The sequence below is a fragment of the Streptomyces viridifaciens genome (assembly GCF_001888885.2).
Lineage (GTDB): Bacteria > Actinomycetota > Actinomycetes > Streptomycetales > Streptomycetaceae > Kitasatospora > Kitasatospora aureofaciens.
Genome location: NZ_CP090841.1, coordinates 3,389,324 through 3,445,867 on the forward strand (window position 1 = coordinate 3,389,324; position 56,544 = coordinate 3,445,867).

Consider the following 56,544-nt stretch of genomic DNA (forward strand, 5'->3'; position numbering starts at 1 on the left):
GTCCACCAGCTGGTCAGCCCGTCGTGGGTGTTCAGCGCGTCGAGCACGGCCGCGCGGGGCGCGGCGATGTCGATCTGCATGGCGATCTCGGGCACGGAGTCCGCCTTTCGGTGACCGGTGGGGCCCCCACTACCTGCCACGATGGCACGGCCCCGGGACGCACGCGCCCCGGGGCTGTCCCCGTCGGTCCGGTGCCCGCGGTCAGCCGCCGCTGCCGTAGGTGGTGTTCGCGCAGATGTCGTCGTCCGCCGAGCGGGCGTCGTTGGTGACGGTGGTGGGCAGCGGCGCCGCGGGCGTCTGGGCGCCCGGGGTGGTGCTCGCGGTGCCGGCCGTGGTCGTCCCCATGCCGTTGGCCGCGGCGAAGTCCTGGCCGACGATCACCGAGATGCCCCGCGCGCTGCTGGGCTCCAGGCTGGCGCCCGGGAACAGCGCGGCGACCTTCTCGGCGTTCGCCTTCTGGCTGGTGCTGTACTCGATCGTGGTGGTCTTGTACTTGGTGCTCGCCGCCTGGCCCGCCGTGCTGGCGGCGAACTTGGCGCCCTTGAGCAGGTCGGTCGCCTTGCCGGCCAGGCCGTTGGCGACGGTGCCGTTGTAGACCGCGACCTTGATCGAGGCGTTGGAGGCGTCCCCGGCCGGGGCGGCGGGCGTGCTGGGCGCGGCCTGCTGCGGGGGGGCGCTCGGGCTGCCGCCGGCGTCCGGCTGCTGGCCGGTGGCGTTCTGGCCGTCGATGGTCTGGTCGGCCCTGAGGGTCTCCCAGAGCTTGTTGGCGTCCGGCTGGACCAGGTCGATGTTGGCGTCCTGGGTGCGGTAACGCCAGGGCGCCGTCACGAACTTGAGGTCGTGCATGTCGATGTTCTTGAGCGACAGGCCGAAGGAGAGCAGCTTGTCCGCGGAGTCGAGCCCCGGGTCGACGGTCAGCGACTTGGTCGCCGCGTCGGCCAGCGGCAGCAGGTTGGTGGGGCTCATCCCCTCCTTCTTCATCTTGGTGGCGAGCGAGCTCATGAAGGCCTGCTGGCGCTTCATCCGGCCGATGTCGGAGCCGTCGCCGATGCCGTGCCGCAGGCGGACGTAGTCGAGGGCCTGCTGTCCCTCGACGGTCTGCTTGCCCTGCGGGAGGACGAGGTTGCCCTTCTTGTGCAGGTTGGGGTTGATGTCGCCCTCGTAGATCGGCTTCGGGAGGCAGACGTCCACGCCGTTGACGGCCTTGGTCATCGCGGCGAAGCCGTTGAAGTCGACCACGATGGTGTGGTCGACCCGGATGCCGGTGACCTTCTCCACCGTGTTCTGGGTGCAGGCCGGGTTGCCGCCGTCGCTGCCGCCGACCGAGAAGGCGGCGTTGAACAGGTCGTTGCCGCCCTTGGTCCACTTGCCGTTGGGCAGCTTGCAGGACGGTATCGGCACGATCGTGTTGCGCGGGATCGAGATGCCGACGGCGTGCTTGTGGTCGGCGTAGACGTGCAGCAGGATCGTGGTGTCCGAGCGGGCGCCGCCGTCCTCGCCGCCGCCGAGGTCGGAGTTGTTGCCGCCCCGGCTGTCGGAGCCGATCAGCAGCACGTTGACCGGCTTGTTGCCGTCCGCGTCGGCCTGGGCCTCCGGCGGGCGGTCGGTGGCGATCGCGTCGGCGTCGAAGGACTTGATGTTGGCGTTCAGCTTGTAGTAGATCGCGCCACCGGTGCCCGCGATCAGCACCAGCACGCCGGCCGCCGACCAGGCGACGATCTTCTTCACGTTCTTCTTGGGCTTGGCGCTGCGCCGTGCTGCCGCCCGTCCGCCGGAAGTGCCGTCCGCCGCGCCGGCGCCCTTGCCCTGCGCGGCGCGACGGGCCTCGGCCCGGCCGCCGGAGCGCGGCGCGGGCACGGTGCCCGGTGTACCTTCCGCCGGGAGCGCGTCGGACGCGCTCTCGCCCCGAGCCGGGCTCTCGCCCCTCCGACCTGACATGCGCGTACCTTTCACCGACGGAAGCGACGCCCCGGACGATCTGGCGCACCGCACAGGGGGAGACGGTCAGAACCGCTCCCTGGTTGTACGTACGAAGGTCGGTACAGTCCGACCATCGTGGCTTCCGATCATATTGAGACCGAAGGTGATCACTGACCTCCGGTACACCAACGACCCCGGCAGTCACGGGGAGATCCCTACAGAACCCCCCAAACCACCCGATTCGGACTCGGTGCTGTCGAGCGGCTCGGAACACGCGGTCGGCCGTCTCGGAAGACGCAGGGGATGCCGCCGTCGGCCTGGGCGTCGACCATCGGGCCCTGCCGGGCCACGTTGCTGCCCGGGTCGGTCGGGGCGGCGGTGGGGCGGCCGGAGGCGACGCCGGTGAAGGCGGCGCCGAGGGTCACCACCACGTGGCCGGCGGCGGCCGGGGCCGACTCGGTGGCGGTGACGCCGTAGCGGGCGGCGATCCGGTCGGCGGCGCCCTCGGCGCCCTTGCCGTAACCGGCCGTGGTGACCTTCGGCCCGGTGGCGGCCGGGCCGGTCAGGCCCTCCTCGAAGCCCAGGCCGACCAGGACCTTGGCCTCCCGTCCCCGACAGGTCTGTCGCGGCCCGGCGGAACACGGAAACGGATCAGGACGAAACAGTTCGACGGAACTGCCTGCAGTCCAGGCTTTTTGAGGAACGATCACCTCCACCGCCGGAAGCGGTCAGAGCCAGCCGCGCCGCCCGGCCAGCAGGCCGGCCTCGAAGCGACTGCGGGCGCCGAGCCGGTCCATCAGGTCGGCCATCATCCGGCGGGTGGTGCGCAGCGAGACCCCGAGGTGCTTGCCGGCGGCCTCGTCGGTGTAGCCCTGGCCGAGCAGGCGCAGGAGTTCCTGTTCCTGGCGGGTGAGGCCCTCCTCGTCGCGTTCGCGCGGGGCCCCGAAGGGGGTGGCGTCGGACCAGGTCTGCTCGAAGAGCGAGACCAGGGCGGCGAGCACGCCGGGTGACGAGATCTGGACGGCGCCCTTGAGGGTGTTGGCCGGGTCGATCGGGACGAGCGCGACCCCGCGGTCGATGACCAGCATGCGCAGTGGCAGGGCGGGCACCGTCCGCACCTCGCAGCCGAGGCCGGTCAGCCACTCGGCGTGCTGGACGGTGGCCCGGTCCTTGCGCACCGAGTCGAGGTAGACGGTGCGCATGGTCACGCCCCGGGCGAGCAGTGCCTCGTTGTCGGGGCGGCTGGCCTGGAGCGAGGCGGCGGACTGGGCGCCGCCGGGGCTGAAGGTGAGCAGTTCGTCGCGGACCGAGCCGACCAGCTCCTCCATCCGCGCCTGGACGGTGGCCATGCCGAGCAGCCGTTCCAGCTGGCTGTCCTCGCGGGCCGACTCGTCGCGGAACTGGGCGAGCATGCCGGAGATCTCGGCCTGGCGGCGCTCGAACTCCAGCTGGGCGCGCTGCTGGACGGATTCGTAGTACCGCAGCAGGGCGGGCAGTCCGACCCTCGGGTCGACCGGGCGCAGGGCGCCGGACGGCTCGCCCGGGGCGTCGTCCTCGCAGGGGCGGAGCAGGCGCAGGCCGGCGAGCTGGTCGAGGGCGGCGCGGACCTGGTCCTCGGTCAGGCCGAGCTTTCCGGCCAGCCCCTCGACATCCAGCTGATGATCGGTCAGCATCAACCGGTAGACCGCCTGCGCGGCATCGTCGATCCCCCGCGTCATCGGCGCACCACTCCCCCGTAGCCCGTACCGATTTCCGGCGCTCGGCCGGACAAGTCCGCTGCCCGATCATGCCAGGACGGACAGGTCGGGACAACTGCGTAGGCGTTTCTTCCGGGGCAGCACGGCGGCAACGGACGGCCGGTCGGGATAAAGGTAATGAGAAGGCAATGGCACCAAGGTGCCACGGCGATCTTCCTGCCGCCCCGAACACCTTCCGATAGCGCTAGACGTCCTCCAGACTTTCGGTTGTCGGGGAGCCGCGAGCTCCCCAGCCGGGCCCGCCGATGATCACGGACCGTCATCACCGACGGCCGACCGACGAAGTCGGGGAATTGGCCGGCACCCGCTTCCGAACACACTTGTCCTGGGGGTTCTCCATGCTGCTTTCCTGCCGCAAGCTCGCCTGTACCGCCGCGGCCGCGCTGGCCGTCGCCTGCGGCGTCCTGGCCGGATCCGCGCACGCCGCGACCGACTCCGCGCCGGCCGTCAGCCCCGGCACCGCCTCGGTGCAGCAGTTCACGAACCACCTCACCACCCAGCTCCACGAGTCCCAGCTGCTGATGCTCGGCGGCAAGGCGACCCCCGCCGACTGGCGCTGGGGATAACGGCCGCTTCCGCAGGCCAGCGCACCCGATGACTCCGCACCGGGACCGGCCGCCGGGCAGCCCGGCCGGTCCGCGGCGGAGAGCCGGCGTCCGAACCCCGGACGCCGCATAAATTGAATGTGCAACAAACCGCCAGGAGCGACAGTGCCGGTTATCGAGCCGATTGTGCTGAACTTCTTCGGCCTCCAGATCGCCCTCGTCCAGGCCGACCGCGACGAGATCTCGTTCCATTTCGGGCCGCACCTCACCGGGATTTCCCGGGACCCCGATCAGCTGCGGGTCGAATTCTCCCGGGCCCCCGGGAAGGACGCTCCCGGCGATTTCCTGGTCCGCCGCAGTGACGGAACGCCATTGCTGCGGCGCACCTTCCGGGGCTGGGGGAACGTCCCGTCCGCGGTCCCGCCGTTCGCGGCGCTGCAGGACCGCTTCTGCCTGGCCCAGGCCGTGGTGCTGGCCAAGGGCGGCGCCACCGTGGCACTGCTCGGCGGGCCGTACTCGGAGCAGGCCAACGTCGGCGCCGCGCTGGCCCAGCGCTCCTGGGAGTTCGTCTCCGGACGGCTTCTGGTGCTGGACCGCCGCACCGGGCACGTACTGCCCTACCTGGCGCCGCTGGAGGCGCGCGGACCGGCCGCCGCCTGGCTGCGCGGCGCCGGACTGCCCGACGGAACTTGGCGCTCCGTCACCTCGCCGGTCGGCGGCGAGGTGCTGCTGGTACGGCCGGAGAGCCTCGGTCCGGTGGTGCCGGTACGGGCCCGGCTGGCCCCGCCCGCGCTGGTCCGGCTGTGCCGCAGCGTCGACGAGGAAGTCCGCCTGGCACCATGGGAGTTCACCACCAGGACCTGGCCCGCCGGCTCCAGCGGACTGCTCGCCGACGCACCCACCCACTGCCTGCACCTGCCCGGCGTGAGCGGGGCGGAGGAGGCGGCCGGGCTGATCGATCACGCTTTGACCAAGGAGAAGGACGACCCGTGCCTCGACGTACCGGCTATGCCATCGGCGCACCGTGCTGGGCTGACTGCATCACTCCCGATCTGAACGGCAGCCGGGAGTTCTACTCGGCGCTGCTGGGCTGGGAGTTCGTCACCGAGTCGCCGGGATACCAGCTGGCCGTGCTGGGCGGCGAGGTCATCGGCGGCTTCGGCGCCGCCCCGGTGGGGCTGCCGCCGCTGGCCACCTGGAACGTCTACCTGGCGACCAAGGACGCGGAGTACAGCTGCGCGCAGGTCGGGCGGCTGGGCGGACGGGTGGTGATGCCGCCGGTGCCCGCCGGGGAGAACGGACGGCTGCTGCTCGCGGTCGACCCCTCGGGGGTCACGGTCGGCTTCTGGGAGGGCGCCCGGGCCGAGGGCGTGGTGCTCGCCGACGAGCCGGGCGCGATCTGCGGCCACGAGCTGCGGGTGCCGTCCGCCACCCGGGCCGAAGCCTTCTACGGGCCGATGTTCGGCTACCGGATCGGCGCGGACGGCGAGTTCGCGCTCGACGGCGTCGCCCACGCCCGGGTGGTGGAGAGCGACCAGGGCCGTCCGTGCTGGCTGCCGCTGTTCGGTACGGCCGACCCGGCGGACGGTGTCCGCCGGGCGGTCGAGCGGGGCGCCCGGCTGGTCCGGCCGGGCCGGGGGGAGCCGCCGGTGCTGCGCGACCCGTGGGGGGCGGAGTTCGGTCTGGTGACCGCTACAACGCCTTGACCGCGGCCCCCAGTTCGGGCCGCCCCTTGATCGCCAGCTTGCGGTAGATCCGCCCCAGGTGGGTGTCCACCGTGCGCTTGCTGAGGCAGAGCCGCTCGGCGACCTCCAGGTTGCTCAGGCCCTGCAGCACCAGTTCGGTGACCCGCCGCTCGCTCGGGGTCAGCCGGACCGGCCCGGCGTCGCGGGTGCCGATGGCCGGGCCGCTGCGCTCCTCCGCCGGGCGCGGCCGGGCGTCGCCGCCGGGCAGCGGGTCGGCCGCGATGGTCCGGGCGGCGGCGTGCTCGCCGAGCGCCTGGTAGGCCTGCGCCGCGTGGGTGCGCCACGGCACGCAGGCCGGGTTGGCCACGCCGCGGGCGGCCAGTTGGTGCCCGCACTCCAGGAAGAGCCGCAGGGCCTGCTGGTGGTCGCCGCGGTGGGCGGCGAGCAGGCCGCGGGCCTCCAGCAGCACCGCGCGCAGCAACGGGTGGGCCTCCGCGGGCAGCTCGACGGCGGCCAGCTCGGCCTCGGCGCGGGCGGCATCGGCGCGGGCGGCGTCCACCGGCAGGCCGCGGCGCAGCCGGGCCCGTACGGCCAGCGCCCGGGCGGCGCCCGCGAGGTCCTCGGCCCGGATCTGCCGGGCCAGTTCGGCGGCCTGTTCGGCGTCGGCGAGGGCGGCGTCCAGCCGGCCCTGCCGGTGGGCGATGTCGCAGCGGGCGAGCAGGGCGAGGGCGAGTTCGCCGCGGTGGTTCCAGCGCTGGGCGGAGCGGACCGCCCGCCCGGCCCAGGCGGCGGCCTCGTCCAGCCGTCCGGTCCAGGCGTAGGCCATCGCCGCGCCCAGGACGTCCGTCCCGGCCTCTGCGGGCGAGACCCGGCGCACGCAGCGCGCCGCCAGCCGGACGGCCGTACGGGGCTGGCCACCGGCGGCGGCCAGCGCGGCCAGGGCGCCGAGCATGCCGGTGGCGGCGGGCTCGGCCGGGTGGGCGCGCAGCGCGGCGAGGGCGGGCCGCAGGGCGGTGCGCCGGCCGGTCAGCACGGCCTGGGCGGCGAGCGGCAGCAGCAGCTCGGCGGGGGGCGCGGCCGTGGCGGCGAGCGCCGCGGCGGCCTCGGCGAAGGGGACGGCGGCGGCGCCGGCCGCGCTGAGCGCGAGCACCGGGCCGGCGAACGGCCGTAGCAGTCGGGCCCGTTCGGCCGGGTCGGGGGCGTTCGCGGCGAGCCCGGCGGCGCAGCGGGCGGCGGCGGCCACGTCGCGGTGGAGTTCGACGGTGCCGAGCTGGCCGGTGAGCGAGCGGACCAACTCCGGGTCGGCGGCGTCGGCGAGGGCGCGCTGGAGGTAGCGGGCGGCGTCGTCCCAGTGGCCGTCGGCGGCGGCCTCCCGGGCGGCGGTGCGCAGCACCGGGACGGCCCAGTCCAGTCCGGTGGTGCCGGAGGACATCAGGTGTTCGGCGGTGCGGGCGGCGGGGGCGCCGAGCCGGGCCAGCAGCGCGGCGGCCCGCTCGTGCAGGGCGACCAGGACGCGCGGGTCGGTGCGGGCCAGGACGGCGGTGCGGACCAGCTCGTGCCGGAAGGTCTCGGGCGGGCCGGGCTCGATCAGGTCGGTGCGGTGCAGCGCCTCGCGGGCCTCGTCGGCGAGCAGTTCGCCCTGTCCGGTGAGCAGGGCCGCGGTGGCGAGGTCGGCGTCGGCGCCCAGCACGGCGAGGCCGGTGAGCAGTTCGGCGGCCCGGGGGTGGCTCTGCCGCAGCCAGCTGAGGGTGGTGTCGGCGAGGGTGCCGGCGCCGATCCTGAGCACCTTGTCGAGGTCGGGCGAGCCGGGCGAGATCCGGGCGGCGGCCAGCCGGGCGGTGAGTTCCTCGACCACCAGCGGGTTGCCCCGGGAGAGGTTGTGGCAGACGGCGGCGAGTTCCGGGTCGACCGGGGCGTCGAACTCCTCGGCGACCCGCTCGGCCACGCAGCTGTCGCAGAGCGGGCCGGGGGTGAGGGTGCGGGCGTGGCGCAGGGCGGCGAGTTCGGCGGCCAGCGGGTCGGCGGCCTCGTCGGCGGTGCTGGCGAGCAGGGCGACCGGGAGGCCGTCGAGCCGGCGGGCGAGGTAGGAGAACCACTGCCGGGACTCCTCGTCGGCCAGGTGGAGGTCGTCCACGGCCATCACCACGGGTGTCCGGGATGTGAGCGAACGGGCCGCGTGGAAAAGGTTGTTCAGCACCCGTTCGCGCCCGTTTCCGGTGCTTTCGGAACCTGCCGGGAGGGCCCCCGGGTCGACGCCCGGAAGGGCCGCCGGAAGGGCTTCGGCGAGGAATTCCCCGGGTGATTCGCCCAGGAATTGCGAGGCCGCCGCCGAAGTTCTTGTCATGCGCATGAAAGGATCGAAGAGCTGGCGCACGACGCCGTACGGAAAGTCCCGCTCGTTGTCGTGGCAGCGGGCCCGCAGCACCACCGCCTCGCCCGGCATCCGGGCCAGCGCGGCCCGCAGCAGAGCACTCTTCCCGATCCCCCGCGGGCCCCTGACCAGCACGACCGCGGACCGGCCGGCGCCGGCACCCGCCACCGCACGTGCCAGCTCCGCCAGCTCCGTCTCCCGGTGCAGCAAAACCCCAGTCGGCACCGCAACCCCCCGTCGTACCTTCGCGCGGACACACCAGTATCGCCCTCCGCACCCCCCTGTCAACGCTCCGGCCGAATACGTACGGCACTACGTACCGCCCCGGTGGAATACGCAATTCCGCGCGATGCGTAGGTCGACGGCCCCGCCGAATATGCAGTATGTACATCGCTTTTGACGCCGTGTTCGAATACTCGCAACGACTTGTGAACACAGGGGGATGACTTATGGAGCGTCCGCGGCTCAAGGCCCATTTCCTCACCGAGACGGTGGGAGAAAAGGTCTTCCTGCTCGGAGAGGGGCAGGACTACCTCGTCCCGGGAGCCGCCGCGGTGCGCCTCCTGCCCTACCTGGACGGACGGCGCACCGTCGCCGAGATCCTCCAGGAGCTCGGCGGCGAGGTCGGACTCGGCCAGGCGCTGACCGCGCTGCGCCGCTACGAGGCGGCCGGGCACCTCGCCGAGGGCCGGCCCGACCTGCCCGACCACGTGCTCGCCTACTGGGACGCCCAGGGCGTCGACCCGGCCGTCGCGCTGGAGGCCGCCCGGGCCACCGAACTGCTGGTGCTCGCACTCGGCGCCGCCGAGGCCGCCCCGCTGGTCGACGCGCTCACCGCCACCGGCCTGCGAGCCCGCGCCGTCGCCGAGGACGACGCCGTCGCGGCCGGCCCGGACACCCTGGTCGTCGCCCTCACCGACGACTACCTCGACCGTGCCCTGGAGCGGCTGAACACCGCCCGGCTCGCCGACGGCCGCCCCTGGCTGCTCGCCAAGCCCACCGGCACCTCCCCCTGGCTCGGCCCGCTGCTGCGCCCCGGCGAGACCGGCTGCTGGAGCTGCCTGGCCCAGCGGATCAGCGGCAACCGCCAGGTCGAGCGCTACCTGGCCGGCAAGCGCGGCGAGACCGTGCCGCTGCACCCCACCCGCGCCGCGATCCCGGCCGGCCCGGCGATGACCGCCCAGCTGCTCGCCACCGAGGCCGCCCGCATCCTGGCCGACGAGTGCTGCTCCGCGCTCTCCGGCAGCATGGTCAGCCTCGACCTCAACACCCTGCAGACCACCGAGCACACGCTGGTCCGCCAGCCCCAGTGCCCGAGCTGCGGCGACCCGAAGCTGCTCACCGAGCGCAGCCCCAAGGTCGTCCTGCAGCCCAGCCCCGCCCGGCACACCACCGACGGCGGCTACCGCGTCCAGGCCCCGCAGTTCACCTACGACCGGCTCAAGCACCACATCAGTCCGCACCTGGGCGCGATCACCCGCCTCGGCGCGCACGAGGACACCGGCAACGGCATCACCTACAGCTTCACCGCCGGCCACAACTTCGCCATGGTCAACGACAACATGGACCTGCTGCGCCGCAACATGCGCGGCCAGAGCGGCGGCAAGGGCCGCTCCGAGATCCAGGCCAAGGTCAGCGCGATCTGCGAGGCGATCGAGCGCTACTCGGCGGTCTGGCGCGGCGAGGAGCCGGTGGTGCGGGCCGCCTACCGCGACCTCGACCCGGCCGTCGCCGTCCACATGGACGCCCTGCTGCAGTTCTCCGCCGCCCAGTTCGCGAACCGCGCCGAGTGGAACGCCGACCCCAAGCACCGGCTCCACCTGGTCCCCGACCCGTTCCCGGTCGACGCCGAACTGGACTGGACCCGTGCCTGGTCGCTCACCCACGACGAGGAGCGGCTCGTCCCCTCCGGCTACGCCTGGTACGGCCACCCCGACCTCCAGCAGCACTTCTACTGCGTCGGCGACTCCAACGGCTGCGCCAGCGGCAACACCCTGGAGGAGGCGATCCTCCAGGGCTTCTGCGAGGTCGTCGAGCGCGACGCCGTCGCCCTGTGGTGGTACAACCGGCTCGCCCAGCCCGAGTTCGACCTCGACTCGCTCAACGACCCGTACGTGGACACCATGCGCGCCTTCTACGCCTCGGTGGACCGCGAGCTGTGGGTGCTCGACCTCACCTCCGACCTCGGCGTGCCGGTGTTCGCCGCGATCTCCCGGCGCAAGCACGAGGTCGAGGACATCATGGTCGGCTTCGGCGCCCACCCGGACCCGAAGATCGCCGCGATCCGCGCGCTCACCGAGGTCAACCAGTTCCTCCCCTTCGTCGACCGCCGGGACGAGAACGGCAACACCCTCTACCGCACCGACGACCTGGAGACCCTGGAGTGGTGCAGGACGGCGACGATCGCGAGCGAGCCCTGGCTGCTGCCCGACCGCGCCGCCCCCGCCAGCACCCTCGCCGACTTCGCCCCGCTCGTCGGCGACGACCTGGCCGGACACGTCCGGGACTGCGTCGAACGCGCCCGGAAGGCCGGCGTCGAGGTGATCGTGCTCGACCAGAGCCGCCCCGACCTCGACCTCGCCGTGGTCAAGGTGATCGCCCCCGGCATGCGCCACTTCTGGCGCCGCCTCGCCCCCGGCCGGCTCTACGACGTGCCGGTGCGCCAGGGCCGGCTGGCCGCTCCGCACACCGAGGAGCAGCTCAACCCGAAGAACGTCTTCTTCTAGGAACGGCCGGGTGCAGACGAGATGACCACCGCCCTTGACGAGATCCACCTGCCCGCCGCCGCCCGTACGGTGCGCCGGCTGCGGCTGCGCCCCGACGGCGCGCTCGCCCCGCTCGGCCCCCGGGCCGTCCGGCTGACCGCGCCGGTCGGCGCGCTGAGCCTGCCCGACCTGGCGCCCGGCGCCATGGAGGCGGTGGCCGCGCTGGCCGCCGGGGAGCAGACCGAGGAGGAGCTGGCCGCCCTGGTCGCGGCCCGGGACGGCGACGCCGGGCTGCTGCGGTGGCAGCTGACCCGCCGCCGGCTCGGCACGGCCGGGATGCTGGAGCACTCCGTCCACCTGGCCGGCGAGGCCGCGGAAGAGCCACTGGCCCGGCTGCGCCCGGTCGGCCGGGGCGCCGCCGAGCCGGGGCCCACCCCGGACCCGACCGGCCAGGTGAAGCTGTCCCGCTTCGCCTCCGCCTCGGTCGAGGGCGGCGCCCTGCTGGTGCGCGCCCCCGGCAGCCCGCTGGCCGTCCAGCTGACCACCAGGGCGGCCGGCCTGCTGGCCGCCCTGGCCGGCTGGACCAGCCCCGCCGCGCTCGCCCAACTCCCCGGCGGGCTCCCACTGGACGCCGTCCGGCAGACCCTGCGGCTGTTCGCCGCGGCCGGCCTGCTGGCCTACGGCTCCCCCGGCGCCGAGCCGGAGGCCGAGGAGCAGCGCTTCGCCCAGTGGACGGCCGCCGACCTCGCCTTCCACTCCCGCACCCGCCGGCCCACCTCCGTGGCCGGGTACGGCGGCACCTACCGCTTCGGCGACCGCTTCGCCCCCGAGCCGGCATCCCCGGCGCCCTTCGCGGGCCGCAAGGTCGCCCTGCCCGTCCCGGACCTGGACGAACTCGTCCGCACCGACCGGCCGTTCACCGAGGTGCTGGAGCAGCGCCGCTCGGTGCGCGACCACGACGAGCGGGCGCCGATCACCCTGGAGCAGCTGGGCGAGCTGCTCCACCGCAGCGCCCGCCGCCGGCAGACCTTCACCGGCGGGGACGGCCAGGAGCTGGCCGACCGGCCGTACCCGAGCGGCGGCGCGGTGCACGAGCTGGAGCTGTACCCGCTGGTGACCTCCTGCACGGGCCTGGAGCCCGGGCTGTGGCACTACGCGACCGACCGGCACGAACTGGAGCTGGTCAGCGAGCCGAGCGCCGCGACCGCCCAACTGGTGAAGAGCGCCCGCGAGTCCAGCCTGATGCAGACCGACCCGCAGGTGGTGCTGCTGGTCACCGCGCGCTTCGGCCGGGTGATGTGGAAGTACGAGACGGTCGCCTACCCGCTGATCCTCAAGCACGTCGGCGCGCTCTACCAGACCCTCTACCTGGTCGGCGCCGCCATGGACCTCGCGGTCTGCGGCCTCGGCGGCGGCGACGCGGCCGACTTCGCCGCGGCCAGCGGGCTCGACTACTTCACCGAGGGCAGCGTCGGCGAGCTGGTCATCGGCAGCCGGCCGCCCACGCTGCGCCAGGACGTCGGCGTCCCACGGAGAGAAGCCAGACGATGAAGTTCCGTTTCAAGGCGCTGCAGCGGATGCGCGAGCCGGACGAGCTCGACTCGCCGACCCTGCTCGCCGCGCCCCGGGGCTGGATCGCCCTGTTCGTCGTGATGATCACCATGGCCACGGCGCTGCTGTGGACCTTCGCCGGGAACATCCCGATCACCGTGGACGCTCCCGGCCTGCTGACCCACCCGCACGGCACCGCGATGATCCAGAGCCCGTTCGGCGGGATGGTCCGCACCGTGCTCGCCAAGCCCGCCGACCAGGTCCGGCAGGGCCAGTCGGTGGTGCGGGTCGAGGACACCGAGGGCCACAGCCGGGAGATCACCAGCCCGTTCGGCGGGCGGGTGGTCGGCCTGTCGGTCACCGACGGGCAGGTGGTCGCCCCCGGTTCGCCGGTCGCCTCGGTCGAGCGGGTGGACGACCCGCAGGAGCGGGTGGTCGCGATGGTGTTCGTGCCCGCGACCCGCAGCGTCGGCCTGGAGCCCGGCGACCAGGTGGACCTCAACGTGTCCACCACCCCGGCCGGCACCTTCGGCCTGCTGCGCGGCACCGTCAGCTCGGTCAGCCCGTACGCGCTCACCAGGGAGGCCGTATCCGGCCTGGTCGGCGGCGACCTCGCCGCCCAGCGCTACCTCGGCAAGGACGCGCCCCGGCTGGTCGTCGTCGACCTGACGCCCGACCCGGACACCCCGAGCGGCTTCGCCTGGACGTCCCAGAGCGGCCCGCCGCACCCGCTGGGCACCCAGGTCGCCGTCACCGCCACGATCAACGTCGGCCGGCAGACCCCGTTCAACCTGATCCTCGGCCGCTGAGAGGAGGCTCCGATGACAGCCACGATCCCGGAGACCACCTCCGTCTCCCCGGAGGAGAAGCAGAAGAAGCCCCGCCGCGGCCGCCCCACCCGGGCGGCCGCGCCGCGGCGCTGGCGGCACGCCGTCCCGACCGTCCTGCAGATGGAGTCGGTCGAGTGCGGCGCCGCCAGCCTCGCCATGATCCTCGCCTACCACGGCCGTTGGGTCCCGCTGGAGGACCTGCGCGGCGTCTGCGGCGTCTCCCGCGACGGCGCCCGCGCCTCCACCCTGCTGAACGCCGCCCGTACGTACGGGCTCACCGCCCGCGGCTACCAGACCGAGGCCGAGAAGCTCCGCGACCTCGACGGCCCGGTGATCATCTTCTGGGCGTTCCAGCACTTCATGGTGGTCGAGGGCGTCCGCACCCGGTACGGCCGCACCGTCGTCGCCGTCAACGACCCGGCCAGCGGCCCCCGGCTGATGGAGTGGGAGGAGTTCGACTCCGGCTTCACCGGCATCGTGCTCTCCTTCGAGAAGGGCCCCGACTTCCAGCCCGGCGGCGACAAGGGCGGCATCGGCCGCGCCCTGCTGGAACGCCGGCTGCCCACCGGGCGCGCCATGCCGCTGGTGCTGCTCGCCAGCCTGCTGCTGGTGCTGCCCGGCATCGCGGTCCCCGCGTACACCCGGGTGTTCATCGACCGCGTGCTGGCCGGCAGCGGGAGCGGCTACCTCCTCCCGCTGCTGGCCGCCATGACCGCCACCGCCGTGGTCGTGTTCGTGCTGACCTCCGTCCAGCGGCACTACCTGCTGCGGATCGAGATCCGGATGGGGCTGGTCAGCTCCGCCCGGTTCTTCCGGCACCTGCTGCGGCTGCCGGTCGACTTCTTCCTGCAGCGCCGCCCGGCCGAGGTCGCCAAGCGGGTGTCCGGCAACGACGTGGTCGCCGAGATCCTCTCCCGCGACCTCGCGCTCACCGTGATCAACCTCGGCCTGGTGCTGTTCTACGCGGCCGTGCTGATCCGCTACGACATCCTGCTCGGGGTGGTCGGCGTCGGCATGGCGCTGCTCAACGTGGTCGTGCTGCAGGCCGTCGCCCGGGCCCGCACCGACGCCGTCGCCGCGCTGCGCACCGACCGCGGCAACCTCACCGCGACCACCTTCACCACGCTGTCGCTGATCGAGACCGTCAAGGCCACCGGCGCCGAGCAGGACGCCTTCGGCCGCTGGGCCGGGTTCCTGGCCAAGGTCGTCACCGCCAAGCAGAAGCTGGGCATCCCCAGCGCCGTGCTCACCGTGGTGCCGCCGATGCTGGCCGCGCTGAACAGCGGGCTGATCCTGCTGGTCGGCGGCCAGCGGGTGGTGGACGGCGCGATGAGCGTCGGCATCCTGGTCTCCTTCCAGACCCTGCTGGCCGCGCTCAGCCGGCCCGTCACCCAGCTCACCAACCTGGGCGGGCGGCTCCAGGACGTCACCGCCGACATCAAGCGGCTGTACGACGTCGAGCGCTACCCGGTCGCCGCCGCCTTCGCCCGCCCCGAACCGCCGGCCGGGCCCAAGCTGGACGGCACCCTGGAGTTCGAGGACGTCCGCTTCGGCTACAGCCCGCTCTCCGAGCCGATCATCAAGGACCTCAGCCTGACCGTCGTCCCCGGCCGCCGGATCGCCGTGGTCGGCGGCTCCGGCAGCGGCAAGTCCACCCTGGGGCGGCTGCTCACCGGCCTCTACACCCCGTGGTCCGGCCGGATCCTGCTGGACGGGCGGCCGCGCGAGGAAATCTCCCGCACCGTCCTGGCCTCCTCGCTGGCCTACGTCGACCAGGACATCTCGCTGTTCGAAGGAACCGTCCGGGACAACCTGACGCTCTGGAACGACGACGTCCCGGACGAGGCCGTCACCGCCGCGCTGCGCGACGCCGCCGTCTTCGACACCGTGATGACCCGGCCCGGCGGCATCCACAGCCCGGTCCTGGAGGGCGGCCGCAACTTCAGCGGCGGCCAGCGCCAACGACTCGAACTGGCGCGGGCGTTGGCCAGCGAGCCGACCCTGCTGGTGCTGGACGAGGCGACCAGCGCACTCGACCCGGAGACCGAGCGGGTGATCATGGACAATCTGCGCCGCCGGGGCTGCGCCTGCCTGATCATCGCGCACCGGCTCTCCACCGTCCGCGACGCCGACGAGATCATCGTGCTCCACGAGGGCTCGATCGTCGAACGCGGCACCCACGACGAGCTGTTGGCGCTCGGCGGCCACTACACCGCGCTCATCGAGTCCGCGCGCCGCGAGGAGGAGGACGAACTGTGAGTCTTGCCGTGGAGGTCTTCTCGCCGTTCCTCACCGAGGCAGCCGAGGCAGCCGAGCCCGCGGGTGAGCGCTACCTCGTGCTCGACGACCCCGGGCGGATGCTGCTGGTCCGGTCCGGCGCCGTCGACCTGTTCGCCGTCCGGCTCGACTCCGGCACGCCCCAGGGCCGTTGGCACTTCCTCTGCCGGATCGAGGCGGGCACGCTGGTGCCCGGCACGGCGGCGGCCGGGGCGCGCCGCGGCATCGTCGCCCGGCCGGTGCTCGGCGCCGAACTGTCCCACCTCGCCACCTCCCGGGTCGAGGGACTGTCCGGCGGTGCTTCCGGCGGTGCTTCCGGCGGTGCTTCCGGCGCCGCCCCTGCCGCCTCTGCCGCCTCCGAGCAGTTCCTCGCCGGGCTGGCCCGCGGCCTCACCGCGCTGGCCGGCGCGCTGCGCGACACCCTCCCGCCGCGCGAGTTCACCCCGCTCGACCCGGCGGAGCCGACCGTCCTCAAGAAGGGCCAGGCCCTGCGCTCCGTGGACGGCCTGCAGTGGGTGCGGGTCGAGGAGGGCACCGTCGAGGCACCCGAGGGCGCGGGCGAGTTCACCGAGGGCGCCGAGGTCTGCCTGACCGAGCGGGACTGGCTGGTCGCGACCGGCCCGGCCACCGTACGGGCCCGCTCCCCGCGCGAACTCCTCGACCGGGGCGGCCTGTGGGAGCGCCTCGCCGCCCACTGCGGGCGGCTGCTGGACGCCGTGGACCGCCGGATCGAGGGCCGCCGCACCGCCGAGACCGCGCAGATCGCCACCCGCCGGGAACGCGACGCCGGCACCCTCGCCGACTCCGCCCGCGGCTTCGAGACCATCCTGCGCGACACCGCCTCCCGGCTGCGGATCGGCGACGCCACCGGCGACGAACCGACTCTGGCCGCCGCCCGGCTGGTCGCCGCGCACGAGGGGTTCAGCGTCACCGCCCCGGTGGCGGGCAGCGGCCACGACCGCCGGCTCGACCGGCTCCAGGCCATCGCGCTGGCCTCCCACGTGCGCACCCGATCCGTCCGGCTGGACGGCAGGTGGTGGCAGAACGACCTCGGCGCGATGGTCGGCTACCGCAAGGCCGGCGCCCCGGTCGCACTGCTCCCGCTGGGCAACGGCTACGTACTGGCCGAGGGCGGCAAGGTCACCCCGCTGACCCCGAAGCTCGCCGCCGAACTGCAGAACAAGGCCACCGTGCTGTACCGGCCGCTGCCCGCGGCCGTCCGCACCGTCGCCGGGCTGCTCCGCTTCGGCCTGCGCAACAACCGGCAGGACCTGTGGATGTTCACCGGCATGGCCGCCCTCGTCGCACTGATCGGCCTGCTCGTCCCGGTGATGACCGGCGAGGTGCTCGGCACCTTCGTCGCCCACGCCCAGCGCAACCTGATCACCGAGGGCGCGCTGGTGGTGATCGGCTCCGCGATGGCGGTGGCCGCGCTGTCCATCGTGCAGAACATCGCGGTACTGCGGATCGAGAGCCGCTCCACCGCCGCCATGCAGGTCGGCGTCTGGACCAGGCTGCTGTCGCTGCCCGCGCCGTTCTTCGCCAACTACTCCACCGGTGAGCTCGGCACCACGGTGCTCGGCGTCAGCGCCGCCCAGGAGACCCTCTCCGGGATGATGACCACGGCGACCCTCGGGCTGCTGACCGGTCTCGCCAACCTGGTGCTGGTCTACTTCTACGACCTGCGGCTGGCCGGGCTGGCCACTCTGCTGGTGCTGGTCGGCGTCGGGGTGGGCCTGGCCGCCGGACGGCTGGAGGTCCGCTGGCAGCGCCGGCTGTACGCCCACGAGCAGGCGATGTCCGCCCGGGTCTTCCAACTGCTCACCGCCGTACCCAAGTTGCGCGTCACCGCGGCCGAGGACCGGGTGTTCGGGGTGTGGGCCGCCGAACTCGGCAAGGGCCGCGGCCTGGCCGCCTCCTCGCGCCGGGTGCAGAACGCCGTCACCACCTTCAACGCCGGTTTCCCGCTGGTGTGCTCGGTGGTCATCTTCGGCGTCATCGCCGGACCGCTGGACGGCGACGTTCCGATCCCCGTCTTCCTCTCCTTCTTCACCGCCTTCAACCTGCTGATCGCCTCCAGCCTCCAGTTCACCTCGGCGGCCGTCACCGCGATGGGCGTCGTACCGATGCTGGAACGGCTGCGGCCGATCCTGGAGGAGAAGCCCGAGGTCGACGACACCAAGGCCGACCCCGGCGACCTCTCCGGCCGCCTCGGCCTAAGCCACGTCACCTTCCGCTACGGCGAGGACGGCCCGGCGGCCCTCCAGGACGTCACGCTCAGCATCGAACCCGGCGAGTTCGTGGCGATCGTCGGCCCCTCCGGCAGCGGCAAGTCCACCGTGCTGCGTCTGCTGCTCGGCTTCGAACGCCCGGAGAGCGGCACGGTGCTGTACGACGGCCAGGACCTCGGCGAGCTGGAGGTCTCGGCGGTCCGCCGCCAGTGCGGGGTGGTGCTGCAGAACGGCGCACTGCTCGCCGGGGACATCAAGGCCAACATCGTCGGCTCCACCAACCACACCCTCGACGACGCCTGGGCCGCCGCCGAGATGGCCGGCATCGACAAGGACATCGCGGCCATGCCGATGGGCATGAACACCGTGCTCTCCGAAGGCACCAGCACCCTCAGCGGCGGCCAGCGGCAACGCCTGATGATCGCCCGCGCGCTCGTCTCCCGGCCCCGCATCGTCTTCTTCGACGAGGCGACCAGCGCCCTGGACAACCCCACCCAGCGCCTCGTCACCGAATCCACCCGCCGGCTCAACGCGACCCGGGTGGTCATCGCCCACCGGCTGTCGACGGTGGCCGAAGCCGACCGGATCATCGTGATGGACCAGGGCCGGGTGGTTCAACAGGGCCGCTACGAGGAGTTGTTGGCCGACCGGGACGGGCTGTTCGCCCGGCTGGCGCACCGGCAGATGTAGCCGGTGGACGGGTAGACGGAAGAAGAGAGAACGATGGAATACACCCTGCTCATTCACGGCGACGAGCGGGTCTGGAACGGACTGAGCGAGGCCGAACAGGCCGAACTCGACGCCGCCCACGTGCGGTTCGGGCGCGCGCTGCACGAGGCCGGGGTCACCGTCCGCTACGGCGCCGGGCTGCGCCGCAGCTGCAGCGCCCGGCTGGTGGTGCCCGGCGGCGGCTCCGAGGCGCCGGTCTCGGACGGGCCGTACCGGGAGGGGCACGAGCACCTGGGCGGGCTGTGGGTCATCGACGTCGCGGACGAGGCGGAGGCCGTGTCGTGGGCGCGCTGGATGCCCGCGGCGCCGGGCGACCTGGTCGAGGTCCGGCCGGTACGGGTGACCTGAGCACAGTGGAGCATGAAGGCCCCCGTCCTGGGAAGACGGGGCCTTCATGAGTTCGGTCAATTCTTGGTCGCGCTAAGGCAATTGACGCCTCAACAATGTCCGTGTGGTCTTGCCCCGCTCATGACAGTCGGCAACTCTGTACTGCCACCCCTCAACGGCCGACCCCAACGGCCGGGCTGGCGCGTGCACCTCCTGCTCGCCCCCAACGAAGGAGCCGACATGCGCAATTTCGTCATACGCCTCGCCACCCTCGCGGCGGCCGCCACCACACTCGCCGCCCCCGCGGCACCGAGCACCGCGGCGGCCGCCCAGAGCCTGGCGTTCCGCCCCCTCGCGTACAACACCAACGGCTACAACTGGGGCGGCTACGCCGCCACCGGCAGCGGCTTCACCTCGGTCTCGGCCTCCTGGACCGAACCGGACGCGGTCTGCAACTCCACCAACGACCTCTACGCCCCCTGGGTCGGCATCGACGGGTACGGCTCGTCCTCCGTGGAACAGACCGGCGTCGCGACCGACTGCTCCAGCGGCAGCCCGGTGAACCAGGCCTGGTACGAGATGTACCCGGCGAACCCGGTCTACCTGAGCCTCAGCTCCTACCCGGTCTCGGCCGGCGACCACATCAGCGCCTCGGTCACCTACGCCGGGAGCAACCGTTACACCCTCAAGCTCACCGACTCCTCGCAGGGCTGGACCTACACCACGACCAAGTCCGTCTCCGCACAACGGACCAGCGCCGAGGTCATCATCGAGTCGCCGACCGGCTCCTACCCCGACTTCGGCACGCTGAGCTTCACCTCGGCGACGGTCAACGGCAAGTCCCTCGGGTCCTTCAGCCCGGTCGCCCTCGACCCCAGCGCCAACGGCACCTACGAGGCCCGCACCAGCGGCCTCGGCTCCAGCGGCACCAGCTTCACCGACACCTTCCTGGCGGAATAGCCATCGTATCGAGGAGCAGGAAGTCGGCCGGGCCGACTTCCTGCTCCTCTTCTACGGTTCCCGAGCTGCGGAAACGTGCGCCACCGCTGCGGCGACGAGCGCGACGCACCCGCCGAGCAGCAGCACCGTCGACGGCGACGAGGCGTCGACGACCGCACCGCCGACCAGGGCACCGAGCGAGATGGTGGCCTGGAAGGAGGAGGTGAAGACGACGGTGGCCGCCTCCTGCGCGTGCGGGGCCGCGCGGACGAACCAGGTCTGCGCACAGACCGGGACGGCGCCGTAGGCGAGGCCCCACGCCGCGAGCAGCAGTGCCGCGACCGGCCAGGTGGTCCCGAGGGCGGGCAGCAGCAGCACGGCGGCGGCGAGCAGGCCGATGGCGAGGGTGAAGGTGGCGCGCCGCCGGGCCGCCCAGACTCCGCCCACGACGTTGCCGACGACGCCCGCGGCCCCGTACACCAGCAGGAGCGCGGTGACGGCGTCCGGGCCGGCCTGGGTGACGTCCTCCAGGAACGGGGTCACGTAGGTGTACGTGCCGAAGTGGGCACTCACCAGGAGGAGAGTCACCACCAACCCGGCCCGGACCGACCGCGTGCGCAACAGCCCCCGCAGAACGGCGAGCCTGGTCGGGGCCTCCGGCGGCAGCGGGGGCAGGGTCGCGGCGAGGGCGGCGAAGACAGCGAGGGTCAGCAGCGCCATGGCCGCGAAGGCCGCCCGCCACCCGGCCAGGTGGCCGAGCAGCACCCCGGCGGGCACGCCCAGGACCGACCCCAGCGGGACGGCCGAGAAGATCACCGTGTTGGCCCGGGCCTGCCACTCCGCCCCCGCCACCAGACGCGGCGCGAGTCCGGCCCCGACCGACCAGAACCCGCCGATCACCACTCCGAGCACGATCCGGGCGGCGAGCACCGCCCAATAGCCGGGCGCGAGCGCACTGACGAGATCGGCCAGCGCGAGGGCCAGCATGAGCCCGCACAGGACCCGGCGCCGGTCGGCCCGCCGAACGGCGACCGTGACGACCGGGGCGGCCACGGCCGCGACGATCCCCGGCAGGGTCATCATCAGCCCGGCGGTGCCGTCCGAGATCCGGAAGGTGTCGCCGATCGGGGTGAGCAGGCCGATCGGCAGGATCTCGGTGGTCACGACGGAGAAGATCCCCGTCATCACGGAGACCACGGCCAACCAGCTGCGCACCGAGGTACGGGCAGCAACGGGCGATGTGAGCAGAGAAGTTGTGGGCACGCAACCAGTCCAACAGCGGTGCCGGGCCCCGGCTGGCGCGATTGCGACCTCAACGTCCGAAGCGTCCGGGGCCGCGAGGCGTGCGGTTCAGGTGGCATCGGGGGCGACGAGGTCGAGTCGGCCCAGACGGTCTTCGCGTTGGGGTGGTCCGCGACTCCAAGGACAAGACCGGCTCCCACCTCTCCTTCGACCCGTCCGCCTGGCAGGCGTTCGTAACGTTCGCCGCCACCATCTGAATCTGACGCCGGGGAGGACCCAATGGCGGCCTGTACGCAGTGCTCCGCATCTGCGGTGATCGAGGATCTCGACGTGCAGCCGCCGCAGACCTGGTCCCTCGGGTGCGCGACCGCACGCGTGCGGGCCGGTGATCCGATGATCAACTACCGCTCGCTCAACCGCGATAGCGACTACGCACACATCCTGGCCGGTGGCAGCACCCAGGTGTTGCCCTTCGGCTGACGGGCGCACCAGAGCAGCCCGCTCCCTGTCACCGTAGGGAGCGGGCCGCTTTGGTGTGCCTCAGGCCAGGTGGGCGGCGATCAGCTCGGCGCTGGCGTCGGGGCGTTCCAGGAGGGGGAGGTGGCCGGTCTCCTTCAGGGTCTCCAACTGGCAAGCCGGGACGGTGGCACGTAGGAGTTCGGCGTTGCGGACGAAGGCGGGCATGTCTTCGTCGCCGAGGACGACCAGGGTGCGGGCGGTGATGCGGCGCAGGTCCTCGGCAGTGTGCTTGTGGGAGGTGAGGGCGTCCATGGCGCGGTTGCCGAGTTCGGCCCAGGTGTGGCGGGCGACGACCTCGCGGAGAGAGGCCCGCAGGGCGGGGTGGCGCTGGGTGCCGGTGAAGATGTCGGGCGGGGACTGCATCCAGAGGTCGGCCAGCTGCTCACCGGGCCCGACCATGCGGTAGAGCATCGAGAGCTGCTGGTAGCGAACCCTGGCGGAGTCCTCGTTGGGGGTGCCGGCGAGGGTGGGGGCGGCGAGGACGAGGTTGTCGACCAACCCCGGCTCCTGGATGGCGAGTTGGATGGCGGACATCGAGCCGAAGGACAGGGCGACCACCGACCTGGCGCCGGTTTCCTTCGCGACCTCGGCCAGCTGCCCGGCCAGGGCGGTGAGCGGCAGCCCCGGGGGGAGCGGGGCGGATCCGCCGTGGCCGGGCAGGTCGATGCCGATGTGGGTCCAGCCGGGGAGGCGGTCCCACAGGGGCTGCCAGGTGGTGGAGTCCATGGTGTAGCCGTGGATCCAGAGCACGGCAGGGCCGCTGCCCCGGCGGCGCAGGTGCAGGGCTTCAGGCATCAGTGCCTCCGGAGAAGTCGGCGCAGAACCGGCGGAAGGCGAGGACCGGCGCGTCCCGGGCGTCGTAGCGCGGGGTCATGGCGTGGTCGAGGTGTTCCCAGACCACCTTGTCCTCCGCCAGAGCCTTCTCGCTGCCGCCGAGCAGGGCGGGCAGCGCGGCGCGCTGGTGCTCGCGGACGCCGATGGCGACGCGGGCGGTGCAGCCGCCACCAGCGGAAGGTACCGAACCGGTGACGATCACCTGTCGTTCCGACTCGGGCCCGAACTCGGTGACGACCACGTTCGGGCTGAACGCCTGGGCGTGGAAGCGCGGCTTGAAGTCCCACCGCACCCGGCCCGTACGAACCGCCTCCCAGCGGATCTCCTCCAGCCGGCGCGCGTCCTGCCAAGGCGAGGCCTGCATCAGGAACTGGCCCTCGATGACCAGCTCCCCGTGTTCACCGATACGGGTGGCCATCCCCTGGTTGCCGGGCACGCCGTGGACGGCCTTGAAGTGGTCCGGGTCGAAGGCGTTCTCCACCACGTACTCGGACGGCACGTCGACGGGCAGGCTGACGGCCGCCACCAGCGGGTAGTCGGTCTTCCAGCCCTTGAGGGACTGCTCGAAGCCTCGGTCGCCCGCCGGGTCGTCGGAGAGCCGGACGAACACGGCGTCGCCCCACTCCAGCACCTGGTGCTCTGCGACCGACCAGTGCTTGGACGAATCCCCGAGGCCGATCCGCTTACCGTGGAACGGGCAGACCACGCAGTCGCCTTCGCGGCGTCCGCCGTAGCCCAGGTGGGCTCCCCGGTGGGGGCAGGAGGCGTCGAGGACGCGCAGCCGCTCGTCCTCCCGGAGGGCGATGAGGCGACGAGGCCCGATCGCCAACGGCGTGATCTCGTCGGCCAGTTCGGATCGGAAGGCCAGCAGGTACCAGCCGTGGTGCACAGTCATGGGGCTCGCGTTCATCGAAGTGCCTTGAGGACTTGTTCGGCGGCCCGCTCGCCGCTCGCCAGGGCGCCCTGCACCCAGGGCAGTTGCTCGCCCGCGACGGTCGCCTCGCCGGCGAAGAAGAGCGTGTCGTCCACCGGCTCGGCCCAGCGGCGGGCGGCTCCCTCCAGCCCGGCCCGGGGTGCGGTGAACGCCCCTCCGGTGTACGGGTCCCGGCCCCAGTCGGCGACCTCGACGTCCAGCACGGCCGCACCGACTGTCCAGGGCAGCGCCGTGGCCAGCAGAGCGGACAGCTCCGAACCGGCCGTGCGCAGGGACGCAGCGGCGTCGGCCTTGGCGACCACCAGCACCTCGGACCGTCCGGCGGCGCAGCGGGTGAAGCCGGTGTGCCCGTCCACGTCGAACACGATCATGGTGTCGGGCGCGACCCGGTCCAGGGTGACCACCGCGCAGTAGCCGTCCCCGGCGGGCAGGTCGGCGGCGGCCGCCAGCTTCCACGCGGGCAGCCCGGGGACCGGAACCGCCGGGGGGACGGTGATCACAACGGCACGGGCGGAGGAAACCCCGACATCCGTCCGCACGGTGACCCGCCCCGGCTCGTACAGCAGCTCTCGGACGGGCTCCCCGAGCCGTACGTCCAGGCCGTCCGCCAGCCGCTCCGGCAGCCGGTCGAAGCCGCCCTCGACGGCGAACTCGCCCTCGCCGACGGTGTCCCCGCAGTGCGCCCGAGCGATGCCCGCGGCGCTGAGCTCCTCCGGGTCGGCGGCCCAGTTCTGCCGGAACCATTCGAGGACGGCCACCGCCTCGGCCCCGGTACTGCCGAAGGCGCGCAGCCAGCTGGCGACGGACAGCCCGGTGACGCCGGGGCTGCGCTGGAGCACGGCCTCCAGTTGCCAGGGGGCGCGGCGGCCGGAGCTCAGCGCACCCATCTCCCGGTTCGCGCCGTCCTCGACGATCCGGGCGGTGACCCGGCGCGGTACGGCACGGGTGCGGCCGGGGCCGAGCAGCTCGTGCACCGGGTTGCGGTCCCCGTGCACCACCTGGGCGCCGAGTTCCAGCGGCGGGCCGCCGTCGGCCGGCCGGTGGGTGCGGATCCGCCCGCCGAGCCGTTCCCTCGCCTCGTACACCACGACGGACAGCCCCTCCCGGGACACCAGCCGGGCGCAGTTCAGGCCGGACGCTCCGGCGCCGATCACGATCACATCAGTCACGCGGAGCCCCCCAGCTCGATCGGGAGTGCCCGCAGCCGGCGCGGCACCAGGCACTGGTCCCAGTCCGGCACGCCGTCCGGCCCCCGCAGTGCGGGGAAGCGGCGGACCAGGCGGGGCAGCAGCAGGGCGGCGGTCTGCCGGACCAGCGGCGCGGCCAGGCAGAAGTGGGGGCCGCCGCCGAAGCCGAGGTGCGGGTTGGGGCTGCGGTCGAGCCGCAGCTCATCCGGGTCGGTGAAGACGGACGGGTCGCGGTTGGCCGCGGTGAGCACCGCGAGCACCCGGGCACCGGCCGGCAGGACGCCGCCGCCCAGCTCGACCCGGTCGGTGGTGACCCGGGCGGTGAACGGGATCGGCGCCTCCAGGCGCAGCAGCTCGTCGACGGCGAGCCGGGCGAGGTCCTCGTCGGCTCCTGCCAGAGAGGACACCGCCGCCCGGTCGGGCAGCAGCAGGTGCAGCGCGTTGCCGATGAACTCGGCGAGCGGCTGCCAGCCCCCGATGACGGCCAGGCTCAGGATGCCGAGCATCTCGGCACGGCTCAGCCGGTCGTCGGCGGCCAGGGCGGCCAGCGGGACGTCGGTGCGGCCCACGACCGAAGAGGCGTGCCCGTCCAGGTAGTGGGTCAACGCCCCGGCGGCACTGCGCCCGAGCGCGGCGCGGGCCGGAGGCACCATCGGGTCGAGGTTGACGGACGCGGCCCGGGCGAGCGCCTCGAAGCGCTTCGACTCCCCTGCGGGCAGCCCGAACAACCGCGCGTACACGGCGGTGGCGAGCGGTCGGCCGATCTCCGCGACCGCGTCGACCCGGCCGCCCACCGGCAGCCGGTCGAGCAGCGCGTCCACGTCCTCCAGCAGACCGGCGGAGAGGGACCGTACGGCCGCCGGCCCCAGGAGCAGCGCCCCCGGGGCCCGGAGCCGGTGGTGGTCCGGCGGGTCGGTGGTGAGCATGGACGGCGGCAGGGCGTCGTCGCGGGCGCGTTCCCGCTGGCCCTGGGCGGCGGAGAAGCGCGGGTCGCGCAGGACCGTGGCGCAGTCGCCGTGGGCGGTGACCAGCCAGAGCCGGGACGCGGCGTCGTAGTGGACCGGGTCGTTGGCCCGGAGCCACCGGTACGCCGGGTGCGGGTTCGCCCGCCCGGCGGGGGCGAACGGGTGGATCAGGTGCTCCGGCAGGCGCACCGGCGCCGTCGTCATGGGTCCGGCTCCTTGGAGTTCAGCGGACCCGGGGCCCGCGCCAGCGGAAGGAGAAGGCGGTCAGCACCAGGCCGGCCAGCGACCAGGCGACGAGCACCATCGCGATGTGCCCCAGCTCCCAGCTCCCGGCCGGTTCCACGGCCTTGAAGGACTCCGGCAGGAAGACCGAGCGGAAGCCCTGGGCCATCCACTTGACCGGGAAGAACGCGGCCACCGTCTGCATCCAGGCGGGCAGCTGGCCGAACGGGAAGAACACGCCGGAGATGAACTGCAGCACCATGAAGACCGGGGTGACGATCGCCGCCGCCGACCGGCTGTTGGGGATCAGCGCCGAGTAGGCGGCGCCGGCCATCGCGCAGGCGACGGTGCCGAGGGCGAGGTCCCAGCCGAGGGTGAACCAGCGCTCGGGGGTGCTGGGCAGCGGCAGCCCGAACAGGGCCAGGGCGATGCCGATCAGCAGGACGGCTTCCAGCACGGTGGTGACGATGACCCGCACCAGCTTGCCGACGAAGTACGCCGACTTGGGCATCGGGGTCATCGCGAGCCGGCGCACCGTACCCGTGTCCCGCTCGATCGCGATGTTGATGGCGAGGCCCGAGAAGGCGGTGCTCATCACGCCGGCGGCGATGATGCCGGCCATGAACACCTGCTTGAGGTCGGTGTCGGTGCCGGCCACCTTGCCCGAGAAGATCGAGCCGAAGACGACCAGCAGGATCACCGGGAACATCAGGGTGAAGACCAGCGACTGCTTGTTGCGGAAGAAGGCGCGCAGCTCGACCTTGGAGCGGGCCGCGCCGGCCCGCCAGATGCCGGGCATCCGGCCGGTGCGCCGGGGCGTTCCGGCGGTCACCGCGTCGGCAGCGGGGGTCTGGGTGAGGGTCATCGGGTGCCCGCCTCGGAGATCAGCTGAGTGGTGTCGGCGCCGCGGTCGGTACCGTCGACGTTCTCGCGGATCAGGTCCAGGTAGACGTCCTCCAACGTGGGCCGGTGCACCCGCAGTTCGGGCAGCTCGGCGACGCCCGCCCGGTGCGCCCACGGGACCAGCGCCGCGAGCAGCGCGGTCGGGGCGTGGGTGCCGATCCTGAGCACGCCGTCCGCGCCCACCGGGGCCGGTTCGGCCCCGGGTGGCAACGACGGCAGCGTGCGGCCGGCCAGCTCCGGCGGTATCCGGAAGGAGACCGTGGTCGGAGTCTGCGATCGGCCGCCGAACTCGGCCAGCGGCCCGCACTGGACCACCCGGCCGGCGACGATCACCGCGGCGCGCTGGCACAGCGCCTCGGCCTCGTCGAGGTAGTGCGTGGTGAGCACGGTGGTGCGACCGCGCTCGGAGAAGTAGCGGACCAGGTCCCAGGCCTCCCGGCGAGCCACCGGGTCCAACCCGGTGGTGGGTTCGTCGAGGAAGATCAGGTCCGGGTCGCCGACGATGCCCACCGCGACGTCGAGCCGCCGGGCCTGGCCCCCGGAGAGGTCCGTGCTCTGCTTCTTCTCGTGCTTGCCCAGTCCGACCATGTCGATGACCTGGCCGACCGGGAGCGGGTTCGGGTAGAACGCCGCGAAGTGCTCGACCACCTCACGGACCGTCAGGTCCGAGTAGGCGCCGGTGGTCTGCGGAACGACCCCGATCCTGGCGCGCCACTCGCGCCGGTCCTCGGCTGGGTCACAGCCGAGGACCCGCACGTCACCGCCGGTTCGCTGGCGGACGCCCTCCAGGATTTCGACGGTCGTCGTCTTGCCCGCGCCGTTCGGCCCGAGCAGGGCGAAGACCTCACCCTGGTGGATGTCCAGATCCAGGCCCTGGACCGCGTGCCAGTCGCCGTAACTCTTGCGCAGGCCGCGGACTGAGACGGGGTGCTCCCCGACGGCAGTCGCCACTGTGGATCGCTCCTCTGTGGGGTGTTCAGGCCGACCTGGCACTCAGGTCGACCGGCCGGGCGCCTTGCCCGGCGGGCGGGTTTCCCGGCTCGATCAGGTGCAGCAGCAGCACGGGCAGCAGCAGGAGTTGCCGCCGGCCGCGATGTCCGACAGGTCGCCCTCGCTCAGCTCGGCGGTGTCGATCTGCGGGGTCTCCGGGATGTGGAACTCGTAACGGCCGGTCGCCAGACCGATCTCGTACAGCTCCACCTGCACCTCGAGGTTGCCCTCCTGCTCGCCCTCGGCGGCAGTCTGGACGATGACGATCTCGGCGTCGGCCGGGAGCTCCAGGCCGGCCTCGGCGAGGGCGGCGCGGGCGTCGGTACGCAGGCGGGCCGCGTACTCCTCGCTCGACCAGGCGCTGATCAGGGCGCGGGTGTAGCCGTTGACGAACTCGGCCCGCTTCCTCTGGTCCAAAGCCATGAGAATATTCCTTTTCTCTGGTTACCGGATTGTCGGCGGACCTCGGCGCTCGGTGCCGAACACTTGGTGACGGGCACCCGGTGCTTTGCACTTCCTGCTTCCCGGCGCCGCCGACGAATGAAGAATGTCACGGCCGCAATTGGCCGCCAAGACCTCACTTCCGACGCCTGGACTAAGTATTGAGCACGTGCGGCGGGTGCGGTAGATTTCAGCCGTCACGCACCCATGAATACGCATCAGAATACGTATCGGAATACGCATCCGAATGCGTACCGGGAAATGCGTACGTACGCATTCGGGGATCGCGTACGCATTCCGGAAGTCCCGGGTGAGCATCGAGAGGAAACACGGGGGTGGTCCGCACCGTGCCTACGCACACCGTCCCGCCAGGCCCTGCCGACGACGTCGACATGGCGCTGATGAGGGAGTCGCCGCTCGACTTCATCACCGGCCTGGCCCGCACCTACGGCGACGTCACCCGGCACCGGGCCGACGGCGACACCGTCTACCTGCTCAACCGCCCCGAGTACGCCAGGCACGTCCTGAAGGACAACGGCGCCAACTACACCAAGGAGGGCACCCCGGACGACGCCATGCTGCGCCCGCTGCTCGGCAACGGGCTGCTGACCAGCAACGGCGCCGACTGGGCCCGCCAACGGCACCTCACCGCACCGGCGTTCCGCCCCAGCGCCGTCCGCACCTTCGACACCATCGTCACCGACGCCACCGCCGGGATGCTGGAGCGCTGGCGCCCCTCCGTCGAGGCCGGCACCCCGCTGGAGGTGGACCAGCACCTCACGGCGCTCACCCTGGGCATCCTCACCCACGCCATCCTCGGCGCCGACATCGACGGCATCGGCGAGGGCTTCGGCCGCGCGGTGGACGCCGTCAACCGCTGCATCGGCCACTACGTACCGACCCCGGACCCGGACCCGGCCGACACCGCCCGCCGGTACGCCGACTTCGGCCGCGCCCGGGTCTTCCTCAACACCGTCACCCGCACCCTGATCGCCGCCCGCCGCGCGGGCGGCGGCAGCACCGCGGGAGGCCGCGCCCCGGGCAGCAGCACCGCAGGCGGCGGCAGCGCGGGAGCCGGCGGCGACCTGCTGGACACCATGATGTCCAGCCACCACCTGGTCTCCGACGAGGACCTGCGCGACCAGGTGCTGACCATCGTGATGGCCGGCCACGAGACCACCGCCAAGTCCCTGACCTGGACGCTCTACCTGCTCGACCGCCACCCCGAGGAGCTGGCCAAGGTCCGCGAGGAGGTCGACCGCGTGCTCGGCGGTCGCCCGCCGACCGCCGCCGACCTGGCCGACCTCCCGGCCTGCCGCCGGGCGATCCAGGAGGCGATGCGGCTCTACCCGCCGGTCTGGCTGATCTCCCGCCGGGCCGCCGGGCCCGACGTCATCGGCGGGTACGACGTCGAACCCGGCACCCTGGTGTGCGTCAGCCAGTGGGTGCTGCACCGCCACCCCGAGTACTGGACCGAGCCGGACGCGTACCGCCCGGACCGCTTCGACGGCGCCGACCTGCCCAGCCATCTCTACCTGCCGTTCGGCGGCGGGGACCGGATCTGCGTCGGGCAGCACTTCGCGATGCTGGAGGCCGTCCTGGTGCTCGCCTCCCTGCTCCAGTCGGTCCGGCTCGAGCTGGTCGAGGGCTTCCCGGTCGAACCCGAGGCCCTGGTCACCCTCCGCCCCAAGCACGGCATGACGATGATCGCGAGGCCCCGATGACCACCGCTCCCGCACGCCCCGACGAGAAGCGCCCGCTCGGCGGCTCGTACGACCCCGCCCGCACCACCGGCGGCGGCCTGGGCGCCGAACTCGACCGGCTGGAGGCGCAGGCCGCGCTCTCCTTCCCCGAGGAGCTGCGCATCCTGCGCGAGCTGGGCCTGCCCACCGGCGGCACCGTGCTCGAGCTCGGTGCGGGGCCCGGCGCGGTGACCCGTCGGCTGCGCGCCGCGCTGCCCGCCGACACCGCCCTGATCGCCGCCGACATCGACGGCGAGCTGCTCGCCCACGCTGCCGGCCCCGGGGTGACCCTGCTGGTCGCCGACGGCGCCGAACTGCCGCTGCCGGACGCGAGCGTGGACTTCGTGCTGCTGCGCTACGTCCTCCAGCACGTCCCCGACCCGGTCGCGGTGCTCGCCGAGGTCCGCCGGGTGCTGCGCCCGGGCGGCCGGGTCGCCGTGACCGAGGTGGACTCCGCGCTGTGGGGCGCGGCCGAGCCCTCGTACCCCGAACTCGCGGGCGTGCACGCCAAGATGGCCGCCGCCCAGCGCGCGGACGGCGGCGACCGCTCGATCGGGCGCCGGTTGCCCCGGCTGCTGCGCGCGGCCGGGTTCGGGCAGCCGGTGCTGCGCCCGTTCGCCACCACCAACGACGACCACCCCACCGACGCCTTCGCCCCCCAGCTCGGCCCGCAGCGCCTGGAGCCGCTGGTCGCCCGGGGCGTCCTCTCACTGGCCGAGCTCGCCCTCGCCGCGGACCGCTGGAACCGCTTCCGGTCGGACCCCGACGCCTGGGTGATGCTGCTCGGCCTCACCGTCGCCGCGACCGCACCCGCGGGCCGCGGACCGCAGGAAACCGCCTGACCCACCACCCGTACCGGACACCGGAAAGGAACACCTCCATGCACCCCAAGGTGAAGATCTTCATCACCATCTTCTGCTACATCAGCGCCGTCGCCGGCCTGGTCACCGCCGTGATGGACGCCAGCCAGAAGCCCGCCGACACCACCTCCGCGGTGGTCGCCGGCGTGCTCGGGGTGGCGTTCCTGCTGGGCGGCCTGGCGCTGACCCGGAAGCCGCGCTACTGACGGTGGGGTCGACGCCGAGCGGCTTAGGTACTCGAGCAGCACAACGGGTCGGGGGGTAAGGCTTCGAAGCCTTACCCCCCGACCCGTTCCGGGTTCCGCTGCTACTTGCCGTTTCGCCGCAGCGGGTTGATCACCCCGAACGCCCCGGTCAGCGTGGACGGGTCGACGAAGGAGCCGCCCGGCCCGTGGGTGCGGCGGAAGTTGTTCACCAGCCCGGAGAACGACGGGTCCACCTTCGCCCGGTAGGCGGCCAGCAGGTTGACCCGCTCCGGTGTGGACAGCTCCTGCTCGGCCCGCAGCTGGTGGCTGCGCGAGAGGTGGTACATGCCCTCGACGGTGTAGCCGGCGTCCAGCCAGCCCTGCCACAGCGCGTCCCGGTCCGCCTCCTGCCCGGCGAAGTACTCCAGGGCGCGCGGCCGCGGCTCGGTCGGGGCCGCCACGGCCGGCACCGGTTCGGTGCGCAGCTCGACCCGCCGCCCGCACAGGTACAGCACCCGAACACCCTTGCGGACACAGAAGTTGAGCGCCTGCGCGGCCTGGTCGACGACCGCCTCGGCCTTGTCGTTGAGCGAGGTGTTGCACAGGATCGGCACCCCGGTGGCGGCCCGGAAGGCGTCCAGCGCCCGGTGCAACGCCGGGTTGGACTCCGCGGTGACGGTCTGGTGCCGGGCCGAGCCGTCCAGGTGGACGATCGCGGGCACCAGCTCCCGTACCTCGGGCCGGACCTGCACCGCCTCCAGCATGTACGGCGACTCGCGGTCGGAGGCGAACCACTCGCCCGCGTGCTCGGCCATCACCATCGGCGCGACCGGCCGCCACCACTGGCGCCGCTTGTACTCGTTCAGCAGGTCCTTGACCTTCTGCGAGCGCGGGTCGCCGAGCAGGCTGCGGTGGCCGAGCGCGCGCGGCCCGAGTTCGGCCCGGCCGTCCACCCAGGCGATCACGCCGTCCGAGACGTCGGCGACGAAGCGCTCGTCCTCGAAGTCCGTGACCGAGACGATCCACGGCGCGAACTCGGCCAGCGCCTCCTCGGTGTCCAGGACGTCCCGGCCGTAGTACGGGGAGACGATCCGCAGGTCCGAACCGTCGAGCGCGCCGGCCCCGTACAGGCCGAGCAGGCCGAGGCCGATGCCCTGGCCGGAGTCGTTGGCGCACGGCGGGGTGACCAGGCCGCGGAAGCCGAAGCGGTCCATCAGCAGAGTGTTGGTGGGGCAGTTGAGCGCGTAGCCGCCGGTGGTGGCGAGGTGGGTGTCCTCGGCGCGGAGGCCGCCGACCTCCAGCAGCCGTTCCACGTTGCGGACGGCGACGCCCTCGCAGCAGCGCTGGATCACCTTCATCACCGCGCTGCGCAGGTGGTCCTCGCGGCTGAGCGAGTCGTCCAGCTCGGCGTCGGCGAGCTGCTCCTCGGCGGCGTCCACCACCGAGCGCACCAGGTCGTGGGCGGCCTTCCAGGGCTGGGTCGCCGAGCCGCCGAAGAAGGTGACATCGGCGATCGCGGCCTCGGCGTCGAACTCGATCGCGGCGGTGGAGGCGGAGGCGAGCGCCATCAGCGAGCCGGGCTCCAGCCCGAACACCGTCTCGGCCGCGGTGTAGAGCGGCCCGGGGGACTCCACCGGCTCGAAGGTGATCCGACCCTGCTTGACCACGCAGCCCGCGTACCAGTACGGGTTGGGGCGGCTCTCCTGCGCGTAGTCGGGCAGCGCGTCGATGGCCAGGCCGACGATCTGCCCCTCGCGGAACAGCGGGACGTCCCGCAGCACGCCGCTGAACAGGTGCGCCAGGCTGTGCAGCGGGAAGTCCTCCGCGCCGACCGGCTTGGGCACCGGCTGCGCCTTCGGCAGCCCGGGGGTGCCCCAGGTGGCGGTGACGTCGTCGAGGGTCAGACCCTCCTCCGCCAGCAGCGCGGACAGGAAGGCCTCGGAGCGGCCCTCCGTGTACAACGGCCAGAAATGGTGCTTCTGCCCGCTGACCCGTTCCAATTCCCAGACCCGGACCAGTTCGACGTCGGCGCCTTCCCGGCGCCACAGCGCGACGTTCTGGTCGTGCCGGACCGAGAAGACCGCACCCGGCCCCGGCGGCGTGAGATAGGCGGAAAGGAAATGCTCGGCCACGGTTACCTCTTTTTCCTCGGTCTGCCAGGTTCTGTCAGGACGAGGTAATTCCGGCCCGTACGCGAGGGGATTTCCCGCACCCCGCCAGGGCCGGCCGCCTGCCCCCGGCGCCAGCGACTACCCGGCCATTCGACCACGCGTCCGGACGGGCGGTACATACTGAAATCGCCGTTTACGCACGTCCCGGGGCCGGGGCGTACGCATGCGCAGCAGGGCCCGGCCCCGACCGGCCGAGCCCCGGGACATGATCCGACGGGGTTTTTGATAAGTAAGCCAACAACTGTCACGATCCTCCCATGGCACGCCCGAGGAAGTTCGACACCGAGACCGCGATCGACGCGGCCATGAACACCTTCTGGTCCAAGGGGTACACCGCGACCTCGACCGACGACCTGGCCGAGAGCACCGGCATGCTGCGCGGCAGCCTGTACAACGCCTTCGGCGGCAAGCGGCAGCTGTTCGAGCTCGCGCTGCGCCGCTACCGCGAGGGCGGCACGGCCGGGAGCAACCCGGCGCCCGCCGACCTGCCGCCCCTGGAGCTCATCCGGCAACTGCTGCTGACCGGGGTGGACCAGACCTCGACCGACCACCGCGGCTGCCTCGCGGTCAACACCGTCACCGAACTCGCCCTGCGCGAACCCGAGTTGGCCCAGCTGGCCCGCCAGGCCTTCGTTCCACTGGAGGCCACGCTGACGACGGCGGTCGAGAACGGCCGGCTCCGCGGCGAGATCCGCGCGGACCGCACCCCGCAGGTGCTCGCCCGCCAGGTGATGGCCGGGTTCCACGGCCTGCTGCTGCAGGCCAAGGCGGGCTTCGAGCCCGAGTCGCTGCACGCGACCGTCGACGCGATCGTCGAGGACCTGCGCGCCTGATCGCCGCGGCCCCCGCCCCGGCCCCTGCCGCTGCCCCCAGCGCTCCCCTCCCGGCGCCGGCCCGGCAGTGACCCATCCCCGAGCAGGCCGCCCGCCCCCGGTCAGGCGGCCTGCCGGACCTTGACGCCCCCGACCAGCGAGTACGAGCGGACCGTGACCACCGCGCCGCCGGGCTCACCGGCCACGCCCTTGCTGCGGCCGCCGAGCAGCGAGAACCCGCTGACCTCCACCGCCGTCCCGGCCGGAACGGTCAGGTCGACCCCGCCGAACACCGAGAACGCGTCCACCTCGGCCGAGGCACCCTCCGGGTAGGCCAGCTCCGCGCCCCCGACCAGCGCCGCCTTGACCAGGTGCGTCCCGTCCGCCGGAAGCACCGCCCCGGTGTGGTCCAGCTTGGCCCCGCCCACCGCGGCCACGTGCACCGTGCGCTCGCGGGCCGTGAACCCGCCCCGGTGCTTCAGGCCGCCCAGCAGGGCCAGGCTCCACTCGGTGCGGCGGGCGGTGGTCTCGGCGTTCTTCGTGATCTCCATGCCCTGAAATCTACGGCCGGGCCCTGAGCCCCCGTCAGTGCCGTGGAGCACGACTGCCGTATGACAAACGTCATCATCCGCACCGGGCGCCACCTGCGCGTTTCCCTCCACCCGCGCCACCCGCTCCGCCCGCCGAAAACGGCCCGGGCCCCGGGGCAGTGGCTGGACCACTGCCCCGGGACCCGGGCCGTTGGTGGGGAAGTACGAAGGGGTGGGGACGTCAGGCGCGGGTGCCGGCCCGGGCGTCCTTCGCGTCCTGGGCGGCGAAGAACTCCTCGGCGATCGCCCGGGTGCGCGGCAGCTCGGCGACCGGCTCGCCGATCACCCGGCCCGCGAGCTCACCGGCCAGCCGGATCACGTCCTCCCGCAGCTCGGCCTCGGCCAGCACCCGGTCCGTCGCCAGCTGCACCTGCGCCTCGGCCAGCATCCGGTCCCGCAGCTCCTGCCCCTCGGCCCGCAGCTGCGCGATCAGCGCCGCCCCCTCCTCGGTGGCCGTCTGCCGGATCAGCGCCGCCTCGTGCCGTGCCGCGACGAGCTCCGCCTGGAACTCCTCGTACACCCGCTGGGCCTGCGCCCGCGCCTCCTCGGCCCGCTCCGCACCACCCTCGGTGGCGTCCCGGCGCTCCCCCAGCAGCTTCTCGATCCGCGGCAGCAGCACCGCCCCGAGAACGCCGAATATCAGGAAGAAGCAGACGAGTCCGACGACGACTTGAGCAAGATCCGGCTTCAAAGGTCCCATGGCCTCAAGATAGTTGAGTCGCCGTCGCCCAACTCCGGCGGGTCCGTCCCCGGCTCCGGGAACGACGAAGGGCGCCCTCCCCGAAGGAAGGACGCCCAGGTCGGAAGCACTGCGGCCGTGTGGGGCATCAGGGGCTCGAACCCTGAACCTACGGATTAAAAGTCCGCAGCTCTGCCAATTGAGCTAATGCCCCGCGGCTCTCCGTACCGGGCTGGTCCCGGGTGGGGAGGGCCACCGCGATCCTACCCGGTGGGCCCCAGGGCTCCGCCAGTGGATTGGCCGGGCGCGCCGGGGGCGCAGGGCACGGCCGGGAGCGGGTTGTAGTGGGCGGCCCGGACGCGGCGCAGCCAGGCCTCGGCGGGGCGGGGGTCGGGGGCCTCGGGCAGGACGCCGGGGCGGGAGAGGCGGTCGGCGGCGTCGGCGAGCAGGTGTTCGGCGGTGCGGGGGCGGTCGGCGATGCGTTCGCCCAGGTCGCGGACGCGTTCCGGATCGGACAGCCGGATCAGGTTGTGGCCGGTGCGGTGCAGCCGGACGGCCTGCTCGACCAGCCGGACGAGGTGGCGGGCGTGCTTGGCGGCCCGGCGGCGGGTGGCCGGGTCGGTGGTGTCCCGGGTCAGCAGCTTGCGGAACTGCTGGTCCGCGTAGCCGAGATAGGCCCTGCGGACGGCCGGTGCGCTGAGGAAGCTCGACCGGATCCCGACCAGTTCGCGACCGAGCGGGGTGACGGTCTCGTACAGGTCCTCCGGCAGCCAGACGAGCTCGGAGGCGGTCGGGTTGCAGGACAGTGCCAGTCGGCACCACTTGGCGGCCTCGTGCAGGGTCACGTCGGGCGCGGTGGTGACGTGCGACTCGACGGGGCGGTGCAGGCCGTGCAACTCCTCGGTCGGGGTGGCGAACAACCCCAGGCGGTCGAGGTCGGAGCCGGCGTGGGCGAAGCCGTACGCGGTGGAGCCGACGATGCCGGAGAGCAGTACGGTGCCAGCGGGCGGAACGGCGCCGGAGGGCAGCGCGGTGCCGGAGAGCGGCACCGCGCCGGGGGCGGTGGGCATGGACGGGCTCCTCCCGAACGGGCTGCTCACGAGCGGGCTGCTCACGAGCGGGCTGCCGGAGAGCGCATCCTCCCCCGGGCGGGCCGCGCCGGGCGAGCGATTTCCGGAGCGGCGACCGCCCCGCCGCCGATACTGGCCCCATGCAGCACGCTCCCCTCCCGGAAACCGTCGGCGTCGAGAGACTGCGGGCCTGGTGGTCCCACCGGCAGTGGCTGGACCGCCCGCATACCGGGGCGTCCGCCGCCGAGGTGCTGGCCGCCACCGGCTGGGCCCGCTCGGTCGGCGGCGCGGCTCCGTACCTGGGCCTGTTCGCCCGGGCCGGGCTCGGCCGGGCGGCGGTAGACGCGGCGGTGGCGGGCTTGCAGGTGCACGAACTGCCGGCCGCCCGCGGCTGCACCTACGTGCTGCCGGCCGCCGACTTCGCGCTCGGCCTGGCGGTCGGGGCGGCCGCCCCGGAGGGTGAACTGGCCGCCGCGGCGAAGCACCTGGGGGTCGGCCGGGACGAGGTGGAGCAGCTCTGCCTGGCCGTCGAGCGGGTGCTGTCCGACGGCGGTCCGCTGGACCCGACCGCGATCCGGGAGGCGGTCGGCGACGCCGTCCGGCCGCTCGGCGAGGCGGGCCGCAAGCGCGGCCTGTCGACCACCCTGCCGCTCGCCCTCGGGCTGATGCAGTCGCGCGGCCGGATCCGTCGGGTGCCGGTCAACGGCCGTCTGGACCAGCAGCGTTACGGCTACGTCGGCTGGGACCAGCCGGTCGCGGGGAACGCCGTCGACCTGGCCCGCCGCTACTTCTCCTGGGCCGGGCCGGCCACCCTCGGGCACTTCCGCTGGTTCTCGGGCTTCACCGCGGCCACCGCCCGCCGGGCCGTCGCCGAGGCCGGGGCGGTCCCGCTCACGCCCGGCTCCGAACTGCTACTGCTGCCCGAACTGGCCGAGGCATTCGCCGAGTTCGAGGTGCCCTCCGAACCGCACTACACCCTGCTGGCCGGCATCGACGGCATCCACCTGCTGCACCGCGACCTGTCCCGGCTGCTCGACCCGGCCGACGCCGCCCGCCCGCTGCCCGCCGGCCGGGCCGGGCGCACCTTCGGCGGCGAGGCCGACCCGCAGACCCATCTGGTGCTGGACCCCGGCCGGATCGTCGGCCTGTGGGAGTACGACACCGAGCGGGCCGAGATCGTCCACCAGTCCTTCGTCCCCCCGGACGACGCGCTGCGCGAGGCGGTGGCCCGCACCGAGGCGTTCGTCCGGGACGAGCTCGGCGACGCCCGCGGCTTCAGCCTCGACTCGCCGAAGAGCCGCGCCCCGAAGATCGCCGCGCTGCGGGCGGCCGCACTCGCGCGGCAACAGGCCGGATAGCGTACGGCCCATGTCGACCACCACCACCGACGAGGTCCTGATCGTCACAGGCGCCGGCCGCGGCATCGGCGCCGCCACCGCCCTGCTGGCCGCCCGCCGCGGCTACCGGGTGTGCGTCAACTACCGCACGGACGAGGCCTCGGCCACCGCCGTCGTGGACGCCGTCCGGGCCGCGGGCGGCACCGCGATCGCGGTCCGGGCCGACGTCAGCCGCAGCGCCGACGTGGAGCGTCTGTTCACCACCGTGGACGCCGAACTAGGGCCGCTCACCGGGCTGGTGAACAACGCCGGCACGCTGGAGCGGCAGTGCCGGCTGGAGGAGATCGACGAGGACCGGCTGAACCGGATCTGGGCCGCCAACATCACCGGCCCCTTCCTGTGCGCGGCCCAGGCCGTCCGCCGGATGTCCACCCGGCACGGCGGGCGCGGCGGCGCCATCGTCAACGTCGGCTCGGCCGCCTCCCGGATCGGCTCGCCCAACGAGTACGTCGACTACGCGGCCGCCAAGGGCGCGGTGGACTCGATGACCCGCGGGCTGGCGTTGGAGGTCGCCGACGAGGGCATCCGGGTCAACTGCGTCCGTCCTGGCCTGATCCACACCGGCATCCACGCGCTCGGCGGCGAGCCGGGCCGGGTCGACCGGGTCGCGCCGGGCCTGCCGATGCGGCGCGGCGGGGAGCCGGAGGAGGTCGCCGAGGCGATCCTGTTCCTGCTGTCACCGGCCGCCTCGTACACCACGGGGGCGTTCCTGGAGGTCTCCGGCGGGCGGTGAGCACCCTGTCCGGCGTCCGCCGGACGCCGAACGGTCCTCTCCGGTTTCCTTCCCCCCGCGCCGTCCGCGCCCGTACGGTGGAGGCCATGACCGCTGCCTTCATCGACATCCCCGGCGTGCGCAACTTCCGTGACGCGGGCGGGATCGGCGCCCTGCGCCGGGGCGTGCTGTACCGCTCCGGTTCCCTCCACACCCTCACCGAGGAGGGCGCCCGGAAGCTCAAGGACCTCGGTCTGCGGACGGTGGTCGACCTGCGCAGCCCGTTCGAGCTGGAGACCTGGCCGGACCAGCGGTACGGCCTCGACCACGAGTCCCTCAACCTGCCGACCCTGCCCGCGAACCGCGGCGACCTCGACCGCCCCTGGCCCGAGGACCAGGCCGGCCTCTACACCTTCATGCCGGAGACCGCCGGCCCCTCGCTCAGCGCGGTCATCCGCCGGCTGGCCGACCCGGAGGCCGTCCCGGTGGTCGTGCACTGCGCGGTCGGCAAGGACCGCACCGGCCTCACCATCGCCGTCCTGCAGTCCCTGCTGGGCGCCTCGGACGCCGACATCACCGCCGACTTCCTGCTCTCCAACCTCGGCCTCGGCCTCGACGAGGGCCCGATCCCCTACATCGACGAGACCGGCAGCGAGCGCCTCTCCCGCCCGGTCGCCGCCGAACACATCGCCGCCTCCCTCGACTGGATCCGCACCCAGCACGGCACCGTCCCCGGCTACCTCTACTCCCACGGCCTCACCGACGCCGACCTGGACGCCCTCCGGGCCAACCTGTCGGCCTGAGGCGCCGCCTCCGGGGCTACGGGCTACCCCTGCCGCTCGAAGCGCCACCACTGGGTGGGCGAGTCGACGTCCTCCCACTGCTGGACGACCCCGTCCGGGGCCTCCGGGGCGGTCAGCGGCTTGCCGCTGATGAAGCTGGTGACGGTGTACGTCCCCGGGGCGTCGACGTGGGCCTCCAACAGCCATTCCTGGGCGCCGAAGGCGTTGGCGGACCACTGCTGGATCGGGACGCCGTCCTCCGGGGAGGCACCGGTGACGTCGAGGCGCTTGCCGCTGCCGGCGTTCTCGACGTGGAACAGCGCGCCACCGGGGTGGACGGCGGCGAGCTGCCAGAGCTGGGCGTCGGAGCCGTCGTCCGTGCCCAGGCGGATGCGCGCGCCGCTGCGCCGGGAGGCCTCGGCGACCTCCAGCAACAGTCCGCTGCCGACGTTGCGGATCCGGTACCGGCCGTCGGTCACCGCCCGGTCGGCCGGGCTGCCCCCCACGCTGTCAGTCATGCCCGCAGTCTCCCATCCGGGACTGACAACGGGCCGCCATCAGGCACCGACAACGGGCCCGCCGCCAGGCGCTGCCGGCCGGGTCCGCCGGGGCGCGGCGGACGGCTTCGTATCCGAAGACCGCGACCACGGGGGGCGTTTCCGGTGGACGGACCGTGCCGCCTATGCTGCGGCGAATGTCCACCGAGCAGAGCCCAGAGCAGACGTCCGCCGCCGTCCCGTCACACCGTCAGCAGCCGACCCTCCTGGAGGCGGTGGCCGAACTGGAGGCGGTGGTCGCGGCCGGCGACGACGAGCGCTTCGGGCCGGCCCTCGGCCTGGTCGGCGGGCTGTTCGGCCCGGCCGGGCCAGCCGAGCGGCGGGCCGCCGGGCCCCGGCTGGCCGCGCTGCTGCCGGACGCCCCGCCGTTCCCCCGGGCGTACCTGGCGATGGTGGTGGGCGCCTGCGTGGAGTCCGGTGCCGACCCGGTGGCCTGCGCCGGCCCGGTGCTGGCCGGCCTGCGCGGGGCGCTGACCGGCGCCCAGCGGCTGGTCGAGGGCTGGGCGCGCACCGGCGGCGGCCCGCTGCCGGACCAGGAGGCCGACGATCCGGCCGAGGCGCACGCCCGGATCGAGAGCCCCGGGCACCTCGACGCGTGGAACGCCCACCTGGCCGTGGTCGGCTGGTGGACGCTGCACCTGTGGCAGCAGGCCGCCTGGGCGGTGTACGCGCACGCGCCGGTCCGCGCCGAGGCCCGCACCTCGGGCGTCACCGAGGTGCTGCTGGAGCTGTTCGACCGCTACGAGGGCGAGCGGCACGACTTCAAGGGCCTGACGCACCTGGCGCTGGTGCTCGACGACGAACCGCTGCTGGTGCTCGACCGCCCCACCGGCACCGGCTACCTGCTGCGGATGAGCGGCCTGAGCGACACCTTCCAGTTGCACACCCTGCTCGCCGACGTGCTGATCGGCGGCGGCCACCTGCCCGGCGACCCGCAGGACCCGGAGGTGGTGGCGCTGGCCCGGACGGAGTTCCTGGACGGCCGCCGGCTGATCGCCACCGGCGCCTTCAACCTGGTGGCGCCGGACGGCTCCTGGCTCTGGAACGAGGGCACGCCCAGCGACATCCCGGTGGTGGACGGGGTGCGCACCCTGGTGCTGGAGCAACTGCCGTACGAGCGCAGCTGGTCGGCCGGGCGCTTCATCCAGGAGATCCCGGGCGAGCTGCGGCTGGAGCGGGTGCTGGACCCGGCGGAGGCGGCGCAGCGGCTGGCCCGGACGGTGCCGGGGACGTCCACGGCGTCGGCCTTCGGGTAGTCCGACCGCGGGCCCCCGAAGGGCCGTCCCCGTTCGCCGGGTTATGGTCGGAAACCGACGCACGGTTCCCCACGAGCCCCACGAACGGAGTCGACGATGGCGAAGGTCCCGAACGCGCTCGCGGCCGCCGCACCCGCCGCGCTGACCGCGGCGGGCGGTCTGGTCGGCGGTTACGGTGTGGCCCGCTGGAGCGGTCGGCGCGAGCTGGGCGGCGCGGTGCTGGCGGTGGCCGGGGCCGGGGCGGCCGCGCAGTGGCGCCGCAGCTCGGGCACGGCCGCCGCGGCGGCGCTGACCGGCCTGTACGTGGCGGCCTTCGGCGGCTCGCACCCGCTGGCGAAGCGGATCGGCGCCTGGCCCTCGGTGTTCGCCGTCACCGGGGTGGTCGCGGCGGCCTCCGCGGCCGCGACCGTGCTGTCCGCCCGCAAGCGCTGATCAGCGGGCGTTCACCGGACCGCCGCGCCGAACCGCGCCTCGAAGGCGGCCCGGTTCGCCGAGACCGGTGAGCGGTCCCAGACCGCGAACACCACCTGCTCGAACGCGCCCCCGTACCGGGCCAGCGCGCCCTCGAAGGCCTCGGCGACCTGGGCCGGGTCGTTGCGGAACACCCCGCAGCCCCAGGCGCCGAGCACCAGGGCGCGGACCTCGTGCCGGGCCGCCGCCGCGAGCACCCGGACGGCCCGCTCGGCGAGCACCCGCCGGACGTCCGTACCGGCGGAACGCCGTTCCAACTGACCGGCGTTGGGCGCGGGCGAGGTCAGGAAGGTGACCGGGTACGGCCGCGCCTGGAGCTCCCCCCGGCTGCCGCGGATCACCGGCACGGCGGGCGAGACGATCACCCGGTGGCTGTACCGCAGGTCCGTCGACGCCCGGTGCGCCTCGTAGTAGTCCGGGGCCTCCACCAGGCAGCTGTACAGCAGCGCGCTGCGGCACAGGTCCTCCTCCTGGGCGCGGGCGCCGCGCAGGTAGCCGCCGCCGGGGTTGCGCGCGGAGGCGAAGTTCAGCACCCCGACCGGTCCGACCCCGGCCGTGACCAGCCGCCGGGCTGCCTCCATGCTGCCCTCGGCCGTCACCTCGATCCGCCCGCCCGCGGGCCCCGGCCCGCGTTCCCCCGCCGCCAGCAGCGCGTCCAGGTCCGCCGGCGCGTACGACACCGTGCCGGCCCTGGCCGCCGCCAACTGCTCCCCCACCTGCACGAGTTCGCCCCCGGCCGTCCGGTAGCTCCCCCGCTCGGCGATCTCCTCGTTCACCCGTGCCACTTCGTGCAGTCTGCTGCTCATGTCCGTGACGCTACGGGACTACCGCCATCGCGCGCCACAGGTTATTCTCACCCCAAGAACAACACCTCGGGGGGCGAGCAGCAGCGAGGTGTTCGGGGGGAACGGGGGAACACGAAGGGCCCGCTCCGGGGGACGGAGCGGGCCCTTCGTGTGTGCTTCAGGCGTCAGTTCTTCCAGCGCGGCTTGCGGTCGTCGCGGTTGAAGCCGCCGCCGTTGAAGCCGCCGCGGTCACGGTCGAAACCGCCGCGGTCACGGTTGAAGCCACCGCGGTCGGACTGCGGACGGCCGCCGGAGCGGTGGTCGTCACGGCGCGAGAACGGACGGCTGCTGCTGCCGCCGCGCTCGTCACGGTCCCGGCCGAAGGACGGGCGGTCGCCGAAGGAGCGGGCCGGACGGTCGCCGAAGGAGCGGCCGCCGCGGTCGTCGCGGTCACGGTTGAAGCCACCGCGGTCGCCGCGGTCGTCACGGTTGAAACCGCCCGAGCGACGGTCGTCACGGTCACGGCCGGCACCGAAGCCACCACGGTCGCGGTTGAAGCCACCGCGCTCGCCGCGGTCGTCACGGTTGAAACCGCCCGAGCGACGGTCGTCACGGTCACGGCCGGCACCGAAGCCACCACGGTCGCGGTTGAAGCCACCGCGCTCGCCGCGGTCCTCACGGTTGAAACCGCCCGAGCGACGGTCGTCACGGTCACGGCCGGCACCGAAGCCACCGGAACGGCGGTCGTCACGGTCGCGGCCGCCGAAGCCACCGGAACGGCGGTCGTCGCGGTCACGGTCACGGTCACGGTCGCGGTCGCGGCTGAAGGCCGGACGCTCGGTGCGCGCCTCGCGGTACGACGGGGTGCGCTCCTCGGCCTGCGGCGCGGCGGCGGCCGGGGCCTCCGCAGCGGCCGGGGCGCCGGCCGGGGCGGTCTCCTCGCCGGCCTCGGCGGACGCGGCCGGGGCCTCGTCCTCGATGCCCAGCTCGGCCCGCTCGCGCGCCGCACGGGCGGCCAGGCGGTCGGCCTCCTCGCGCAGCTCGGTGGCGCGGCGCTGCGCGCGCTCCAGCTGGCGGGTCATGTCGGCGAGCTCGCGCTCGGCGGCACCGGCGATGTTCGCGGCGCTCTCGGCCTGCACCTCGGTGAGCGAGCGGGCGCCGGTGATCTTGGCGACCTCGGCGTCGAAGGCGTGGTCCAGGATGTGGCGGCTGGCGTCGACGCCCGCGTCCTCCATCAGGCGGAAGACGCCGCGGCGCTGGTGCGGCAGCACCAGGGTGACGACGGCACCGGAGCGGCCGGCGCGCGCGGTGCGGCCGGAGCGGTGCAGGTAGTCCTTGTGGTCACCGGCCGGGTCCACGTTGAGGACCAGGTCGATGCCGTCGACGTGGATGCCGCGGGCGGCGACGTCGGTGGCGACGACGACGTTGACATAGCCGTCCTTGAAGTCGCCGAGGACGCGGGTGCGGGCGCCCTGGGTCATGCCGCCGTGCAGCGCGTCGGCCTTCACACCGGCCTCGATCAGCTGCTCGGCGACGCGGTCGGCGCCCATCTGGGTGCGGACGAAGATGATCGTGCGGCCCTTGCGGGCGGCGATCGCGTTGGTGATCGGCGCCTTGTCCTTGGGCTTCACCACGAGGATGTGGTGGGTCATGGTCGTGACGGCGCCGGCCGACGGGTCGACCTCGTGGGTGACCGGGTTCTTCAGGTAGCGCTTCACCAGGGTGTCGATCTCGTTCTCCAGGGTGGCGGAGAACAGCAGGCGCTGGCCGCCGGCCGGCACCTGGTCGAGGATCTCGGTGACCTCGGGCAGGAAGCCCATGTCGGCCATCTGGTCGGCCTCGTCGAGGACGACGGTCTTGACGTCGTCCAGCTTGGCCGAGCCGCGGTTCAGCAGGTCGCGCAGACGGCCGGGGGTGGCGACCAGGATGTCGACGCCGCGCTCCAGCGCGTAGATCTGGTTCGACATCGAGGTGCCGCCGCAGACGACCTTGAGGCGCAGGCCGAGCACCGAGCCGAACGGCTCCAGGGCGTCGGCGACCTGCATGGCCAGCTCGCGGGTCGGGACCAGGATCAGACCGCGGGGGTGCTTGGCGCGGGTGCGCTCGCCGTCGGCGAGGCGGGTCAGCAGCGGCAGGCCGAAGCTCAGGGTCTTGCCGGAGCCGGTGCGGCCACGGCCCAGCACGTCCTTGCCGGCCAGGGCGTCCGGGATGGTCGCGGCCTGGATCGGGAACGGGGTGGTGACGCCACGCTTGGCGAGGGCACGGACGACGTCGTCGTGCAGGCCCAGGTCACCGAAGGTGATGGTGGGCTCGGTCGCCTCGGCCGTCTCCTCGACGGTCTCGGCGGTGATCTCCTCGGCCGACTCGACGGCCTCGGTGATCAGATCGGTGGAGTCGGTGACATCGGCGGCGGCCTCGTTCGCGGGCATGGCGAAGCGGGCGTCGTCAACGAGAGACATGCAAAACCTTCCGGAAGTGGCACGCGCCAAAGTCCGGGGTTCTGTTTCACAACCGCCTCTATGCGGTCAGCCACGGATCGCCGGAACGCGCCAAGGGCGCCAGTTGGGAATAGGGCGCCAGTCAAATGGATCAAACGAACGATCTACCACCATAGACGACCCTCGGGAACAGAGGCAAATGCCCAGGCCAGTCCGCTAGTGCGCACCCGCATGAGGGCTCGGGGCCGAGGAACCGGAGCTGCCGGAGGAGGGGTCCGGGACAGGCGGGACGGTGGCGGCGGGCGTGGTGCGCTCGGGCTCGGGGGTGCCGGACGGGTGGCCGCTCGGAGTGGCCGACGGAGTGCCGGAACCGCCGCCGGAGCGGCCCTCGCCGGTGCCGCCGGTGCCGCCGGTGCCCGTCGAACCGCCGCCCGAGCTGCCACCGGGGTGCGGCACGGGGCTGGAATTCGCGCCGCCCGCCGAGGCGTTGCCGCCCGGCGCGCTCTCGGGAGCGGGCGCCCCCGGCACCGGGACCACGCCGGCCACCGGGCCGTTCACGCCGGGCGTGAGCTCGCCCGGCGCGGCGGTCGCGGCCCCGGCCGGCGCATTCTCGGCCTGCAGGCCCCCCTGGTGCTCCGCGCGCCCCGACGCACCCCCCGGGTGCCCGGCGCCCGGCGAGGCCGAGGGACCGCCCGACGCCCCGGGCCGACCCGCCGGACCGGCCTGCCCGACCGGAGCCACCCCGCCGTGCTTCTCCTCCGCCGCCGGACCGACCGACATGCACCCCGTCAGCCCCAGCCCGGCCACCGCCAGCACCGCCGCCGCCCGCACCGCGCGCGACCGCAGCGCGACCGCCTCCCGCACCGCCGCTTCCGATCCCACCGCCCGCACCGAAGCCACCGCGCTCACTCTCCTGCCGCCCCACCCGGGCCGCCCACTGGCGCGCGGCCGCTTTCGGTGCCCAACGCGCGCCGGGCCCGCGGGACACGGTTCGGTACGGCAGTTCTCCGCCGCCACGGCACGCCGAAACCCCCGGACCCCGGCTCCGGAACCCCGGCCCCAAAACCTCAGCCCCAGATGGCCGAGGCCAGCTCCGCCCCCGCGTACACCGCGGTCAGCCCGGCCGCCAGGCTCCCGGCCACGTTCGCCAGCGCGTACCGCCCGGCACCGGACTCGGCCAGCCGCAGCGTCTCGTACGAGAAGGTCGAGTACGTGGTCAGCGCCCCGCAGAAGCCCGTGCCGACCAGCAGTTGGACGTGCGAGGAGGCCGCGCCGGCCGTCACCGCCCCGGCCAGCAGACCGAGCACCAGGCAGCCGAACACGTTCACCGTGAAGGTGCCCCACGGGAACACCGAGTCGTGCCGGGACTGCACCGCCCGGTCGGTCAGGTACCGCAGCGGCGCGCCGACCACCGCACCCGCCACCACCAGCAGCCAGTTCACCCCCCGCCCCCGCCCGCACCCCGGCCCCGGTAGTGCACGACCTCGCAGCGGTCCAGCAGCACCAGGCCCTCCGCGACCAGTTCCTCCAGCTGCGGCAGGAACGCCCGCACCCGGTCCTCCTCGTCCACGATCACCACCGCGACCGGCAGATCCTCGCTCAGCGACAGCAGCCGCGCGGTGTGCACCAGCGAGGAGGCGCCGAACCCCTCGATCCCGCGGAACACGCTCGCTCCGGCCAGTCCGGCCGCCCGCGCGCGGTGCACGATCTCGCTGTACAGCGGGCGGTGGTGCCAGGTGTCGCTCTCGCCCACCAGCACGGTCAGCCGCAGCGCCGGCCCGCCCAGCCGGCTCACCGGGCACCGCCGCGGTGGATCACGCGCCGCGTCAGCGCCGCCGCCGCCCACACCGCGCCGAGCGCGCCCACCAGGGTCAGCCCCAGGTACGCCAGCCCGGGCCCGGGCCGCCCGGCCTCCAACAGCCGGCGGATGTCCACCGAGTACGTCGAGAAGGTGGTGAACCCGCCCAGCACCCCGGTGCCGAAGAACGGCCGCAGCAGCGGGTGCGCCGGACGCCCCTCGGTGACCGCCACCAGGAACACCCCGATCACCGCGCAGCCGAACACGTTGATCAACAGCGTCGTCCACGGGAAGGCCGACGGCCCGGTCTGCCAGCCCAGCCCGGCCGCGTACCGCGCCACCGCGCCGAACGCCCCGCCCACCGCGACCACCGCCACCGCCGGCCCTTGCCCGCGCAGCACCGACGGCCATCCGCCCACCGGCGCCGGCGTGCTCTCCACCGTGTCCTCCGAGGTCGTCACGAACCCATCAAACACCGCTGTTCGCTGCCTGGCACACCGTCACCCGAGACCCGACAATGATCCGGTGGAAATGACCCGGGAAGAGTTCGAAACGCTGGTCGGCGACGCCCTGGACCGGATTCCCCCGCACCTCGCGGCCATGATGGACAACGTCGCGGTCTTCGTCGAGGACGAACCCGACCCGAGCGACCCGGAGCTCCTCGGCCTCTACGAGGGCACCCCGCTCACCGAGCGCGGCGAGTGGTACGCGGGCGTCCTGCCCGACCGGATCCTGATCTACCGCGGCCCCACCCTGCGGCACTGCGAGACCCGCGAGCAGGTCGTCGAGGAGGTCCGCACCACCGTCATCCACGAGGTCGCCCACCACTTCGGCTTCGACGACCACGAGCTCGACGAACTCGGCTGGTCCTGACCCCCGCCCCACCCGGCCCAAACCCGTTTTGGCGATCCGCCCCGCATCCCATATGCTTCTCGACGTCCCCGGAACGCTGGAAACAGCCGGACGGGCCGCAAGCCCTCATCGTCTAGTGGCCCAGGACGCCGCCCTTTCAAGGCGGTAGCACGGGTTCGAATCCCGTTGGGGGCACGCAGTACCGTAGTAAAGTGCAGTGCCGCAAGACCTTAGTGGTTCGCCACTACCAGGTCCCGTGGAGCAGTTGGTTAGCTCGCCACCCTGTCAAGGTGGAGGTCGCGGGTTCAAGTCCCGTCGGGATCGCTCCGTCTCGCAAGAGACGGCGCAGTACGGCCAGGTAGCTCAGTTGGTACGAGCGTCCGCCTGAAAAGCGGAAGGTCGCCGGTTCGACCCCGGCCCTGGCCACATCGCCTGAAAAGGCATGATGCCCTCGAAGCAGCTCGCTTCGGGGGCATTTTCGTGTCGTTTGACGCCAACGGGACGGCGGACGGTCACCCTCCTTCCGCCCGACAGCGAGTACCGACAGTTCTGGACCGGGGGCCACTGACACGCTGCCCTCGCCGCCGATGCGACGCGCCCAGCGTGCCAAGCTCCCACCCCGGGTCCGGGAGACGAGGTGACCTCACCACCAAGGGCGGCGCACGCCGCCCTGCTCGAGCCCTTGGGGCGGTCCCCGGTCACCGGCCGGCCAGCAACGCGCCCGCCAGCGACTGGGCGGTGCCCGGTCCCTGGCCGCGGCGCGGTCGCGCTCCGGACAGCGACGGCATGCGCTTGGGAGCGCGTTCCTGGCGGGCCTTCTCGATGACCGTCGTCCCGGTCTCCGCCTCCAGCACGGGGGCGTAGCCGGCAGCCCGAAGCGCGGCAAGGGTTGCCTCGGGATCGGCGGTACTGATCAGCACGGTCGGCGCGATCCTCCGCAACCCGAGCTTGGACAGCGCACGAGCCGCGGCGAGCTCCGACACCAGTGACTCGTCGTCGGAGCGGATGCAGCAGGCGGAGCGCACCACTCGCATCCGGCCGTGGGTACGCGCGGTGTCCTTGACCAGGTACTCCAGGGGCTGCGGAAGCGGCCGTCCGCCCTCGGAGACGTCGGCCAGCCGAGCCAGCAGGTCGGCGGCGTCCAATCCGGAGTCCAGCGCCCGGCGGACCGCCGCAGGGGTGATCCGCCACACCACGGCACGGCCCTCCGACTCCCGGTCCGCACAGGCGGCCAGCAGGTCGGTCAGCTCTGATGCGGCGGCTCCGGCGACCACGGCCGTAAGGTCCGCCTGGAACCGGGCGGTGGTCTGCGGCGCGGGCAGCAGGGCGTCCAGGGCCGCGGACAACCGCCGAACCGCGTCGTCCAGAGCAGGACGGTCGCGCAGTGCCGGCCCGGCGCCCGGGACGGCGGGGAAGTGGCGGTGTGCACCCGCCCTCAGGAACCCGAGCACGGCGTGCCCGAGCGAAGTCAGCGCTCCGTGGGCGACGACCCCGAGCAGCTCCGCCTCCGCCAGGGTCGCCTCGACCCGCTCGGTCTCCCCCGCACCCTGGGTGAGGGCGGTGGGGCGGAACCAGGCCGCCGTGGCGATGAGGGCGGCGAGAGCGGTCGCCCGCCCGCGAGCGGACTTGCCGGTGGCGACTCCGTGTCCGGCCGGAAGGGTGGCGAGGGCCTCCAGCACGGCATGGCGCAGATCGACGGCCTCGCCGTCCTCCGGCGCGGTCAGCGCGACCGGGGTGTCATTCTCGTCCGGCCAATGGCTGAACACCTCGGGCACCACCGCCCAGGTGGCGACGAACGGCAGCAGCCGCCGAGCGGGTGGAGCCGCCAGCCACTCGTCGTACCGCTCGGTGGGCAGCATCCGGGCAGGTGGCTGGGATTCCGGCCGACGCGCGCGGCCCCGTCCTCTCGCCGGGGCCTCCGGCTCCTCGGCGCAAGGGGCGATCAGGTCCGCGTTGTTCGCCAGGTCGAGCCACAGTCGGGCTTGTTCCTCCGGCATGCCGACCGCCTTCGCCAGCCGGCGGGTGTCCCGGACCGCGATTCCGCCCGCCTTGCGGACAGCCGGCGGTTGCACGGCCACCTGGCGGAGCATCAGCTCGACCCGGGAGGCCGCCTCGGCCAACGCCGCCTGTGCCTGGCTCTCGACCGCACCGTCCGGGATCTCCACCGTGCCCCCGACCGGAGGCGGGACGGACAGGTAGCTCGGCGCGCGGTCGTGGTCGCGCAACGCGTCGGCCGCCTCGCGCGGCAGTTCCACCAGGTCCTCATCCACCGGAACGACCAGGCCGCGAGCGGCCAGCCAGTCCGTGCCGGGATCTCCCGAGCCGCCTTCCCGGAAGGTGAACTTGCCTCCGGAGCCCGGGTAGAAGCCGCCGCCGTACCGCGAGACGAAGCAGTGCGTGCGCAGCAGTGGCGGGCCCGGAACCAGTTTGTCCAACAGGTCCAAGGCCGCGGGCGGCGCCTCGGCGGCCATGGCGCGCACACGCTTCGCATCCCTGAGTACGTCCACGATCTGCCGCTGCGCCTCGTCTCGAGTCCGCGCCTTCGCGAGCCCCAGCCCCTGCGCGATCCGGTGAATCTCCGGAGCGTTGAAGGCCTCGGTGAGCAGTTGTTCGGCGGGCCGGCCGTAACCGCCGCCGCCCGCCTGACGGTGGAACAGGATCGGAACGGTGACCCTGATTCCGGACGAGGGCAGCACCAGGGCCCGCTCGGTCAGCCGGGACAGCGCGGCCTCGGCCGCAGACCGACCCGCGTCGTCGAGTCGCAGGAATCGGAAGAGCTGGTCCCGGGTCACGGACCGGTCAGCGGGGTCGACCGCAGGCGCGTCGAGGCGCGGCGAACGGCCGCCGTAGCCCATGAACAGGTGATGGGCGGACGGGACGGCCGGTAGCGGACCGTGCAACCGTTCGGCCAAGGTCGCCACAGCGAAGAGCAGTTGAATGTCCCCGAGACTGATCTCGTTCAGCCCCAGGGCCGTCGATTCGTCCGTCAGCAGGTGGCCGGCCAGGTCGGCCAGGCTCGCCACCCTGGCCGCGTGGGGAAGTTCGCGCTGCTCCAGCAGTTCGGTCAGCTGCGAGGGAGTACGGTCGGCCAGCCAAACAGCGAGGCTTCGTGCTGCTTTCACCGCACCAAGCGTAGTGAGTCGCCGGCGGGAACGGGACCAGAGATGTGAAACAGGGGACCCTGGCACAGCTCGGCCCGCACCCGGCAATGGCACCGGGTGTACGCACTCCCGGCTGGTGAACGCGGTCCGATCGAAGCCATCGGCGAGCCCCGCGCGGTCACGACGGAGAATCTCCGGCTCTTCGCGGCAACCTTTTCGACCTCCGCGGCCACTCAGTGCTGTCCGGCCAAGTGGTTCGGTCAGATGCGACGGCTGAAAGAGAGCACAGACGTGTCCCTTGAACGAGAGCGCAGAGATGTCCCCCGCCCACCCCACGCCGTCAGTGGCGTCGCGCGGGTGGGCGGCCACGGGCGCGGAGCCCGTCCGTCGCATCGCGCCCGTCGGCTGTACCAGCGCCGGGGTTTCTGGGCGGCTGTCGGCCTGGCGGTCGTGGGCGCCTCCGTGGCCGTGGTCAACACGGCCTCGGCGGGCACCGTGTCCGTGGACACGAGCCCCTGGTACCTGCTGGTCAACCGCAGCACCGGCCAGGTGCTGGACGACTACGGCTACGGCGCGTACGACGGCGCCCCGGTGGTGCAGTGGAGCCGCACCGGCGCGGCGAACCAGCAGTGGAAGTTCCTCGACGCGGGTGACGGGAACTACCGGCTGCAGAACCGGTACTCCGGAAAGGTGCTGGACGACTACGGCTGGTCGAAGGCCGAAGGCTCCCAGGTGAGGCAGTGGCGTGACCTCAACGGCGCCAACCAGCAGTTCCACCTGGAGAAGTCGTCGGACGGCTACGTGCGTCTGATCAACACCTTCAACGGCAAGGCCGTCGAGGTCCCGCTCGGCTCCAAGACCGACGGGGGCCAGATCGCCCAGTACCACGACTGGAACGGCGCCAACCAGCAGTGGCAGCTCGTCCCGGCCGGCGGCGCGGGAGGCACCGGGAACACCGGGGGCTCCGGCAGCAGCGCCACGCCCCCCAAGCCCGCCACGCCGGGCGGCAGCGCTCCGACGAGCCAGGCCCCGGGTGGTAACCACCCGACGTCGGCGCCGCCGGCGGCTCCGGCCGGCGGCGGCAACAACTCGGCGAAGAGTTTCATGGGCAGCAACACGGTGCTGATCGGCGGCTCGATGTCCGACGCATCGGCGAACGCCGCACCGTTCGACGTGCAGTACGCCTACGTGCACAGCCAGCCCGCGCCCTCCTCGGACTACTACACGGCGGCCCGCTGCCAGGACGGGTGGACGGGCTGGTGGGGTTGCTGGAACGGCAGCACCACGGCACCCGGCACGTACGTGACCTGGCGGGACGCCAAGGCGGCTCAGGAGACCTACCAGGGCAAGCCGCGTCCGCAGAAGTTCCTCTGGACCTGGTACTCGCTGCGTGACCTCGGCGACGCGGCGGGCCAGGGCGACGGTCCGGGCGAGGTCCAGGCCATCAACAGGGCCGACCTGCTCACCCGGTACCTGAACGACTACCGCTTCTTCCTCCAGAAGATCGGCACCTCGCACGACATGATCGACCTCGAGCCCGACTTCTGGGGCTACGTCCGGTCGCTCGGCGACCCGCACCACGTCGCCGCGCAGGTCACGGCCGCGGACCCGACGGACTGCGGATCGCAGGAGAACAGCGCCGCCGGACTCGCCCAGTGCCTGATCTCGATGGCGCACAAGTACGCTCCGAACACCGCCGTCGGCATGCACCTGTCCTGCTTCGACTGGCAGCAGAACACCCCGCAGTGTGTGAAGGACTACGCCCAACTCGGCGCACAGAACGCCGACTTCCTGGCCACCGACGTGTCGGACCGCGACGCGGGCTGGTACGCGCAGCCCGCCCACGGCGGCCTCGACAAGTTCTGGACCGACCAGAAGGCCGCCGCGCAACTGTCGTTCTACAAGACGATGGCCGAGTCGGTGGGCAAGCCGGTGGTCCTGTGGCAGATCCCCGTGGGCAACATGGCGCAGAACAACACGCTCAACCACTACAAGGACGACAAGGTGGACTGGTTCTTCGCGCACATGGACCAGGTGGCGAACGCGCACATCGCCGGTCTGCTCTTCGGCGCGGGGCAGCAGGAACAGACCACGGCCGAGACCGACGGCGGAAACCTGATCAACAAGACGATCGCGTACCACAACTCCGGCGGTGCAGCGCTCAAGTAGGCGGAGGAACGGCCGTGGCCCCGTCCTTCGGCGGGGCCACAGTCGTTCTTCTGGTGCGCGGCCGGGGCCTCGAGGGGCATGCCCCGAGTCTTCCCCATGAGCCCGCAGGAGCTGGTGCGGCCCGGCCGGTGGTGGTGTCAGAGGGCGGGGAAAGCGGGGAAGGTGCAGGTGGGGGCCGCGCCCGGGCCGTTGGTGGTGGTCAGGGTGACGTCGGGGCCGGACGGATGGAGGTTGGTGTCGGTGGCGGTGATGCGGGCGTTGGCGGCGGTCGCCGTGGTGACGTCGAGGTTGACGTGTTGCAGGGTCAGTTCGAGCGGGCGGGTCCTGTCCAGTCCGACGAGAGTGGATTTCGCGCCGCTGGGGGAGTGGGTCGCGGTGACACCGTCGACGGTGATGCCGGTGAACCAGGGTGCGTTGGGGCCGCTGCCGCCGGAGTAGTGGGTGTCGAAGACGAGCGGGGCGCGGACGGCGTCGAGGCAGGTGTTCAGGTAGGTGACGCCGGTGACCCTGCCGCCGTTGGCGGGCGAGCTCTTGATGCGGATGCCGGTGCTGGAGCCGCTGGTGGTGCCGAGGGCATCAGTTCCGGTGAGGGTGTTGTCGCGGAAGAGGACGTTGGTCACGCCGCTGGTGGTCTCGCTGCCGATGGAGATGCCGTGAGTGCCGTAGAAGTGGTTGTTCGTCACGGTGATGTTGCTGCTGGACCTGTTGCCGCCCTTGATGGCGATGCCGTCGTCGCCGTCCATGATGAAGGAGTCGGTGATGGTGACGTTGGTGGCGCCGGCCGGGTCGATGCCGTCGGTGTTGCGGGCGCCGGCGGGGGTCTTGATGCGTACGCCCCAGGCGGTGAAGCCGTTGCCACCGTTGTAGACGACGTGGAAGTTGGGGGAGCTCAGCAGGTCGACGTGGTAGAGGGTGAAGTTGTCGGAGTCGTCGGCCTGGATCAGGCGGGGGTTGTTCTGGTTGGATCCGGCTTTCTGGGCGTCGGTGGCGAGCTGCCACCAGCTGGTGGTGGTGCCGAGGACGGTCTGGTCGCCGCGGCCGTCGATGCGGCCCTGGCTGCCGTCGGCGGCGCGGACGGCCTCGATGCCGGCGTTGGCTCCGGCGACGCTGATCAGTGGTTTGCAGCCGCCGCCGGAGGAGGCGAGGGTGCCGCAGCGCGGCTTGCCGCTGATCTGGTAATCGGCGGGGTTACGTGAGCCGTAGAGGGTGACACCACTTTCCAGCAGCAGGACTTCGCCTCGGTGGACGGCCAGCGGTCCGGTGAGGAAGGCGTTGTGGCCGGAGTCCGTCGCCTGCAGCCGGACGGCCACCGTCTGCTGTCCGGTCTGGGCACAGGTGTCGAGGGCATGCTGGATGCGGATCGTGTCCGGTGGGGTGGTTTCGCTGCCCTGGTCGGTAGCGCGGGTGGGCATGGTCCGGGCGGCGGGAACGGTGGCACAGACGGTGGTGGGCAGTGCGGGCTCGGTGACATAGCGGGTGTCACCGGTCGCTGTTCCGGCCGGCACGGTCGATCGCATGTGGGCCTTCGGGGTCAGCGTGGCCTGGGCGACCAGGGGGACGGCGGCGCCCATGACGGCGAGGACGCCGGCGGTGGCGAGCACGCGACGGGTCGCCGGGCGTCGGCGGTGTGTGCGTCGGTCGAGATCTGGCAACGGTCCGTCCTTCTGGAGCGGCGGCCCGCGGGCGCGGGCCGATTCTCCATCAGTTGCCGTCGGCGGATGAAAGGTTGCCGTGCCGAAGTGTGTTCCTCCTGCCGGGCGCGCCGCCGCCGGGTGCACGTCTCACCGCGGGGAGGAGAGGTACCCCCGACGGGATGAGGGCCGCGCCGGTCCGCTCGACGGAAGATTCTTCTTCCCGAACGGCAACCTTTCGATCCGGCACGGCAACTGACGGGTAACCGGGGCACTAGACGGAGGCCCCCAGCGCCAGAAGGACAAGCCTTTGTCAGATCAGAACCGCTCTCATCGCCGCCGTCCGGTAACCCGCCGCGTCCTCGCCGCCGCCGTTGTCCTCGCTGCCGTGGGTGCCGCCGTACCGCTGGTCGCTCAGGCCGCGTTCACCTCGAACTCCAGCACGCCGACCACGCTGGGCACGGGGGCGGCCGGCAGCGGCCGCTACTTCGGCACGGCGGTGGCCGCGGGCAGGCTCGGGGACTCGACGTACTCCACCATCCTCGACCGGGAGTTCACCGCGATAACCCCCGAGAACGAGATGAAGTGGGACAGCACCGAACCCTCCCGGGGCTCGTTCAACTTCGGCCCCGCCGACGCGATCGTCGACCACGCCGCCGCGCACGGCCAGAAGATGCGCGGCCACACCCTGGTCTGGCACTCCCAGCTGCCCGGCTGGGTCGGCTCGATCAACGACGCCAACACCCTGCGCAGCGTCATGGACAACCACATCACGCAGGAAATGACCCACTACAAGGGCAGGATCTACGCCTGGGACGTGGTGAACGAGGCCTTCGCCGACGGCCCCAGCGGCCAGCACCGCAGCTCGGTGTTCCAGAACGTGCTGGGCAACGGCTTCATCGAAGAGGCGTTCCGCACCGCCCGGGGCGTCGACCCCGGGGCGAAGCTCTGCTACAACGACTACAACATCGAGAACTGGTCCGATGCCAAGACCCAGGGCGTCTACGGCATGGTCAAGGACTTCAAGTCCCGTGGCGTGCCGATCGACTGCGTCGGGTTCCAGAGCCACTTCGGCGCGGGCGGGCCGCCGGCGAACTTCCAGACCACGCTGTCGAGCTTCGCCGCGCTCGGCGTGGACGTCCAGATCACCGAGCTCGACATCGCCCAGGCCCCCGCGAGCGCGTACACCGACACCGTCCGTGACTGCCTCAACGTCGCCCGCTGCACGGGCATCTCGGTGTGGGGCATCCGCGACAGCGACTCGTGGCGCGGCGGCGAGAACCCGCTGCTGTTCGACGCCAGTGGCAAAAAGAAGCCCGCCTACGCCGCGGCGCTCACCGCCCTCGGCGGCGGCAGCAGCGGTGGCGGCGGCACCCAGGGCGGAGGCATCAGCTCCGGCACCGTCTACTCGCTCTCCGCGGCGGTCGGCGGGCGCGTCCTGGACGAGCCCGCCGGGCAGAACGGCAACGGCACCCCGCTTCAGGTGTGGGACGCCAACGGCGACGCGCCCAACCAGCACTGGCGCGCCGACCGCAACGCCGACGGCTCCTACACGTTCACCAACCTCGCCAGCGGCCGGGTCCTGGACGAGCCCGGCGGCCGGACGGCCAACGGCACGAAGCCGCTGGTCTGGGACGCCAACGGCGGTGCCAACCAGCACTGGCGTGCCGACCGCAACGCCGACGGCTCCTACACCCTGATCAACGTCGCCAGCGGCCGGGCACTCGAACTCCCCGGCGGCCAGAGCGCCAACGGCACCTCCGTCCAGATCTGGGACTCCTGGGGCGCCGCCAACCAACACTGGAACCTCGGCTCGTCCGCACCGGCGGCCGGCGGCACCTGCACCCTCCCGTCGACGTACCACTGGTCCTCGACGGGAGCGCTGGCGCAGCCGGCGAACGGCTGGGCCGCGGTGAAGGACTTCACCGACGTGGTCTACAACGGCAAGCACCTGGTCTACGCGTCGAACGTGAACGGCTCCTCGTACGGCTCGATGGCCTTCGCCCCCTTCACCAACTGGTCCGACATGGCCTCGGCCGGGCAGACCGGGATGAACGAGAAGGCGGTGGCGCCCACCCTGTTCTACTTCGCACCGAAGAAGATCTGGGTGCTGGCGTACCAGTGGGGTCAGTGGCCGTTCGTCTACCGCACATCCAGCGACCCGACCAACCCCAACGGCTGGTCCGCGCCGCAGCCGCTGTTCACCGGCGGCATCCCCAACTCCGGCACCGGTCCGATCGACCAGACGCTGATCGGTGACGACCAGAACATGTACCTGTTCTTCGCCGGTGACAACGGCAGCATCTACCGGGCGAGCATGCCCATCGGAAACTTCCCGGGCAACTTCGGCTCCTCCTACACCACGGTCATGAGCGACTCGGA

50 protein-coding genes and 4 tRNA genes (2 of these 54 only partly in view) are annotated in these 56,544 nt (G+C 73.0%); 27 read left to right on the top strand and 27 right to left on the bottom strand.

Annotation, left to right across the window (positions count from 1 at the left end; all coding sequences use genetic code 11):
* From BOQ63_RS22140 to BOQ63_RS22155, 4 genes are all read right to left on the bottom strand, one after another.
* Positions 1-95, bottom strand: partial view of an SRPBCC family protein gene (locus BOQ63_RS22140; RefSeq protein ID WP_046385446.1) — the beginning only. It extends 355 nt beyond the left edge of the window; the window shows 95 of its 450 coding nt (coding positions 1-95); the start codon lies at positions 93-95; its stop codon lies off the left edge, out of view.
* Positions 96-201: 106 nt separating this feature from the next.
* A complete protein-coding gene (locus BOQ63_RS22145; protein ID WP_051747253.1) occupies positions 202-1,857 on the bottom strand; it encodes an LCP family protein in 1,656 nt (551 codons plus the stop codon).
* Positions 1,858-2,135: 278 nt separating this feature from the next.
* On the bottom strand, positions 2,136-2,630 hold the full coding sequence (locus BOQ63_RS22150; RefSeq protein ID WP_072654840.1) for a LytR C-terminal domain-containing protein: 495 nt from the start codon (positions 2,628-2,630) through the stop codon (positions 2,136-2,138).
* A gap of 18 nt (positions 2,631-2,648) precedes the next feature.
* Positions 2,649-3,638, bottom strand: coding sequence for a helix-turn-helix domain-containing protein (locus BOQ63_RS22155; protein ID WP_030289798.1), 990 nt, complete (start codon positions 3,636-3,638; stop codon positions 2,649-2,651).
* A gap of 377 nt (positions 3,639-4,015) precedes the next feature.
* Here BOQ63_RS22155 and BOQ63_RS22160 point away from each other — a divergent pair, with 377 nt between their 5' ends.
* The 3 genes from BOQ63_RS22160 (at position 4,016) to BOQ63_RS22170 (ending at position 5,928) form a co-directional block, all read left to right on the top strand.
* Positions 4,016-4,243 (top strand): hypothetical protein, encoded by a 228-nt coding sequence (locus tag BOQ63_RS22160; protein WP_030555336.1) that lies wholly within the window; start codon positions 4,016-4,018, stop codon positions 4,241-4,243.
* Between the two features lie 144 nt (positions 4,244-4,387).
* Entirely contained in the window at positions 4,388-5,278 is an 891-nt protein-coding gene (locus BOQ63_RS22165) for a hypothetical protein (protein ID WP_141763844.1), read from the top strand.
* On the top strand, positions 5,212-5,928 hold the full coding sequence (locus BOQ63_RS22170) for a VOC family protein (RefSeq protein ID WP_030289801.1): 717 nt from the start codon (positions 5,212-5,214) through the stop codon (positions 5,926-5,928). Before BOQ63_RS22165 ends, BOQ63_RS22170 begins: the two co-directional genes overlap by 67 nt.
* Here BOQ63_RS22170 and BOQ63_RS22175 read toward each other — a convergent pair.
* Positions 5,915-8,503 (bottom strand): AAA family ATPase, encoded by a 2,589-nt coding sequence (locus BOQ63_RS22175; protein ID WP_158876544.1) that lies wholly within the window; start codon positions 8,501-8,503, stop codon positions 5,915-5,917. The genes BOQ63_RS22170 and BOQ63_RS22175 overlap by 14 nt on opposite strands.
* A 224-nt stretch (positions 8,504-8,727) precedes the next feature.
* Between BOQ63_RS22175 and BOQ63_RS22180 the strand changes: the two genes are divergently transcribed.
* The 7 genes from BOQ63_RS22180 to BOQ63_RS22210 all read left to right on the top strand — a co-directional run bounded on the left by BOQ63_RS22180 (position 8,728) and on the right by BOQ63_RS22210 (position 19,888).
* Positions 8,728-11,004, top strand: coding sequence for a TOMM precursor leader peptide-binding protein (locus BOQ63_RS22180; RefSeq protein WP_072654842.1), 2,277 nt, complete (start codon positions 8,728-8,730; stop codon positions 11,002-11,004).
* A gap of 21 nt (positions 11,005-11,025) precedes the next feature.
* Positions 11,026-12,534 (top strand): SagB family peptide dehydrogenase, encoded by a 1,509-nt coding sequence (locus tag BOQ63_RS22185; RefSeq protein WP_150476052.1) that lies wholly within the window; start codon positions 11,026-11,028, stop codon positions 12,532-12,534.
* Complete coding sequence (locus BOQ63_RS22190) at positions 12,531-13,343, top strand: biotin/lipoyl-containing protein (RefSeq protein WP_030289804.1); 813 nt, start codon at positions 12,531-12,533, stop codon at positions 13,341-13,343. Before BOQ63_RS22185 ends, BOQ63_RS22190 begins: the two co-directional genes overlap by 4 nt.
* Before the next feature lie 12 nt (positions 13,344-13,355).
* Positions 13,356-15,623 carry an NHLP family bacteriocin export ABC transporter peptidase/permease/ATPase subunit gene (locus BOQ63_RS22195; RefSeq protein WP_046385445.1) on the top strand — a complete coding sequence of 756 codons (2,268 nt, stop codon included), beginning with the start codon at positions 13,356-13,358 and terminating at the stop codon, positions 15,621-15,623.
* Positions 15,620-18,562, top strand: a complete 2,943-nt coding sequence (locus tag BOQ63_RS22200) for an NHLP bacteriocin export ABC transporter permease/ATPase subunit (protein ID WP_141763796.1) — start codon at positions 15,620-15,622, stop codon at positions 18,560-18,562. The genes BOQ63_RS22195 and BOQ63_RS22200 overlap by 4 nt, the downstream gene beginning before the upstream one ends.
* Positions 18,563-18,595: 33 nt before the next feature.
* The gene (locus tag BOQ63_RS22205; RefSeq protein WP_030289807.1) at positions 18,596-18,949 is read left to right on the top strand and encodes a YciI family protein; all 354 of its coding nucleotides are present in this window, start codon (positions 18,596-18,598) and stop codon (positions 18,947-18,949) included.
* Between the two features lie 219 nt (positions 18,950-19,168).
* Positions 19,169-19,888 carry a G1 family glutamic endopeptidase gene (locus BOQ63_RS22210; RefSeq protein ID WP_030289808.1) on the top strand — a complete coding sequence of 240 codons (720 nt, stop codon included), beginning with the start codon at positions 19,169-19,171 and terminating at the stop codon, positions 19,886-19,888.
* A gap of 51 nt (positions 19,889-19,939) precedes the next feature.
* Here the strand turns inward: BOQ63_RS22210 and BOQ63_RS22215 are convergent, their stop codons facing one another.
* Positions 19,940-21,130 (bottom strand): MFS transporter, encoded by a 1,191-nt coding sequence (locus tag BOQ63_RS22215; RefSeq protein WP_223886011.1) that lies wholly within the window; start codon positions 21,128-21,130, stop codon positions 19,940-19,942.
* A gap of 143 nt (positions 21,131-21,273) precedes the next feature.
* Here BOQ63_RS22215 and BOQ63_RS22220 point away from each other — a divergent pair, with 143 nt between their 5' ends.
* Entirely contained in the window at positions 21,274-21,366 is a 93-nt protein-coding gene (locus tag BOQ63_RS22220; protein ID WP_072654844.1) for a DUF397 domain-containing protein, read from the top strand.
* Positions 21,367-21,421: 55 nt separating this feature from the next.
* A complete protein-coding gene (locus BOQ63_RS22225; RefSeq protein WP_157846583.1) occupies positions 21,422-21,589 on the top strand; it encodes a hypothetical protein in 168 nt (55 codons plus the stop codon).
* Between the two features lie 60 nt (positions 21,590-21,649).
* Here the strand turns inward: BOQ63_RS22225 and BOQ63_RS22230 are convergent, their stop codons facing one another.
* From BOQ63_RS22230 to BOQ63_RS22260, 7 genes are all read right to left on the bottom strand, one after another.
* Positions 21,650-22,423: an alpha/beta fold hydrolase gene (locus BOQ63_RS22230; protein ID WP_072654845.1), complete on the bottom strand. Its 774-nt coding sequence runs from the start codon at positions 22,421-22,423 to the stop codon at positions 21,650-21,652.
* A complete protein-coding gene (locus BOQ63_RS22235; protein ID WP_072654846.1) occupies positions 22,416-23,357 on the bottom strand; it encodes a Rieske 2Fe-2S domain-containing protein in 942 nt (313 codons plus the stop codon). Before BOQ63_RS22235 ends, BOQ63_RS22230 begins: the two co-directional genes overlap by 8 nt.
* 11 nt (positions 23,358-23,368) lie before the next feature.
* Complete coding sequence (locus BOQ63_RS22240; protein WP_072654847.1) at positions 23,369-24,565, bottom strand: flavin monoamine oxidase family protein; 1,197 nt, start codon at positions 24,563-24,565, stop codon at positions 23,369-23,371.
* Positions 24,562-25,752, bottom strand: coding sequence for a cytochrome P450 (locus tag BOQ63_RS22245; protein ID WP_050366651.1), 1,191 nt, complete (start codon positions 25,750-25,752; stop codon positions 24,562-24,564). The genes BOQ63_RS22240 and BOQ63_RS22245 overlap by 4 nt, the downstream gene beginning before the upstream one ends.
* A 19-nt stretch (positions 25,753-25,771) precedes the next feature.
* Positions 25,772-26,635, bottom strand: a complete 864-nt coding sequence (locus tag BOQ63_RS22250) for an ABC transporter permease (RefSeq protein ID WP_078867625.1) — start codon at positions 26,633-26,635, stop codon at positions 25,772-25,774.
* Positions 26,632-27,624, bottom strand: a complete 993-nt coding sequence (locus tag BOQ63_RS22255) for an ABC transporter ATP-binding protein (RefSeq protein WP_046385443.1) — start codon at positions 27,622-27,624, stop codon at positions 26,632-26,634. Before BOQ63_RS22255 ends, BOQ63_RS22250 begins: the two co-directional genes overlap by 4 nt.
* A gap of 93 nt (positions 27,625-27,717) precedes the next feature.
* Complete coding sequence (locus BOQ63_RS22260) at positions 27,718-28,086, bottom strand: hypothetical protein (protein WP_223886012.1); 369 nt, start codon at positions 28,084-28,086, stop codon at positions 27,718-27,720.
* A 365-nt stretch (positions 28,087-28,451) separates the two neighbouring features.
* Here BOQ63_RS22260 and BOQ63_RS22265 point away from each other — a divergent pair, with 365 nt between their 5' ends.
* The 3 genes from BOQ63_RS22265 to BOQ63_RS22275 are packed head-to-tail and all read left to right on the top strand — an operon-like array spanning position 28,452 to position 30,912.
* On the top strand, positions 28,452-29,828 hold the full coding sequence (locus tag BOQ63_RS22265; RefSeq protein ID WP_141763798.1) for a cytochrome P450: 1,377 nt from the start codon (positions 28,452-28,454) through the stop codon (positions 29,826-29,828).
* Positions 29,825-30,688 (top strand): class I SAM-dependent methyltransferase, encoded by an 864-nt coding sequence (locus BOQ63_RS22270; RefSeq protein ID WP_030289435.1) that lies wholly within the window; start codon positions 29,825-29,827, stop codon positions 30,686-30,688. Before BOQ63_RS22265 ends, BOQ63_RS22270 begins: the two co-directional genes overlap by 4 nt.
* Positions 30,689-30,726: 38 nt before the next feature.
* A complete protein-coding gene (locus BOQ63_RS22275; RefSeq protein ID WP_030289436.1) occupies positions 30,727-30,912 on the top strand; it encodes a hypothetical protein in 186 nt (61 codons plus the stop codon).
* A 101-nt stretch (positions 30,913-31,013) separates the two neighbouring features.
* Here the strand turns inward: BOQ63_RS22275 and BOQ63_RS22280 are convergent, their stop codons facing one another.
* The gene (locus BOQ63_RS22280) at positions 31,014-33,023 is read right to left on the bottom strand and encodes a carbamoyltransferase C-terminal domain-containing protein (protein WP_051747224.1); all 2,010 of its coding nucleotides are present in this window, start codon (positions 33,021-33,023) and stop codon (positions 31,014-31,016) included.
* 296 nt (positions 33,024-33,319) lie between these two features.
* Between BOQ63_RS22280 and BOQ63_RS22285 the strand changes: the two genes are divergently transcribed.
* Entirely contained in the window at positions 33,320-33,895 is a 576-nt protein-coding gene (locus tag BOQ63_RS22285) for a TetR/AcrR family transcriptional regulator (RefSeq protein WP_030289438.1), read from the top strand.
* A 101-nt stretch (positions 33,896-33,996) separates the two neighbouring features.
* On the opposite strand, the gene BOQ63_RS22290 is transcribed toward BOQ63_RS22285, so the two are convergent.
* From BOQ63_RS22290 to BOQ63_RS22305, 4 genes are all read right to left on the bottom strand, one after another.
* Entirely contained in the window at positions 33,997-34,425 is a 429-nt protein-coding gene (locus tag BOQ63_RS22290) for a hypothetical protein (protein WP_072654848.1), read from the bottom strand.
* 220 nt (positions 34,426-34,645) lie between these two features.
* Positions 34,646-35,164 (bottom strand): F0F1 ATP synthase subunit B family protein, encoded by a 519-nt coding sequence (locus tag BOQ63_RS22295; RefSeq protein ID WP_043388541.1) that lies wholly within the window; start codon positions 35,162-35,164, stop codon positions 34,646-34,648.
* A gap of 120 nt (positions 35,165-35,284) precedes the next feature.
* Positions 35,285-35,357: transfer RNA gene (locus BOQ63_RS22300), tRNA-Lys, on the bottom strand.
* 49 nt (positions 35,358-35,406) lie between these two features.
* Positions 35,407-36,213 carry a nucleotidyltransferase domain-containing protein gene (locus BOQ63_RS22305; RefSeq protein WP_078938997.1) on the bottom strand — a complete coding sequence of 269 codons (807 nt, stop codon included), beginning with the start codon at positions 36,211-36,213 and terminating at the stop codon, positions 35,407-35,409.
* A gap of 140 nt (positions 36,214-36,353) precedes the next feature.
* Between BOQ63_RS22305 and BOQ63_RS22310 the strand changes: the two genes are divergently transcribed.
* The 3 genes from BOQ63_RS22310 to BOQ63_RS22320 all read left to right on the top strand — a co-directional run bounded on the left by BOQ63_RS22310 (position 36,354) and on the right by BOQ63_RS22320 (position 39,125).
* The gene (locus BOQ63_RS22310) at positions 36,354-37,571 is read left to right on the top strand and encodes a DNA glycosylase AlkZ-like family protein (RefSeq protein WP_150476053.1); all 1,218 of its coding nucleotides are present in this window, start codon (positions 36,354-36,356) and stop codon (positions 37,569-37,571) included.
* Between the two features lie 10 nt (positions 37,572-37,581).
* Positions 37,582-38,343, top strand: a complete 762-nt coding sequence (locus tag BOQ63_RS22315) for an SDR family oxidoreductase (protein ID WP_030289450.1) — start codon at positions 37,582-37,584, stop codon at positions 38,341-38,343.
* A gap of 86 nt (positions 38,344-38,429) precedes the next feature.
* Complete coding sequence (locus tag BOQ63_RS22320; protein ID WP_030289451.1) at positions 38,430-39,125, top strand: tyrosine-protein phosphatase; 696 nt, start codon at positions 38,430-38,432, stop codon at positions 39,123-39,125.
* Positions 39,126-39,148: 23 nt separating this feature from the next.
* Here the strand turns inward: BOQ63_RS22320 and BOQ63_RS22325 are convergent, their stop codons facing one another.
* Positions 39,149-39,622, bottom strand: coding sequence for an RICIN domain-containing protein (locus tag BOQ63_RS22325; protein ID WP_051747225.1), 474 nt, complete (start codon positions 39,620-39,622; stop codon positions 39,149-39,151).
* Between the two features lie 176 nt (positions 39,623-39,798).
* Here BOQ63_RS22325 and BOQ63_RS22330 point away from each other — a divergent pair, with 176 nt between their 5' ends.
* Together BOQ63_RS22330 and BOQ63_RS22335 are read left to right on the top strand one after the other, a co-directional pair.
* Positions 39,799-40,917, top strand: a complete 1,119-nt coding sequence (locus BOQ63_RS22330; RefSeq protein ID WP_223886013.1) for a hypothetical protein — start codon at positions 39,799-39,801, stop codon at positions 40,915-40,917.
* A gap of 96 nt (positions 40,918-41,013) precedes the next feature.
* Complete coding sequence (locus BOQ63_RS22335; RefSeq protein WP_030289456.1) at positions 41,014-41,349, top strand: hypothetical protein; 336 nt, start codon at positions 41,014-41,016, stop codon at positions 41,347-41,349.
* 11 nt (positions 41,350-41,360) lie between these two features.
* Here BOQ63_RS22335 and BOQ63_RS22340 read toward each other — a convergent pair whose 3' ends face one another.
* The 6 genes from BOQ63_RS22340 to crcB (BOQ63_RS22365) all read right to left on the bottom strand — a co-directional run bounded on the left by BOQ63_RS22340 (position 41,361) and on the right by crcB (BOQ63_RS22365) (position 46,870).
* On the bottom strand, positions 41,361-42,194 hold the full coding sequence (locus BOQ63_RS22340; RefSeq protein WP_030289457.1) for a TIGR02452 family protein: 834 nt from the start codon (positions 42,192-42,194) through the stop codon (positions 41,361-41,363).
* Between the two features lie 164 nt (positions 42,195-42,358).
* The gene (locus BOQ63_RS22345; protein WP_150476055.1) at positions 42,359-44,632 is read right to left on the bottom strand and encodes a DEAD/DEAH box helicase; all 2,274 of its coding nucleotides are present in this window, start codon (positions 44,630-44,632) and stop codon (positions 42,359-42,361) included.
* Between the two features lie 195 nt (positions 44,633-44,827).
* Complete coding sequence (locus tag BOQ63_RS22350; RefSeq protein WP_141763799.1) at positions 44,828-45,493, bottom strand: hypothetical protein; 666 nt, start codon at positions 45,491-45,493, stop codon at positions 44,828-44,830.
* Between the two features lie 185 nt (positions 45,494-45,678).
* A complete protein-coding gene (gene crcB / locus BOQ63_RS22355) occupies positions 45,679-46,053 on the bottom strand; it encodes a fluoride efflux transporter CrcB (protein ID WP_072654852.1) in 375 nt (124 codons plus the stop codon).
* A complete protein-coding gene (locus tag BOQ63_RS22360) occupies positions 46,050-46,406 on the bottom strand; it encodes a DUF190 domain-containing protein (protein WP_030289470.1) in 357 nt (118 codons plus the stop codon). The genes crcB (BOQ63_RS22355) and BOQ63_RS22360 overlap by 4 nt, the downstream gene beginning before the upstream one ends.
* Positions 46,403-46,870 carry a fluoride efflux transporter CrcB gene (gene crcB / locus BOQ63_RS22365; RefSeq protein WP_223886014.1) on the bottom strand — a complete coding sequence of 156 codons (468 nt, stop codon included), beginning with the start codon at positions 46,868-46,870 and terminating at the stop codon, positions 46,403-46,405. Before crcB (BOQ63_RS22365) ends, BOQ63_RS22360 begins: the two co-directional genes overlap by 4 nt.
* A 70-nt stretch (positions 46,871-46,940) precedes the next feature.
* On the opposite strand from crcB (BOQ63_RS22365), the gene BOQ63_RS22370 reads away from it, so the two are divergent.
* The 4 genes from BOQ63_RS22370 (at position 46,941) to BOQ63_RS22385 (ending at position 47,687) form a co-directional block, all read left to right on the top strand.
* Entirely contained in the window at positions 46,941-47,282 is a 342-nt protein-coding gene (locus BOQ63_RS22370; RefSeq protein ID WP_030289472.1) for a metallopeptidase family protein, read from the top strand.
* A 101-nt stretch (positions 47,283-47,383) separates the two neighbouring features.
* A tRNA-Glu gene (locus tag BOQ63_RS22375) sits at positions 47,384-47,456 on the top strand.
* Positions 47,457-47,511: 55 nt separating this feature from the next.
* A tRNA-Asp gene (locus BOQ63_RS22380) sits at positions 47,512-47,585 on the top strand.
* Positions 47,586-47,613: 28 nt separating this feature from the next.
* A tRNA-Phe gene (locus BOQ63_RS22385) sits at positions 47,614-47,687 on the top strand.
* Positions 47,688-47,959: 272 nt separating this feature from the next.
* Here the strand turns inward: BOQ63_RS22385 and BOQ63_RS22390 are convergent.
* Entirely contained in the window at positions 47,960-50,383 is a 2,424-nt protein-coding gene (locus BOQ63_RS22390; RefSeq protein ID WP_141763800.1) for a helicase-associated domain-containing protein, read from the bottom strand.
* Between the two features lie 429 nt (positions 50,384-50,812).
* Between BOQ63_RS22390 and BOQ63_RS22395 the strand changes: the two genes are divergently transcribed.
* Complete coding sequence (locus BOQ63_RS22395; RefSeq protein ID WP_223886015.1) at positions 50,813-52,531, top strand: RICIN domain-containing protein; 1,719 nt, start codon at positions 50,813-50,815, stop codon at positions 52,529-52,531.
* A 137-nt stretch (positions 52,532-52,668) separates the two neighbouring features.
* Here BOQ63_RS22395 and BOQ63_RS22400 read toward each other — a convergent pair whose 3' ends face one another.
* A complete protein-coding gene (locus BOQ63_RS22400) occupies positions 52,669-54,183 on the bottom strand; it encodes a glycoside hydrolase family 28 protein (RefSeq protein WP_150476057.1) in 1,515 nt (504 codons plus the stop codon).
* A gap of 289 nt (positions 54,184-54,472) precedes the next feature.
* On the opposite strand from BOQ63_RS22400, the gene BOQ63_RS22405 reads away from it, so the two are divergent.
* Positions 54,473-56,544: the 5' portion of a non-reducing end alpha-L-arabinofuranosidase family hydrolase gene (locus BOQ63_RS22405; protein WP_072654853.1), read on the top strand. 364 nt of this gene lie beyond the right edge of the window; the window shows 2,072 of its 2,436 coding nt (coding positions 1-2,072); its start codon is at positions 54,473-54,475; the stop codon falls past the right edge of the window.

What these genes read in the sequence shown, in the direction of transcription:
- BOQ63_RS22155 (WP_030289798.1), bottom strand. Translation starts at nt 3,638, where the DNA reads ATGACGCGGGGGATCGACGATGCCGCGCAGGCGGTCTACCGGTTGATG.
- BOQ63_RS22160 (WP_030555336.1), top strand. Translation starts at nt 4,016, where the DNA reads ATGCTGCTTTCCTGCCGCAAGCTCGCCTGTACCGCCGCGGCCGCGCTG.
- BOQ63_RS22180 (WP_072654842.1), top strand. Translation starts at nt 8,728, where the DNA reads ATGGAGCGTCCGCGGCTCAAGGCCCATTTCCTCACCGAGACGGTGGGA.
- BOQ63_RS22185 (WP_150476052.1), top strand. Translation starts at nt 11,026, where the DNA reads ATGACCACCGCCCTTGACGAGATCCACCTGCCCGCCGCCGCCCGTACG.
- BOQ63_RS22190 (WP_030289804.1), top strand. Translation starts at nt 12,531, where the DNA reads ATGAAGTTCCGTTTCAAGGCGCTGCAGCGGATGCGCGAGCCGGACGAG.
- BOQ63_RS22195 (WP_046385445.1), top strand. Translation starts at nt 13,356, where the DNA reads ATGACAGCCACGATCCCGGAGACCACCTCCGTCTCCCCGGAGGAGAAG.
- BOQ63_RS22205 (WP_030289807.1), top strand. Translation starts at nt 18,596, where the DNA reads ATGGAATACACCCTGCTCATTCACGGCGACGAGCGGGTCTGGAACGGA.
- BOQ63_RS22210 (WP_030289808.1), top strand. Translation starts at nt 19,169, where the DNA reads ATGCGCAATTTCGTCATACGCCTCGCCACCCTCGCGGCGGCCGCCACC.
- BOQ63_RS22230 (WP_072654845.1), bottom strand. Translation starts at nt 22,423, where the DNA reads ATGCCTGAAGCCCTGCACCTGCGCCGCCGGGGCAGCGGCCCTGCCGTG.
- BOQ63_RS22235 (WP_072654846.1), bottom strand. Translation starts at nt 23,357, where the DNA reads ATGACTGTGCACCACGGCTGGTACCTGCTGGCCTTCCGATCCGAACTG.
- BOQ63_RS22245 (WP_050366651.1), bottom strand. Translation starts at nt 25,752, where the DNA reads ATGACGACGGCGCCGGTGCGCCTGCCGGAGCACCTGATCCACCCGTTC.
- BOQ63_RS22250 (WP_078867625.1), bottom strand. Translation starts at nt 26,635, where the DNA reads ATGACCCTCACCCAGACCCCCGCTGCCGACGCGGTGACCGCCGGAACG.
- BOQ63_RS22260 (WP_223886012.1), bottom strand. Translation starts at nt 28,086, where the DNA reads ATGGCTTTGGACCAGAGGAAGCGGGCCGAGTTCGTCAACGGCTACACC.
- BOQ63_RS22270 (WP_030289435.1), top strand. Translation starts at nt 29,825, where the DNA reads ATGACCACCGCTCCCGCACGCCCCGACGAGAAGCGCCCGCTCGGCGGC.
- BOQ63_RS22275 (WP_030289436.1), top strand. Translation starts at nt 30,727, where the DNA reads ATGCACCCCAAGGTGAAGATCTTCATCACCATCTTCTGCTACATCAGC.
- BOQ63_RS22285 (WP_030289438.1), top strand. Translation starts at nt 33,320, where the DNA reads ATGGCACGCCCGAGGAAGTTCGACACCGAGACCGCGATCGACGCGGCC.
- BOQ63_RS22290 (WP_072654848.1), bottom strand. Translation starts at nt 34,425, where the DNA reads ATGGAGATCACGAAGAACGCCGAGACCACCGCCCGCCGCACCGAGTGG.
- BOQ63_RS22295 (WP_043388541.1), bottom strand. Translation starts at nt 35,164, where the DNA reads ATGGGACCTTTGAAGCCGGATCTTGCTCAAGTCGTCGTCGGACTCGTC.
- BOQ63_RS22305 (WP_078938997.1), bottom strand. Translation starts at nt 36,213, where the DNA reads ATGCCCACCGCCCCCGGCGCGGTGCCGCTCTCCGGCACCGCGCTGCCC.
- BOQ63_RS22310 (WP_150476053.1), top strand. Translation starts at nt 36,354, where the DNA reads ATGCAGCACGCTCCCCTCCCGGAAACCGTCGGCGTCGAGAGACTGCGG.
- BOQ63_RS22315 (WP_030289450.1), top strand. Translation starts at nt 37,582, where the DNA reads ATGTCGACCACCACCACCGACGAGGTCCTGATCGTCACAGGCGCCGGC.
- BOQ63_RS22320 (WP_030289451.1), top strand. Translation starts at nt 38,430, where the DNA reads ATGACCGCTGCCTTCATCGACATCCCCGGCGTGCGCAACTTCCGTGAC.
- BOQ63_RS22325 (WP_051747225.1), bottom strand. Translation starts at nt 39,622, where the DNA reads ATGACTGACAGCGTGGGGGGCAGCCCGGCCGACCGGGCGGTGACCGAC.
- BOQ63_RS22330 (WP_223886013.1), top strand. Translation starts at nt 39,799, where the DNA reads ATGTCCACCGAGCAGAGCCCAGAGCAGACGTCCGCCGCCGTCCCGTCA.
- BOQ63_RS22335 (WP_030289456.1), top strand. Translation starts at nt 41,014, where the DNA reads ATGGCGAAGGTCCCGAACGCGCTCGCGGCCGCCGCACCCGCCGCGCTG.
- BOQ63_RS22340 (WP_030289457.1), bottom strand. Translation starts at nt 42,194, where the DNA reads ATGAGCAGCAGACTGCACGAAGTGGCACGGGTGAACGAGGAGATCGCC.
- BOQ63_RS22345 (WP_150476055.1), bottom strand. Translation starts at nt 44,632, where the DNA reads ATGTCTCTCGTTGACGACGCCCGCTTCGCCATGCCCGCGAACGAGGCC.
- BOQ63_RS22370 (WP_030289472.1), top strand. Translation starts at nt 46,941, where the DNA reads ATGACCCGGGAAGAGTTCGAAACGCTGGTCGGCGACGCCCTGGACCGG.